This is a genomic window from Streptomyces sp. NPDC004134 (assembly GCF_042874195.1).
GTDB lineage: Bacteria > Actinomycetota > Actinomycetes > Streptomycetales > Streptomycetaceae > Streptomyces.
In genome coordinates this window covers 110140-167234 of sequence record NZ_JBIAMS010000010.1, presented here as the reverse complement: position 1 = coordinate 167234, position 57095 = coordinate 110140, and the positions used below count along the sequence as shown (strand labels likewise).

At 72.6% G+C, this 57095-nt stretch carries 48 protein-coding genes, 1 tRNA gene and 1 pseudogene (2 of these 50 only partly in view); 32 read left to right on the top strand and 18 right to left on the bottom strand.

Annotated features, from left to right (window positions below; genetic code table 11):
- On the top strand, positions 1 to 292 hold the final stretch of the coding sequence (locus ACFYVJ_RS15700) for a M23 family metallopeptidase (RefSeq protein ID WP_388891270.1). 710 nt of this gene lie to the left of the window's left edge; 292 of the gene's 1002 nt are visible here — the last part of the coding sequence; its start codon lies off the left edge, out of view; it ends in the stop codon at positions 290 to 292.
- Here ACFYVJ_RS15700 and ACFYVJ_RS15695 read toward each other — a convergent pair.
- The gene (locus ACFYVJ_RS15695) at positions 285 to 935 is read right to left on the bottom strand and encodes a hypothetical protein (protein WP_018839920.1); all 651 of its coding nucleotides are present in this window, start codon (positions 933 to 935) and stop codon (positions 285 to 287) included. The genes ACFYVJ_RS15700 and ACFYVJ_RS15695 overlap by 8 nt on opposite strands.
- Positions 936 to 1063: 128 nt before the next feature.
- On the bottom strand, positions 1064 to 1744 hold the full coding sequence (locus ACFYVJ_RS15690) for a GntR family transcriptional regulator (RefSeq protein WP_388891266.1): 681 nt from the start codon (positions 1742 to 1744) through the stop codon (positions 1064 to 1066).
- 190 nt (positions 1745 to 1934) lie between these two features.
- Between ACFYVJ_RS15690 and ACFYVJ_RS15685 the strand changes: the two are divergent.
- The 3 genes and pseudogenes from ACFYVJ_RS15685 to ACFYVJ_RS15675 form a co-directional block, all read left to right on the top strand.
- Positions 1935 to 2468 (top strand): annotated as a pseudogene (locus ACFYVJ_RS15685) (MarR family winged helix-turn-helix transcriptional regulator); the annotation flags it as partial.
- Positions 2469 to 2755: 287 nt separating this feature from the next.
- Positions 2756 to 5203, top strand: coding sequence for a protein kinase (locus ACFYVJ_RS15680; RefSeq protein ID WP_388891263.1), 2448 nt, complete (start codon positions 2756 to 2758; stop codon positions 5201 to 5203).
- A gap of 30 nt (positions 5204 to 5233) precedes the next feature.
- Positions 5234 to 7084 carry a DUF4328 domain-containing protein gene (locus tag ACFYVJ_RS15675; RefSeq protein ID WP_388891260.1) on the top strand — a complete coding sequence of 617 codons (1851 nt, stop codon included), beginning with the start codon at positions 5234 to 5236 and terminating at the stop codon, positions 7082 to 7084.
- Between the two features lie 24 nt (positions 7085 to 7108).
- Here ACFYVJ_RS15675 and ACFYVJ_RS15670 read toward each other — a convergent pair whose 3' ends face one another.
- Positions 7109 to 8392, bottom strand: a complete 1284-nt coding sequence (locus ACFYVJ_RS15670; protein WP_388891257.1) for an adenylosuccinate synthase — start codon at positions 8390 to 8392, stop codon at positions 7109 to 7111.
- Between the two features lie 145 nt (positions 8393 to 8537).
- On the opposite strand from ACFYVJ_RS15670, the gene ACFYVJ_RS15665 reads away from it, so the two are divergent.
- Positions 8538 to 9623, top strand: coding sequence for a diacylglycerol kinase family protein (locus ACFYVJ_RS15665; protein ID WP_388891254.1), 1086 nt, complete (start codon positions 8538 to 8540; stop codon positions 9621 to 9623).
- A 279-nt stretch (positions 9624 to 9902) separates the two neighbouring features.
- Entirely contained in the window at positions 9903 to 10100 is a 198-nt protein-coding gene (locus tag ACFYVJ_RS15660; protein WP_388891251.1) for a hypothetical protein, read from the top strand.
- Between the two features lie 9 nt (positions 10101 to 10109).
- On the opposite strand, the gene ACFYVJ_RS15655 is transcribed toward ACFYVJ_RS15660, so the two are convergent.
- The gene (locus ACFYVJ_RS15655) at positions 10110 to 10670 is read right to left on the bottom strand and encodes a GbsR/MarR family transcriptional regulator (RefSeq protein WP_388891249.1); all 561 of its coding nucleotides are present in this window, start codon (positions 10668 to 10670) and stop codon (positions 10110 to 10112) included.
- Positions 10671 to 10763: 93 nt separating this feature from the next.
- Between ACFYVJ_RS15655 and ACFYVJ_RS15650 the strand changes: the two genes are divergently transcribed.
- The 3 genes from ACFYVJ_RS15650 (at position 10764) to ACFYVJ_RS15640 (ending at position 14275) form a co-directional block, all read left to right on the top strand.
- Complete coding sequence (locus tag ACFYVJ_RS15650) at positions 10764 to 11687, top strand: ATP-binding cassette domain-containing protein (RefSeq protein WP_388891245.1); 924 nt, start codon at positions 10764 to 10766, stop codon at positions 11685 to 11687.
- Positions 11687 to 13396 carry an ABC transporter permease gene (locus ACFYVJ_RS15645; RefSeq protein WP_388891243.1) on the top strand — a complete coding sequence of 570 codons (1710 nt, stop codon included), beginning with the start codon at positions 11687 to 11689 and terminating at the stop codon, positions 13394 to 13396. The genes ACFYVJ_RS15650 and ACFYVJ_RS15645 overlap by 1 nt, the downstream gene beginning before the upstream one ends.
- A 147-nt stretch (positions 13397 to 13543) precedes the next feature.
- Positions 13544 to 14275 carry a class I SAM-dependent methyltransferase gene (locus tag ACFYVJ_RS15640; protein WP_388891240.1) on the top strand — a complete coding sequence of 244 codons (732 nt, stop codon included), beginning with the start codon at positions 13544 to 13546 and terminating at the stop codon, positions 14273 to 14275.
- On the opposite strand, the gene ACFYVJ_RS15635 is transcribed toward ACFYVJ_RS15640, so the two are convergent.
- On the bottom strand, positions 14276 to 15292 hold the full coding sequence (locus ACFYVJ_RS15635) for a 2-hydroxyacid dehydrogenase (protein ID WP_388891238.1): 1017 nt from the start codon (positions 15290 to 15292) through the stop codon (positions 14276 to 14278).
- A gap of 71 nt (positions 15293 to 15363) precedes the next feature.
- Positions 15364 to 16554, bottom strand: a complete 1191-nt coding sequence (locus ACFYVJ_RS15630; protein WP_388891235.1) for a pyridoxal phosphate-dependent aminotransferase — start codon at positions 16552 to 16554, stop codon at positions 15364 to 15366.
- A gap of 100 nt (positions 16555 to 16654) precedes the next feature.
- Between ACFYVJ_RS15630 and ACFYVJ_RS15625 the strand changes: the two genes are divergently transcribed.
- The 11 genes from ACFYVJ_RS15625 (at position 16655) to ACFYVJ_RS15575 (ending at position 27247) form a co-directional block, all read left to right on the top strand.
- The gene (locus ACFYVJ_RS15625) at positions 16655 to 16879 is read left to right on the top strand and encodes a hypothetical protein (RefSeq protein ID WP_388891233.1); all 225 of its coding nucleotides are present in this window, start codon (positions 16655 to 16657) and stop codon (positions 16877 to 16879) included.
- 226 nt (positions 16880 to 17105) lie between these two features.
- Positions 17106 to 17624, top strand: a complete 519-nt coding sequence (locus ACFYVJ_RS15620; RefSeq protein ID WP_101423114.1) for a DUF2617 family protein — start codon at positions 17106 to 17108, stop codon at positions 17622 to 17624.
- Positions 17625 to 17742: 118 nt separating this feature from the next.
- Positions 17743 to 19437: a polyamine aminopropyltransferase gene (locus ACFYVJ_RS15615; protein WP_388891230.1), complete on the top strand. Its 1695-nt coding sequence runs from the start codon at positions 17743 to 17745 to the stop codon at positions 19435 to 19437.
- Between the two features lie 179 nt (positions 19438 to 19616).
- The gene (locus ACFYVJ_RS15610) at positions 19617 to 20573 is read left to right on the top strand and encodes an SRPBCC family protein (RefSeq protein WP_388891375.1); all 957 of its coding nucleotides are present in this window, start codon (positions 19617 to 19619) and stop codon (positions 20571 to 20573) included.
- Between the two features lie 276 nt (positions 20574 to 20849).
- Positions 20850 to 21605 carry an aldose 1-epimerase gene (locus ACFYVJ_RS15605; protein WP_388891372.1) on the top strand — a complete coding sequence of 252 codons (756 nt, stop codon included), beginning with the start codon at positions 20850 to 20852 and terminating at the stop codon, positions 21603 to 21605.
- Between the two features lie 10 nt (positions 21606 to 21615).
- Positions 21616 to 22173, top strand: a complete 558-nt coding sequence (gene pyrE / locus ACFYVJ_RS15600; RefSeq protein ID WP_388891227.1) for an orotate phosphoribosyltransferase — start codon at positions 21616 to 21618, stop codon at positions 22171 to 22173.
- A gap of 175 nt (positions 22174 to 22348) precedes the next feature.
- Positions 22349 to 23371, top strand: coding sequence for a class II fructose-bisphosphate aldolase (fbaA, locus tag ACFYVJ_RS15595; protein ID WP_388891225.1), 1023 nt, complete (start codon positions 22349 to 22351; stop codon positions 23369 to 23371).
- Positions 23372 to 23512: 141 nt separating this feature from the next.
- Positions 23513 to 23926: a DUF3151 domain-containing protein gene (locus tag ACFYVJ_RS15590; RefSeq protein WP_388891222.1), complete on the top strand. Its 414-nt coding sequence runs from the start codon at positions 23513 to 23515 to the stop codon at positions 23924 to 23926.
- A gap of 325 nt (positions 23927 to 24251) precedes the next feature.
- A complete protein-coding gene (locus ACFYVJ_RS15585; protein ID WP_388891219.1) occupies positions 24252 to 25166 on the top strand; it encodes a tryptophan 2,3-dioxygenase family protein in 915 nt (304 codons plus the stop codon).
- Positions 25159 to 26502 carry a kynureninase gene (gene kynU, locus ACFYVJ_RS15580; RefSeq protein ID WP_388891216.1) on the top strand — a complete coding sequence of 448 codons (1344 nt, stop codon included), beginning with the start codon at positions 25159 to 25161 and terminating at the stop codon, positions 26500 to 26502. The genes ACFYVJ_RS15585 and kynU overlap by 8 nt, the downstream gene beginning before the upstream one ends.
- Complete coding sequence (locus ACFYVJ_RS15575; RefSeq protein WP_388891212.1) at positions 26489 to 27247, top strand: alpha/beta hydrolase family protein; 759 nt, start codon at positions 26489 to 26491, stop codon at positions 27245 to 27247. Before kynU ends, ACFYVJ_RS15575 begins: the two co-directional genes overlap by 14 nt.
- A 36-nt stretch (positions 27248 to 27283) precedes the next feature.
- Here the strand turns inward: ACFYVJ_RS15575 and ACFYVJ_RS15570 are convergent, their stop codons facing one another.
- Both ACFYVJ_RS15570 and clpB read right to left on the bottom strand, forming a co-directional pair.
- Entirely contained in the window at positions 27284 to 27865 is a 582-nt protein-coding gene (locus ACFYVJ_RS15570) for a YbjN domain-containing protein (protein ID WP_388891209.1), read from the bottom strand.
- A gap of 159 nt (positions 27866 to 28024) precedes the next feature.
- Positions 28025 to 30631, bottom strand: coding sequence for an ATP-dependent chaperone ClpB (gene clpB, locus ACFYVJ_RS15565; protein ID WP_388891206.1), 2607 nt, complete (start codon positions 30629 to 30631; stop codon positions 28025 to 28027).
- A gap of 891 nt (positions 30632 to 31522) precedes the next feature.
- Here clpB and ACFYVJ_RS15560 point away from each other — a divergent pair.
- From ACFYVJ_RS15560 to ACFYVJ_RS15550, 3 genes are read left to right on the top strand one after another with little or no spacing between them, the layout of a single operon-like run.
- On the top strand, positions 31523 to 32524 hold the full coding sequence (locus ACFYVJ_RS15560; protein ID WP_388891203.1) for a hypothetical protein: 1002 nt from the start codon (positions 31523 to 31525) through the stop codon (positions 32522 to 32524).
- Positions 32525 to 32555: 31 nt separating this feature from the next.
- Complete coding sequence (locus tag ACFYVJ_RS15555; RefSeq protein ID WP_388891201.1) at positions 32556 to 33548, top strand: helix-turn-helix transcriptional regulator; 993 nt, start codon at positions 32556 to 32558, stop codon at positions 33546 to 33548.
- Positions 33549 to 33555: 7 nt separating this feature from the next.
- A complete protein-coding gene (locus tag ACFYVJ_RS15550; RefSeq protein WP_388891198.1) occupies positions 33556 to 34521 on the top strand; it encodes a helix-turn-helix transcriptional regulator in 966 nt (321 codons plus the stop codon).
- A 200-nt stretch (positions 34522 to 34721) separates the two neighbouring features.
- Here ACFYVJ_RS15550 and ACFYVJ_RS15545 read toward each other — a convergent pair whose 3' ends face one another.
- Positions 34722 to 35039 (bottom strand): helix-turn-helix transcriptional regulator, encoded by a 318-nt coding sequence (locus tag ACFYVJ_RS15545; RefSeq protein WP_388891196.1) that lies wholly within the window; start codon positions 35037 to 35039, stop codon positions 34722 to 34724.
- 221 nt (positions 35040 to 35260) lie between these two features.
- Here ACFYVJ_RS15545 and ACFYVJ_RS15540 point away from each other — a divergent pair, with 221 nt between their 5' ends.
- Positions 35261 to 38515, top strand: coding sequence for an NACHT domain-containing protein (locus tag ACFYVJ_RS15540; protein ID WP_388891194.1), 3255 nt, complete (start codon positions 35261 to 35263; stop codon positions 38513 to 38515).
- Between the two features lie 9 nt (positions 38516 to 38524).
- On the opposite strand, the gene ACFYVJ_RS15535 is transcribed toward ACFYVJ_RS15540, so the two are convergent.
- Genes ACFYVJ_RS15535 through dnaK form a run of 4 tightly spaced genes read right to left on the bottom strand, consistent with a single transcriptional unit; the run spans position 38525 to position 42881 of the window.
- Positions 38525 to 38995: a heat shock protein transcriptional repressor HspR gene (locus ACFYVJ_RS15535; RefSeq protein ID WP_388891192.1), complete on the bottom strand. Its 471-nt coding sequence runs from the start codon at positions 38993 to 38995 to the stop codon at positions 38525 to 38527.
- 5 nt (positions 38996 to 39000) lie between these two features.
- The gene (gene dnaJ, locus ACFYVJ_RS15530) at positions 39001 to 40191 is read right to left on the bottom strand and encodes a molecular chaperone DnaJ (protein WP_388891189.1); all 1191 of its coding nucleotides are present in this window, start codon (positions 40189 to 40191) and stop codon (positions 39001 to 39003) included.
- Positions 40192 to 40233: 42 nt separating this feature from the next.
- The gene (gene grpE / locus ACFYVJ_RS15525) at positions 40234 to 41019 is read right to left on the bottom strand and encodes a nucleotide exchange factor GrpE (RefSeq protein ID WP_388891187.1); all 786 of its coding nucleotides are present in this window, start codon (positions 41017 to 41019) and stop codon (positions 40234 to 40236) included.
- On the bottom strand, positions 41016 to 42881 hold the full coding sequence (gene dnaK / locus ACFYVJ_RS15520; protein WP_388891185.1) for a molecular chaperone DnaK: 1866 nt from the start codon (positions 42879 to 42881) through the stop codon (positions 41016 to 41018). The genes grpE and dnaK overlap by 4 nt, the downstream gene beginning before the upstream one ends.
- A gap of 365 nt (positions 42882 to 43246) precedes the next feature.
- On the opposite strand from dnaK, the gene ACFYVJ_RS15515 reads away from it, so the two are divergent.
- From ACFYVJ_RS15515 to ACFYVJ_RS15495, 5 genes are all read left to right on the top strand, one after another.
- Positions 43247 to 45547, top strand: a complete 2301-nt coding sequence (locus ACFYVJ_RS15515) for a heterodisulfide reductase-related iron-sulfur binding cluster (RefSeq protein ID WP_388891183.1) — start codon at positions 43247 to 43249, stop codon at positions 45545 to 45547.
- A 224-nt stretch (positions 45548 to 45771) separates the two neighbouring features.
- A complete protein-coding gene (locus ACFYVJ_RS15510) occupies positions 45772 to 47280 on the top strand; it encodes an FG-GAP repeat protein (protein WP_388891180.1) in 1509 nt (502 codons plus the stop codon).
- A 170-nt stretch (positions 47281 to 47450) separates the two neighbouring features.
- The gene (locus tag ACFYVJ_RS15505) at positions 47451 to 48932 is read left to right on the top strand and encodes an FG-GAP and VCBS repeat-containing protein (protein ID WP_388891177.1); all 1482 of its coding nucleotides are present in this window, start codon (positions 47451 to 47453) and stop codon (positions 48930 to 48932) included.
- Positions 48933 to 49069: 137 nt separating this feature from the next.
- Entirely contained in the window at positions 49070 to 50536 is a 1467-nt protein-coding gene (locus ACFYVJ_RS15500) for an FG-GAP and VCBS repeat-containing protein (protein WP_388891174.1), read from the top strand.
- Between the two features lie 316 nt (positions 50537 to 50852).
- Positions 50853 to 51731: a Yip1 family protein gene (locus ACFYVJ_RS15495; protein WP_388891369.1), complete on the top strand. Its 879-nt coding sequence runs from the start codon at positions 50853 to 50855 to the stop codon at positions 51729 to 51731.
- A 16-nt stretch (positions 51732 to 51747) separates the two neighbouring features.
- Here ACFYVJ_RS15495 and dcd read toward each other — a convergent pair whose 3' ends face one another.
- Positions 51748 to 52323, bottom strand: coding sequence for a dCTP deaminase (gene dcd, locus ACFYVJ_RS15490; RefSeq protein ID WP_388891171.1), 576 nt, complete (start codon positions 52321 to 52323; stop codon positions 51748 to 51750).
- Positions 52324 to 52724: 401 nt separating this feature from the next.
- Between dcd and ACFYVJ_RS15485 the strand changes: the two genes are divergently transcribed.
- A tRNA-Gly gene (locus ACFYVJ_RS15485) sits at positions 52725 to 52798 on the top strand.
- A gap of 187 nt (positions 52799 to 52985) precedes the next feature.
- Here ACFYVJ_RS15485 and ACFYVJ_RS15480 read toward each other — a convergent pair.
- Positions 52986 to 53366: a hypothetical protein gene (locus tag ACFYVJ_RS15480; protein ID WP_388891168.1), complete on the bottom strand. Its 381-nt coding sequence runs from the start codon at positions 53364 to 53366 to the stop codon at positions 52986 to 52988.
- 267 nt (positions 53367 to 53633) lie between these two features.
- Here ACFYVJ_RS15480 and ACFYVJ_RS15475 point away from each other — a divergent pair, with 267 nt between their 5' ends.
- The gene (locus ACFYVJ_RS15475) at positions 53634 to 54170 is read left to right on the top strand and encodes a hypothetical protein (protein ID WP_388891165.1); all 537 of its coding nucleotides are present in this window, start codon (positions 53634 to 53636) and stop codon (positions 54168 to 54170) included.
- 186 nt (positions 54171 to 54356) lie between these two features.
- On the opposite strand, the gene ACFYVJ_RS15470 is transcribed toward ACFYVJ_RS15475, so the two are convergent.
- The gene (locus ACFYVJ_RS15470) at positions 54357 to 54776 is read right to left on the bottom strand and encodes a TIGR03668 family PPOX class F420-dependent oxidoreductase (protein ID WP_388891162.1); all 420 of its coding nucleotides are present in this window, start codon (positions 54774 to 54776) and stop codon (positions 54357 to 54359) included.
- A 94-nt stretch (positions 54777 to 54870) separates the two neighbouring features.
- Positions 54871 to 55386, bottom strand: coding sequence for a nuclear transport factor 2 family protein (locus ACFYVJ_RS15465; protein ID WP_388891159.1), 516 nt, complete (start codon positions 55384 to 55386; stop codon positions 54871 to 54873).
- An 84-nt stretch (positions 55387 to 55470) separates the two neighbouring features.
- On the opposite strand from ACFYVJ_RS15465, the gene ACFYVJ_RS15460 reads away from it, so the two are divergent.
- Positions 55471 to 56064: a TetR/AcrR family transcriptional regulator gene (locus ACFYVJ_RS15460; RefSeq protein WP_388891157.1), complete on the top strand. Its 594-nt coding sequence runs from the start codon at positions 55471 to 55473 to the stop codon at positions 56062 to 56064.
- A 39-nt stretch (positions 56065 to 56103) separates the two neighbouring features.
- Here ACFYVJ_RS15460 and ACFYVJ_RS15455 read toward each other — a convergent pair whose 3' ends face one another.
- Positions 56104 to 57095, bottom strand: partial view of an MATE family efflux transporter gene (locus ACFYVJ_RS15455; RefSeq protein WP_388891154.1) — the 3' portion only. 460 nt of this gene lie beyond the right edge of the window; only the last 992 of its 1452 coding nucleotides appear in the window; the start codon falls outside the window, past its right edge; it ends in the stop codon at positions 56104 to 56106.

The window sequence follows — 57095 nt, the reverse complement described above, 5'->3', positions numbered from 1 at the left end:
GCGCCGCGGCTCGGCCACCGTCCGCGAAGGCGATGCCGTACGGGCCGGGCAGCAGCTCGCCGAGTGCGGCAACTCCGGCAACTCCAGCGAGCCGCACCTGCACTTCCAGCTCATGGACGGCCCCGATCCGCGGCGGGCCGCGGGCGTGCCGTTCACCTGGCGCGGCGCCGGCGTGCCGGGGAACGGCACGGACTTCACCGCCACCCCGGCCCGTACCCCGGAAGCGGGCGGCCACGAGGCCGGCGGGCGCGAACCCGGCCGCCCCGAAGCCGCCGACCCCGCCGTCAACTGAAGACGATCATCGACCCCTGCGCCAGGCTCCGCGTCGCCGCCGCGTGCAGCCCCAGCCACACGTGCCGCTCCTGCGCGAACTCCCCGCCGTCCGCCGGCGCCGTCGCCGCCGGCTCCGACAGCTCCGTCGGCCCCGGCGGCGGCGCCGGGGCCGGGGGCGGGTTGTCCGGGTCGATGCCGATCGCCGGGGCGACGGCCACGAGTTCGCGGACGAGCCCCTGCGCCGAGCCCAGCGGCCCGCCGCCGGCCAGCAGCTCCTCCGTCACCAGCGGATGCGGGAAGTCGACCGGGACGTACGCCCCCGCGTGGTCGTAGTGCCAGACCAGGTGCGACTGCTGCGCCGTGGACTCGAACATCTCCAGCAACTGCTCGTAGTCCCCGCCCAGCTCGCCGACCGGCGTGACTTCGAGGCCGCACAACTGCAGCAGGTACGCGCGGCGCAGGAAGTGCAGCGCGTCGTAGTCGAAGCCGGCGACCGGGGCGACGTCCCCGGACAGGCCCGGCATGTAGCTCTGCACGGGCACCGGCGGCAGCCCCGCCTGCGCCAGCGCGGCGTCGTAGGCGGCGATCTCCTCGGCGAAGGGGTTGTCGGGGCTGTGGCACAGGACGTCGACGAGGGGCACCAGCCAGAGGTCGCAGGCCAAGCGGTACGCTCCTTAACTGCGCGGTTCGGCTCAGCGTAGCCGCTGACGGCGGCCGCGCAGCACCCCCCGGCCGGGTAGCGCGCCCCGCCTCCGCCGGGTCTCGGCCACCCGGCCCCGGGATCGGCCCGTCAGCCGCCCGCGAGCCGTTCGATCAGCTCCAGCGAGTGCCGGTTGTACGTCCGTACGACCTCCTCGGCGGCGGCCACGTCGCGCCGCTCTATGGCCTCGACGAGCCGCATGTGCCCCTGCCAGAACGTGCCGGGCACGCAGCCCTCGCTCGCCCCGCGCAGGTACGGCACGGCGAACACCCAGCAGTGGATGCGCACCCGCTCCAGGAACTCGGTGATGTAGTCGTTGCCGATCAGGCTGGTGATCTCGCGCCAGAAGCGCAGGTCGTAGTGGACGAGCACGTCGAGGTCCCCGGCCTTCGCGGCCCGTTCGGCCTCCTCGCCGCGGCGGCGCATCGCGACCAGCGCGCCCGGCTCCGGGTCGACGGTGTGCGGGGGGCTGGCGCGGAAGACGCCCATCTGGACGACGGTGCGGGCGTCGGCCATGGCGCGGAAGTCGTCGAGGGTGAAGGCGTGCACGCGGTAGCCGCGGTGCTGCTCGACGTCGAGGAGACCCTGGGCGGAGAGGTCGACCAGGGCTTCGCGTACGGGGGTTGCGGAGACCCCGTACTGCTCCGCTATCTCGCCGACCGTGATGTGCTGCCCGGCCGCGAGCCGGCCGGCCAGGATCTCGTCGCGCAGGGCGTCGGCGATCTGTGCACGCAGCGTGTCGCGCCGGACCACGGCGCCTGCGGGGGTCATGCGGTGGGCCTTCCTGATGGGGGATGCCCCCACACGATAAGCGCACCGGGTGACGGTGATCGACAGCATGCTGTCCTTTTGACAGCATGCTGTCGTGAGCGGACCGCGGGCACCGGGCCTGCAGAACCGTTTACCTGGCCGTCTGCGCGTAACCGGCCGAAAAGCGACCAAGAGCGGGAGGCGGCGGACCATGCGGGAAAGCACCGGCGACGGCGGGGCGGACGAGGCCGGCCTGGCGGCCCTCGGCGCCGCGGCGCTCCTCGACGCCACCGCGGCGGCGTCGTTCCGGCTCGGCGGCCAGTTCCTCGCGCGCGGCGACCGGTTGGCCGCGCCCGCGGGGCTGACGGCGGCGCGCTGGCAGGTGCTGTACGCGGTCCGCCGCGAGCCGCTGTCCGTCGCCGGGGTCGCGCGCGGTCTGGGCATGGCCAGGCAGAGCGTGCAGCGGATCGCCGACGTGCTGGTGGCGGGCGGGCTCGCGGCGTACGAACCGAACCCCGCGCACCGCCGCGCCAAGCTGCTGCGCCCCACCCCCGCGGGGCGGCGGGCGCTGGCGCGACTGGGGCCGGGGCACGCGGAGTTCGCCGGCCGGCTCGCGCACCGGCTGGGCGGGGAGGCGCGGTTGGGCGAGACGCTGGCGGCGCTGCGGCGGCTGTCGGCGGCGCTGGAGGCGCTGCGGGCGGAGGACGCGGAGGCGGCGGAAGAGGCGGGGGACGCGGGGGAAGGGGTCGGCGGAAGAGGAGGGGCGGCGGGCGGTGACGCGGACCGGAACCGGGACCGGAACGCCGGCCGGAAGCCGGGGCGTACCCCCGGCGGGAAAAAGGCCGCTGACCTGGCCCGGGATCCCGCGGCGCCGAGGTCCCGCAAGGCTCGTACCGGCCGCTGATCCGCCGCCCGCCGAGATCACCGCCCCACGACGATGGTGTGACAGCACCGCAACGACAATCCCGGCCCCCCTCATCCCCACCCCCGGTCACCGCCTACGCTCTCCGGGTAGACCACGGGGGTAGGGGAATGGAGAGCGTGGAACCGCTGGCGCCGCAGGATCCGCGACAGATCGGGGCGTACCGGCTGCTCGGCAGGCTCGGCGCCGGTGGCATGGGCCGGGTCTTCCTCGGGCGGACCGCGGGCGGCAGAACGGTGGCCGTCAAGCTGGTCAAGCCGGAGCTGGCCGTCGAGGAGGAGTTCCGCGCCCGCTTCCGTACGGAGGTGCGCGCCGCGGCGCGCGTCGGCGGCACGTGGACGGCGCCGGTGCTCGACGCCGACACCGAGGCGCCGGTGCCGTGGGTCGCCACGGGGTACGTCGCCGGTCCGACGCTCCAGGAGGTCGTCGAGCGGTACGGGCCGCTGCCGCCGGAGTCGCTGTTCACCCTCGCGTACGGGCTGGCCTCCGCGCTCCGCGACGTGCACGCGGCCGGGCTCGTGCACCGCGATCTCAAGCCGTCCAACGTGCTGGTCACCATCGAGGGCCCGCGCGTCATCGACTTCGGCATCGCCCGCGCGCTGGACTCGCTGTCCGACGGCACGGTCACGCGCACCGGCATCGTCGTCGGCTCGCCGAGCTTCATGTCCCCGGAGCAGATCATCGGGCAGGACGTGTCGGCGGCGAGCGACGTGTTCTGCCTGGGCGGGCTGCTGGCGTACGCGGCGACGGGGCGGGCGCCGTTCGGGTCGAGTTCGTCGGGGATGCACGCGGTGATGTTCCGCGTCGTCCAGGAGGAGCCGGACCTGGCGGGCGTGACGGACCCGGTGCTGCACGGCCTCATATCCGGCTGTCTGGCCAAGCTCCCCGCGGACCGCCACGACACGGAGGCGATCGCCGGGCTGACGGGCCCGCCGGACCCGGAGGCGGCGTGGCTCCCGGCGGGACTGACGGCCGACCTGGGCCGCCAGGCGGTACGCCTCCTGGACACGGACACGCCGGCCGGCGACCGCGACACGAGCCCGCTCCGCACGGTGCCGCCCGCGACGGGCACGACGGGGGGCGGCACCGGACCGAGGGGCGGCGCCGGGACGGGCGCGCCCCCGGACTCCGGCGCGGAGCGCCGGGTTCGGGGTGCGGAGCCGAAGAACGGACCGGACGGCCACGCGCCCGGCCAGGGGCACCGGGGCGCGGGTACCGGCGCGGGGCACGGACCGGACGGTCACGCGATGCCCGCCGCAGGCGCGGCCGCGGGGCGCGGGCACGACGCGGCGCACCGGGACGCCGGCACCGGCGCGGCGAACCGACCGGACGATCCCGCCGGCGACGCGGAGACCGGCGGGCCGCACGTACGGGACGGCCACGCAACACCCGCCGGAGGCGCGGCCGTGGGCCGCAGGCACGGCGCGGGGCACGGAGCGGACGGTTACACCGCACCCGCCGGAGTCGCCCCCGCCGGGGCCGAGGACGTGACCGTCCGGCGCTCCGCCTCCGGTGCGCGGCCGGAGGGCGCAGAGCGGGGTCCCGGGGCGGAGCCCCGGGGTTCGGGAAGGGACGGGGACGGGGATGACTCCGGCTCCGAGCCGCCGCGGCCCGGCCCCACCCGGCCGTACGAGACCCCCGCCGCCAACGCCGACGGCTCCCCCGCCCCGCCCCGCCGGCGCCGCCGCCGCGCCCGGCTGCTCGCCGCGCTCGCCCTCCTGGTCGCCGCCGGCGTCGCCGTGCCCGTCGCCCTCGCCACCCAGCGCGACGACGGCGCCCCCGCCGCCCGCAGCTCCGACGTCCCCGACGAGTACCTCGGCGCGTGGCTCGGCACCCAGCTCGACGACGGCGAACCGACCGGCACCTACCGCCAGTTCACGATCCGCCCCGGAGAGAAGGGCGAGGTCGTCGCCACCAGCATCGTGCTCAGCGGCGAGTCGCAGTGCACCAGCGAGGGCGAGCTGACGTCCACGAGCAAGGGGCTGCACCTCGACACCGAGGTCGTCGAGGCCGCCCCCGCCGGCGAGTGCACGGCGGTCGGCGGGCACGTGGTCACCTACGAGGACGGCAAGCTGCTCTGGCGCGCCGACAACGGCCGCACCGCCGAACTGACCAAGGTCGAGCCCCGCGACCGCCGCATGCCGCGCGAGCTGCTGGGGAGCTGGCAGCGGCCCGCCGGCTCCGGCACCCAGGTGATGAAGGTCGTGCAGGCCGCGCCGGGGCAGATCGCCGTGCACTTCACGACCCGTACCGGCGACGGCGACACCTGCCAGGCGAAGGCCGACTTCGTCGGCGTCGACCAGCGCGACGACCGCGTGCTGCTCGGCCCGTCCGAGATCACCTCCGTCACGGGCCCCGACGACCCGGAGACCCCCGACGGCCTCGGCGACGACTCGACGAGCACCGGCAAGCTCGGCGGCCCCTGCGTGCCCGGCTTCCCGTCCGCGATGCAGGCGACCGCCGACGGCTCCGTGCTGGACCGCCAGTTCCTCGGCGGCGAGCAGCGCACCCGGCATTACACAAGGGCGGACGGCTCGCCTGCCGACCCGACACAATAGGCTCCCCGACGAGGGGGGAAGGGGGGCAGCATGGACAGCCTCGGACCGGACGATCCACGCCGCGTCGGCTCGTACCAACTGCTGGGACGGCTCGGCGAGGGCGGCATGGGACGCGTCTACCTCGCCCGCTCCGAGCGCGGCAGGACCGCCGCGGTGAAGCTGGTCAAGGCCGAGCTGGCGCGCGAGCCGGAGTTCCGGCGGCGCTTCACGCAGGAGATCACCGCCGCGCGCCGGGTCGGCGGCGAGTGGACCGCCCCCGTGCTCGACGCCGACACGCACGCCGCGACCCCCTGGGTCGCCACCGGCTACGTCGCGGGGCCCTCGCTGCACGAGGTCGTCGCCAAGGACCACGGCCCGCTGCCCGACGCCTCCGTGCGCGCGCTCGCGGGCGGGCTGGCGCGCGCGTTGCAGGCGATCCACGCCGCCGGGCTCGTCCACCGCGACCTCAAGCCGTCCAACATCCTCGTCACCATCGACGGGCCGCGCGTCATCGACTTCGGCATCGCCCGCGCGCTGGACTCGGTCACCGCCGCGGGCGACGGGCTCACCCGCACCGGCGCGGTCATCGGCTCGCCCGGCTTCATGTCGCCCGAGCAGGTGCGCGGCGAGCGGGTCACGGCGGCGAGCGACGTGTTCTGCCTGGGTACGGTGCTGGCGTTCGCGGCGACCGGGCGGATGCCGTTCGGCACGGAGAACAGCGGCGCGCACGCGCTGATGTTCCGGATCGCCGCGGAGGAGCCGGAACTGTCGGGCATCGAGGGCGAGTTGCGCACGGTGATCGAGCGCTGTCTCGCCAAGGAGCCGGCCGCGCGGCCGCAGGTCGCGGAGCTGGTGGCGCTGACGGAGGAGGCGGCGCAGCTCAAGCCCTGGCTGCCGGGGGCGCTGCTGGAACTACTGGCGCGGCGGGCGGTGGAGCTGCTGGACGCGGAGACGCCGCAGGCGGCGGGCGGGATGACGGGGACGGCCGGGTCAGCCCCTGCCTACGGGCCGCCGCTCACCGGCACCCCCGGCCCGTACGGGCACACCGGCATGCAGCCCCAGCACCACCAGCCGTACGGCACCCCGCCCCACGCCCAGCCGCACACGCCGCAGCACACCCCGCCGCAGCAGCACCACCCCGCCGCGTACGGCACCGCGCCCACCGCGCACCCGCCGCCCTACCGCACCCCGCCGCCGCCCTACGGCCAGACCGGCTGGCAGACCCCGCAGGCGCCGCTGCCGCTGGGGCCGCGCGCGGTGCGGCCGATCGCCACGGCGCTCCAGGTGCTGCTGGGCATCTACGCGGCGTTCGTCTGCCTCCAGGTCATCCAGGAGATCAACCTCCTGGTGCTGCTGGGCGAGGACGGCGCCGACACCTGGTACATGGCCGATGACCTCGACCGGATGGAGAACTTCACCGCCGGCAACGTCCTCCTCTTCACGGTGTGCGCCGTGCTGTGGTCGGTCTGGTTCTACCGGCTGCGGATGAACTCGGAGGCGTTCGCCCCCGGCCAGGTGCGCTACTCCACCGGGCTGGCGGTCGGCTCCTGGTTCATCCCCGTCGCCCAGTTCTGGTTCCCCCTGCAGATCGCGAACGACATCTTCCGGATATCCAGCCCCTTCCCGCAGCACGCGCGCCCGCCCGTCGGCTACGGGCCGCGGCCCGTGTCGTACGGGAAGGGCGTCCTGAACTTCTGGTGGGCCACCTGGGTCGCCACCATGGTGCTCGCCCTGGTCACGGCGGAGGACTGGGAGGTCGGCAGCTCGATCGACTCGGCGATCCAGATCGTGCTGCTCGACCTGCTGTCCTCGTTCGTGCTGATCCTGACGAGCATCATGGCGCTGCTTGCCGTGCAGCAACTGACGACGCTGCAGGACCAGCGCCTCAAGGGAACGGTCTGACGGCTGACTGACTTAGCGGCAGGCTCAGAGGAACGAGTTGATCTGGATCGTCTCGTCCCGCCCGGGGCCGACGCCGATCGCCGACACGGGGGCGCCCGACATCTCCTCCAGCGCCTTGACGTAGCCCTGCGCGTTCTTCGGCAGCTCCTCGAAGGACGTGGCCTTCGAGATGTCCTCGGACCAGCCGGGCAGCATCTCGTACACGGGCGTGGCGTGGTGGAAGTCGGTCTGGCTGTACGGCAGTTCCGTGACCCGGCGGCCGTCGATGTCGTACGCGACGCAGACGGGGATGCGCTCCCAGCCGGTGAGCACGTCGAGCTTGGTGAGGAAGAAGTCCGTCAGGCCGTTGACGCGGGTCGCGTAGCGGGCGATCACCGCGTCGAACCAGCCGCAGCGCCGGTCCCGGCCGGTGGTCACGCCGCGCTCGCCGCCGATGGTGCGCAGCCGGTCGCCGTCCTCGTCGAAGAGCTCGGTCGGGAACGGTCCGGCACCGACGCGCGTTGTGTACGCCTTGAGGATGCCGATGACCCGGCTGATCCGAGTGGGGCCGACGCCGGCTCCCGTGCAGGCGCCCCCCGCGGTCGGGTTGGACGAGGTGACGAAGGGGTACGTGCCGTGGTCGACGTCGAGGAGCGTGCCCTGCCCGCCCTCGAAGAGGACGACCTTCCCGGCGTCGATGGCCTCGTTGAGCACGAGGGTGGTGTCGGCGACGTACGGGCGCAACTGCTCCGCGTAGCCGAGGAGCTGCTCGACGACGGCGTCGGGGCGGATGGCGCGGCGGTTGTAGAGCTTGGCGAGGACCTGGTTCTTCTGGTCCAGCGCCGCGTCGACCTTCTGCCGCAGGATCGACTCGTCGAAGAGGTCCTGCACCCGGATCCCGACGCGGTTGATCTTGTCGGCGTAGGCCGGGCCGATACCGCGGCCCGTGGTGCCGATCTTCCGCTTGCCGAGGAACCGTTCCGTCACCTTGTCGAGGTCGGTGTGGTACGCCGTGATGAGGTGCGCGTTGCCGCTGAGGAGCAGCTTGGACGTGTCCACGCCGCGCTGCTGCAGCGCGCTCAGCTCACCGAGCAGCACCTCGGGGTCGACGACCACGCCGTTGCCGATCACCGGCGTGCAGCTCGGCGACAGGATGCCCGACGGCAGCAGGTGCAGCGCGTACTTCTGATCGCCGACCACCACCGTGTGCCCGGCGTTGTTCCCGCCCTGGAAGCGCACCACGTAGTCCACCGAGCCGCCGAGCAGATCGGTGGCCTTCCCCTTGCCTTCGTCACCCCACTGAGCACCGAGCAGCACAAGTGCGGGCACAGGCGTACACCCCTTCCGGGCGGGGCATGTCCAACGTGCGGTGCGCCGTGCACCGGGGATCGGACCGGGCCCCGGATAGACGAAGCCCCTGGCACAAGTGCGACAGGGGCTCTTGCACCGAGAGATTACCTGAGGAAGGACCGTGGTGTCGGCTCCAGACCCCACCGGGCGCTCACTGCTCGTGCTCATCGACCCCGCTGCACGGCGGGCGGACGGGGAAGCCGTACGGATCGCGAGGGACGTGCTCTCCGCGGCGGCGGCCACGAAGATCTGCCTGCCGGAGACCGCGCCGGAACTGGCGCGCGCCCTGGCCCGCCGGGGGGCCCGCCGGCCGGTGGTCATCGGTGACGACCGGGCGTTCCTGCGGGTGGTGAGCGAGCTGCGCCGCCAGGAGACGCTGGCGGACGCGCCGCTGGCGCTGGTCCCGGTGGGCACCGCGAGAACGCTGGCGGCGACGCTGGGCGTCCCCACGGGCACGGTGGCCGCGGCCCGGACGGTGCTGGACGGCGAGGAGCGCCGGCTGGGGCTGCTCGTGGACGACGGCGGCGGGGTGGTGCTGGACGCGCTGCGCCTGCCGGCGGCGGGCGCGGGGCGGCCGGAGGAGAACCACCGGACACCGGAAAGCGCGAGCGCACCGCCCGCCGCCCCGCCCGCCACCGCTCCGGCCGGCGGGCTGGCGGGCCTGACGCAGCGGGTGGGGTCGGGAGCGAGCGCGGTGGGCCGCCGGTGGACCCCGGCGGCGGGCCTGCGGGCGCTGGCGGCGAGGGCGGTGGGGCAGCGGAACGGAACGGGCCGCGAGCCGGGTACGCCGCCGGTGGTGACGGAGTGGGGCGCGGAGGACGCGACGGGCGGCTGGGAGTCGGGCGGCGCGGAGGGCTGGCCGCCGACGCCGGAGGACGGGGCGGACGGAGCCGCCGGCGGCACGGCCAGCACGGCACCCCCGGACGCGGACTTCCGCCTCCGCGTGGAGGCGGACGGCGTGCTGCTGGCGGACCTGGACGGCCCGGCGGCGCAGGTACGGGTCGTCACGGACCCGACGAGCGGCCTGGCCCAGGTGGTGATCCGCCCCCGCGGCGCAGGGGACCCGCTGCACGCGGAGGCCCGCAGCGTACGGGTCTGGGGCAGCGACTTCCGCTACCGCGCCGACGCCCTCCTCAGCCCCCCGGTAAGACAACGCACCTGGACCGCCCACCCCAACGCCTGGCGCCTCATCACAGCCCCCCTCCCCTGACCGGCCACGGCCCGGCACCGCTCCGAGTCGATCGTGACCCGCCGCCTCCTGCCCGCCGCGACCGTTCCGGGCAGGCGGTGCCGCTGCCGACCGCCTGCAACGCGGGCAACACACGAGGGTGTCTCCTCGGTCGAAGGCGGTGGAGGCACCGGGACCGAGGAGCCGAGGGGTCGCTCAGGGAGATCCAGTCCGTCGTTCGGTGATCCGGGCGGGGGCGGCGGGGGACCCGGTTGCTTCGTTGGGGAGGCGGGGGGTGGCGGGGCGGGGGAGGGTCGGGTTATGAGTGAGTTCGATCCGCCGCCGGGGGTGCCCGTTCGGTATCGCGGTGCGCGCGGGCGGCGGGTCGAGGTGGTGACCGGGCTCGTGGTCGCCGCGACGCTGTTCGGGGGTGGCGCCGCGTTCGGGGAGTGGCTGGCCGTGGGGGAGGATGCCGCCGCTACCGGGGTTTCGCTGGAGCGCTGCGCCGCGGACGACTGAGCGCGACGTTCACTCCGCCGCCGTCGCCTCCTGGCGCCGTTTCACGTAGTCCCACCAGCGCTCCTCCAGCCGGCCGTTCTCCTCCCGCAGGAACGCGAAGAACTCCGTCGTCTCCTCGATCCGCCGGCCCGCCGGGGTGCGAGGGCCCAGGATGCCGACCCCCGAGTCCAGGGTCTGCTCGAAGCGCCGGATGATCGCCTCCCGCTGGGCGAAGATCTGGTACCAGCGGTCGCTCTCCATCCGGTACCGCTCGCGCCGCGAGCCCGGCGCGCGTTCGCGGGTGATGAGGCCGACCGCCGAGAGGTACCGCACCGCGCCCGAGACCGCCGCCGGGCTCACGTGCAGCCGCTCGCCGACCTCCGCGGCGGTGAGCGCGCCCGCGTCGTCCACCAGGAGGCACGCGAAGACCCGGGAGGCCATGCGCTGCATGCCCATCTCGGTCAGCTCGCCGGCCACCCGTTCCACGTATCTCGCCACGGCCTGTGCGTCGCGGGCCGCGCCTTCTCTGCGCTCCGCGCCGTCGCCGCGCTCTTCGCGCCCACCGCGCTCGTCACGCTGCTGATCTGCCACTTTTCTACGTTCTCCCCGTCAAGCCCCGTCAGGGGCGACCCTAACGCTTCCTTAACTTCACAAATTTGTGAACGTTCGTGTAGCTTACATGCTATGACCAAGGCAATCACCGTCTCCGGCCTGACCAAGACGTTCGGCCGGACCCGTGCGCTCGACGGCCTCGACCTCGACGTGGAGACGGGCGAGGTGCACGGCTTCCTCGGCCCCAACGGCGCCGGCAAGTCCACCACCATCCGCGTGCTGCTCGGCCTGCTGCGCGCCGATACGGGCACCGCCCAGGTGCTCGGCGGCGACCCGTGGGCCGATGCCGTCACGCTCCACCGCCGACTGGCCTATGTGCCGGGGGACGTCGAGCTGTGGCCCAACCTCACCGGCGGTGAGGCCATCGACCTGCTCGCGCGGCTCCGCGGCGGCATCGACAAGCAGCGTCGCGACGACCTCATCGAGCGCTTCGACCTCGACCCGACCAAGAAGGGCCGGAGCTACTCCAAGGGGAACCGGCAGAAGGTGGCCATCGTCGCCGCCCTCGCCTCCGACGCCGAGCTGCTCCTGCTCGACGAGCCCACCGCGGGTCTCGACCCGCTCATGGAGGTCGTCTTCCAGGACGTCATCACCCAGGCGAAGGCCGAGGGCAAGACCGTCCTGCTGTCCAGCCACATCCTCGCGCAGGTGGAGAAGCTGGCGGACAAGGTGAGCATCATCCGGCTGGGGAAGATCGTGCAGTCCGGCACGCTCAGCGAGATGCGCCACCTGACCCGTACGACCATCGAGGCCGAGACCGAGCGGCCCGCCACCGGCATCGACCAACTTCCCGGCATCCACCAGCTCCGCACCGACGACAGCCGGGTGCACTTCGCCGTCGACGGCGAGCACCTCGACGCCGCCGTGCGGCGGCTCGGCGAGTTCGGCATCCGCAGTCTGGTGAGCCATCCCCCCACCTTGGAGGAGCTGATGCTCCGCCACTACGGCGACGAGCTGGAGCACAACGGCCACCACTCGGAGGCGGGAGCAGCCTGATGTCTGCCACCCCCTCCGCCACCAACGACACCGAGGGCACGGGCGCCCCCGGCGCGCCCGGGGCCACGAAGTCCCGGCCGCTCGCGCCCCCGCGCGCCGCCGACGGCGGCGGTGCGCTCGCCGGCACCCGGACGCTCTTCCGGTTCGCCCTGCGCCGGGACCGCGTACGGCTGCCCGTGTGGGTGCTCGCGCTGTTCCTCGGCACCGCCTCCAGCGTCAGCAGCTTCGACACGTCGTACGACACGGCCAAGAAGCGCGCCGACATCGCCGAGACCATGGACAGCCCCGCCGGCCTGGCCATGACAGGACCCCGGCACTACCTCGACGACTACAACGTCGGCTCGATGACCGGCCACCAGATGCTCGGCTTCACGGCCGTGCTCGTCGGCATCATGAGCGTGCTCATCATCTCCCGGCACACCAGGACCGAGGAGGAGACCAACCGCGCCGAGCTGGTGCGCTCCGGCGTCGTCGGCCGGCACTCCTACCTCGCCGCCGCGCTCGGCGTCGCCGTCGTCGCGAACGTGGCGCTCGGGCTGCTGCTGGCCGCCGGCATGTCCGGCATGGGCGTCGACGGCGTCGACGGCCAGGGCGCGCTGCTCTACGGCCTCGCGCACACGGCCATCGGCATCTTCTTCGCCGCCGTCGCCGCGATCACCGTGCAGATCACCGCGTACGCGCGCGGGGCCTCCGGCATGGCGATGGCCGTCATCGGCGCCGCGTACGCGCTGCGCGCCGCGGGCGACGTCGGCAACGACTGGGTGTCCTGGCTCTCGCCGATCGGCTGGGTCCAGCGCACCTACGTCTTCGTCGACAACCGCTGGTGGCCGCTGCTGCTCGTGCTCGCCGCGGCCGTGGGCTGCGCGGCGGCCGGCTTCTTCCTCAGCACCCGCCGCGACGTCGGCGCGGGCCTGCGGGCCGCCCGCCTGGGCAGCCCCGTCGGCTCGGAAGGGCTCACCACCCCGCTCGGCTTCGCGCTCCGGCTGCACCGCGGCCTGCTCGCCGGCTTCGGCGCGGGCGCGCTGCTGCTCGGCGTGATGTACGGGTCGATCCTCGGCGACGCCGAGGAGATGATCGAGGGTGTCGACGAGCTGGAGGAGCAGCTCGCCGAGGTCGGCGGCGCCAACGTGGCGGAGTCGTTCGCCTCGGTGGTGATGATCGTGCTCGCGGTCGTCTGCTCGATCTACGTCGTGATGGCCGCCCTGCGCCCGCGCGCGGAGGAGTCCGCGGGCCGCGCGGAGCCGCTGCTCGCCACCGCGCTGTCGCGCGACCGGTGGGTGCTCAGCCACACGTTCGTCGGCGCGGTCGGCGGCACGGCGCTGATCCTGCTCGCCGGCATCGGCTTCGGCGCCTCGGGCGCGGCCTCCACCGGGGACGGCGGGCTCTTCCTCAAGCTCGTCGGCGCGGCGCTGGCCTTCGCCCCGGCCCTGTGGGTCACGATCGGCCTGGCGGTCGCCCTCTTCGGGTGGTTCCCGCGGGCCGTGGCGGCCGCCTGGGTGGTCCCGGTGTACGGCTTCGTCGTCGACTACCTCGGCGAGATCCTCAAGTTCCCGGACATCCTGGGCGACCTGTCCCCCTTCGGGCACATCCCGCAGCTCCCGGCGCAGGACATGTCCTGGCCGCCGCTGCTGGTGCTGACGGCGATCGCCGTGGGGCTGGTGTGGCTGGGCCTGCTGGGCTTCCGGCGGCGGGATCTGGAGACGAAGTAGCGGTACGGGGGCGGGCGTCCGGCCGGAAGGCGGGGCGCCCGCCCCGACGCGTGCGCCGTACGGGCAGCAGGCGCGCCCGCGTACGGCCCGAGGACCCGCGTTAAATCGCTCGCCCCGCGCCCGCCCGCGCTGCTTGACTCCCGCCCCGTGACCGCCTTCCACGATCCCGCGTTCTTCGACCGCTACGCCCACGAATACGACCACGCCGACCCCTACGAGCCCACCCCCACCGTCGACTTCCTCGCCGGCCTCGTCCCGCCGGGCGCCCGCACCCTCGAACTCGCCATCGGCACCGGCCGCGTGGCGCTCCCCCTCGCCGCCCGCGGCGTCGCCGTCGAGGGCGTCGACGGCTCCACCGCCATGGTCGAGCAACTGCGCGCGAAGCCCGGCGGCGCCGACATCCCCGTGACCATCGGCGACATGGCCGACGTGCCGGTGGACGGCCCCTTCCACACCGCTTACCTGGTCTTCAACACGCTCTTCAACCTGCCCGACCAGGAGCGGCAGATCGACTGCTTCCGCAACGTCGCCGCGGTGCTGGAGCCCGGCGGGCTCTTCGTCGTCGAGTGCTTCGTCCAGGACCTCAAGGAGTTCGACCGCAACCAGCGCGTCGCCACCCGCGCGCTGACCGAGGACTCGGTGAAGATGGAGTTCCTCGTCCACGACCCGGTCGCGCAGGCGGTCACGTACCAGCGCGTGACGTTCGACGCGCACGGCACCGCGCTGCGCCCGCTGCGGCTGCGCTACTGCTGGCCGAGCGAGCTGGACCTGATGGCGCGGCTCGCCGGGATGCGGCTGCGCGAGCGCTGCGCCGGGTGGGACCGCCGGCCGTTCGACGCGGCGAGCCGGTCGCACGTCTCGGTGTACGAGAAGGTCTGATCAGCCGGAACCGGCGGGCGGGAGCAGGAAGTTCCCGCCCGTACGGCCCGCCAGCCAGTCCCGTACGTTGCCGAGCGTCGCCTCGGTGATCTGGCCGACCGCGTCGGCGGTGAAGTACGCCTGGTGCGAGGTGACCAGGACGTTGCCGAAGGTCATCAGGCGGGCCAGCCGGTCGTCGGTCATCACCTCCATCGACCGGTCGTGGTGGAACAGCCCGGCCTCCTCCTCGTACACGTCCAGGCCCACACCGCCGAGCCGCCCGGCGCGCAGCGTCTCGACCAGGGCGTCGGTGTCGACGAGCCCGCCGCGGCTGGAGTTGACGAGGATCGCGTCGTCCTTCATGGCCGCCAGCGCCGCCGCGTCCACCGTGTGGTGCGTCTCGGGCAGCAGCGGCGCGTGCAGGCTGATCAGGTCGGACTCGGCGAACAGCCGGTCCGTGCCGACGTACTCCATGCCCAGCGCCAGGCAGTCCGGGTTCTCCACGACGTCGCTGCCGAGCAGCCGCATGCCGAAGCCGTGCGCGATACGGGCGAAGACCTCGCCGATCTTCCCGGTGCCGAGGATGCCGGCCGTACGGCCGTGGAAGTCGCGGCCCATGAGCCCGTCGAGGCGGAAGTCGAACTCGCGGGAGCGGGTGGCGGCGCGGACGAGGCGGCGGTTGACGGCGAGGGCCAGGGCCCAGGCGAACTCCGCGACGGAGTACGGGGAGTAGTGCGAGACGCGGGCCACGGCCAGGCCGGCGTCCCGGGCGGCGTCGAGGTCGATGTTGTTGTAGCCGGTGGAGCGCTGGGCGAGGAACCGGGTGCCGCCCGCGGCGAGGCGGTGCAGGGCGGTGCCGTCCAGCTCGTCGTTGGCGCCGGTGAGGACGATCTCGTAGCCGGCGGCGGTGGGCACGGTGTCGTGGTTGAGGAACAGGTCGAGGCAGCGCAGGGTGTGCTCGCCGCCGAACGCCGCCGCGAAGGCGGGCTCGATCACGGGCCGCTCGTCGGCCTGCACGCCGTACGCGACGATCTCCATGGCTGCGCCTCCTCTGCCGGGCATGCTCCGCCCCCCATGCTCCGGGCGCGCCGGCCCCCCGGCCTCCCGGCTTACGCCGAACGGCCCTCCTTCAGCCGCCGCACCGCCTCCGTCAGCACCTCGTCCTTCTTGCAGAAGGCGAACCGCACGATGCTGCGCCCGGCGTCCGGATCGTCGTAGAACACCTGCGTCGGCACCGCGACGACCCCGCAGCGCTCGGGCAGCGACATGCAGTACGCGACGCCGTCCTTCTCGCCGAGGGGGGTGATGTCGGCGGTGATGAAGTACGTGCCGGCCGGGCGGAAGACGCGCAGTCCTGCCTCCGCGAGCCCGGCGGCGAGGAGGTCGCGCTTGCGCAGCAGGTCGGCGCGGAGGCCGGTGAGGTAGGCGTCCGGCAGCGCCAGCGCCTCGGCGACGGCGTACTGGAAGGGGCCGGCGCTGACGTACGTCAGGTACTGCTTGGCGGTGCGCACGGCGGCGACGAGCGGCGCGGGGGCGGTGACCCAGCCGACCTTCCAGCCGGTGAAGGAGTAGCTCTTGCCGGCCGACGAGATGGACACCGTGCGCTCGCGCATGCCGGGGAGGGTGGCGAGCGGGATGTGCGCGCCGTCGAAGACGAGGTGCTCGTAGACCTCGTCGGTGACGACGAGGAGGTCGCGCTCGCGGGCGAGGGCGGCGACGGCCTCCAGCTCGGTGCGGTCCAGGACGGTGCCGGTGGGGTTGTGGGGGGAGTTGAGGAGGATCAGGCGGGTGGCGGGGGTGACGGCGGCGCGCAGCTCGTCGAGGTCGAGCCGGTACGCGGGGGCGCCGGCGCCCGCGCCCGTGTCGGGGCGCAGGGTGACCGGGACGCGGCGGGCGCCGGCCATGGCGATGCCGGCGGCGTACGAGTCGTAGTAGGGCTCCAGGGCGATCACCTCGTCGCCCGGCTCCAGCAGCGCGAGCAGCGCCGCGGCGACCGCCTCGGTGGCCCCGGCGGTGACGAGGACCTCCGACTCGGGGTCCCACTCCAGCCCGTACCACCGCCGCTGGTGCTCCGCGACGGCGTGCCGCAGCTCGGGGATCCCGGGGCCGGGCGGGTACTGGTTGCCGCGGCCCTCCCGGATGGCCCGTACGGCCGCCTCGGCGACCTCCGCGGGGCCGTCGGTGTCGGGGAAGCCCTGGCCCAGATTGATCGACCCGGTGCGCACGGCGAGGGCGGACATCTCGGCGAAGATCGTGGTCACGAAGGGGGTCAGACGGCTGCTCAGCGGTGGGCGTCCCATGCGGACATGCTTGCACGGCGGAGGGTTGAGGAGGCCGTGCGCGGGGCACATCCGGTGTTACAGCGGACCTCCGCGGGGGCGGGGGAGATTGGAAGGTCCGATGGGATTCATCATTTTCGGCGTGGCCGCGATCGGTCTGGTCGTGGCACTGTCCGTCACCCTCTCCAGGCGTACCACCTACCGCGGCGTGCCGTCAGGCAGGGGCCGGCGGGGCTTCACGGGCGGCAGCGGCGGCGGGGCGGACACAGGCTTCTGGGGCGGGGACGGCGGCGGCGGGGACTGCGGCGGGGGTGGCGGCGGTGACGGAGGCGGCGGCGGGTGCTAGTTGTCAGAAAGTGAACAACTGACCAGTCGCGCGCCCGCGCGATGGAAACCCGGTGAAGAAGGGTAAAAACGCTGTCGGCGGGCCGCACTTCATGATTCCGTATTTCCCGGGCGCATTCCCCTTCTGCCGGGGCGTGCCCGCGTGCTTCTCGGCCTGCGCCCGCACCCGTGGTCCCGCCATGTGGCGGGCGGCCCGATGTCTTTCCACCTGCCTGCGGAGCCGACCCATGCTCACCACTCTCAAGACCTCGTACACGGATACCCGGGCCCAGGACCTCGCATGGCGGCTCGGGATGGACCCCATGCCGGCCCTCGCGGTGCTCGACCTGCGCCTCGGCTCCGCCGACGTACAGCTCAGACTGCTCGGTGCCTCGCATCAAGTGCTGCTCAGAGACGGCGACTCGGCCTGTTCCGAGACGGTCGCCTGTCTGCCGGGCAGCAGCACACCGCTCCCCCTCGGCGTGGCCAAGCAGGTCGCCGGGTGGGAGTACGAGTTCGCCGCCCGGGTCGAGACGCTGACCCGGGGGGCCTTCGAGTCCCGCGCCCAGGAGCTGCTGGCGCTGGTCGCCGACCACCCGCGCGGGCTCGCCGGCACGTTCCCCGGCAGCCCGCACGCGTTCACCGCGCTGCTGGTGCACCGTCAGGGTGACGTCGTCGGCTGGCGCACGTGGCACTCGTATCCGCAGGAAGGACGCCTGGTGGCGACGCGGACGACGATGGCCGCGCGGGTCGCGGAGCCGGTCTAGGACGGTCGCCGGGCGCGCCGCCGGCGCCCTGGAGAGGGGGCAATTCGCCTATGTCCAGGGCATATTGCACACGTGTGGGTGACAAGGGGCGGCACCGGCGCAAACGTATCGTTCCTCCGTGATCGAACCGTACGAGCAGACGACGCGCGCCCCCGGCCGCGCCCCCGCGCTGCCGGGCGCGCCGCCGCCCGCCCTCCCGGTGCCGCCCGCCACCGGGCGGTTTCTCGTGCTCGCCACGGTCTTCGTCTGTGCGGCCTGCGGGTTGGTGTACGAGCTGGAGCTGGTGGCCCTCGGGTCGTACCTGATCGGCGACTCCGTCACCCAGGCGTCCGTCGTGCTGTCCGTCATGGTCTTCGCGATGGGCGTCGGCTCGCTGCTGGCCAAGCGGCTGCGGATCCGCGCGGCCGTCGCCTTCGGCGGCGTCGAGGCGGTGCTGGCGCTGCTCGGCGGGCTCTCGGCGATGGCGCTGCACGCGTGCTTCGCGTGGTTCGGCCAGCCGCGGTTCGTGCTCGTCGCGTACGCGCTGGCGATCGGCGTGCTGATCGGCGCCGAGGTGCCGCTGCTGATGACACTGATCCAGCGCGTCCGGCGGCAGGACCCGGGCGGGGCGGTGGCCGACCTCTTCGCCGCTGACTACGTGGGGGCGCTGGCCGGCGGTCTGGCCTTCCCGTTCGTGCTGCTGCCCTGGCTCGGGCAGCTCTCCAGCGCGCTCATCACGGGGGCGGTCAACGCCACGGCGGGGTGTGCGCTGGTGCTCTATCTCTTCCGGCACGACCTGAGCCGGCGCGCACGCTGGGCGCTGTTCGCGGGGAACGCGACGGTCCTGGCGCTGCTCGCGCTCGCCGCACTCCTGTCCGCCCCCTTCGAACGTGCGGCCAGAAACGCGGTCTACGGCTCGGAGGTGCGGGTGGCGCAGACGACCGACGTCCAGGAGATCGTCCTCACGGCGGACGAGGGCGGGGCCGTGGCGCTCTACCTCGACGGGCAGTTGCGCGTCGACTCCGCGGACGAGAAGCGCTACCACGAGGCGCTGATGCGGCCCGCGCTGGCCGCGCCGGACTCGCGGCGGCGGGTCCTCGTCCTCGGCGGCGGCGACGGCCTCGCGGCCCGCGAGGCGCTGCGGCACGCGGACGTCGCGGAGGTGACGGTCGTGGAGCGGGACCCGGCGCTGAGCCGGCTGGCGGCCGAGGACCCGCGGCTGACGAGGCTCAACGAGCACGCGTACGGGGACCCGCGGCTGCGGGTGGTGCACGCGGAGGCGTTCGACTGGCTGCGGCGGTCGGCGCCGCCGGGGCGGTACGACGTGATCGTGTCGGATCTGCCGGGGCCGCGGAACACGGGGAGCACGAAGCTGTATTCGCAGGAGTTCTACGGGCTGGCGGGGCGGGCGCTGGCGGACGGGGGGCGGCTGGCGGTGCACGCGGCGTCCTGGGCGGGATCCGGGGCGGAGTCCGGTGCCGGGTCCGGGTCAGAGTCCGGATCCGGGTCAGGGGCTGGGTCCGGGTCCGGGTCTGCGGGCGGGTCCGCTTCCGGGGGCGGGAACGGATCCGGGGCCGGGGCCGGGGCGGTCGCGGGGCCCGGGTCCGGGGACGCGGCGCACAGCCTGTGGACGGTGGCGGCGACCGTACGGGCCGCGGGGCTGGCCCCGTGCGCGTACGAGGCGGGCGACGGCGACGACCGCTGGGGCTTCGTGCTCGCCGCCCGCCGACCCCTCGCCCCGACGCTGCCCCCGGGCGCGGGCCCGCTGGCGGCGCCGCCGGAGGCGGCGGACCTGGCGCCTTCGACGCTGCTGCACCCGAGGTATCAGGAGTGAATACGGGGCGGGTTGCGGTCGTGCGGGGTCGGTGCCGCGTCGGGTTGGCCGGACTTTCCGCTGGTCGGGGTGGGTGCGGCAGCTTTCGGGGGCGGTGGAGTGACCCGTTCCCCCACCCGCCGCAGAACCCTGTGCCGCGCAGGTTCCCCGTGGGTAGGCTCCGCTCCATGGAGCGAGAGGTGCACGTACCGCAACCCGCAGAAACCGTTCGCCGCGCCCTGTCCGACGCCGAGCGGGTCGCCCGCAGCGTCCCCGGGCTGACGCTCGACGAGGACGGGGCGGAGGAGCCGGGCACCCTGCGCGGCCGGCTGCGGCTCCGCGTCGCCGGCTCCAGCATCACGTACCGCGGCACGCTGCGGCTGGCGCCGGGCGGCCCTTCCGTCGCCGTGGAGGCCGAGGGCGAGGAGTCGCGCGGCAGCGGGTCGGTGACGGCGTCGCTGACCCTGACGCCGCGCGAGGCGACCGAGGAAGGCACGACGACGCTGCTGTGCACCGGCACGGTGGCGAGCACGGGGCGGCTGGCGGCGGTCGAGGCGGCGCAGGCGCGGGCGGCGGGCGTACGGCTGCTGGAGCGCTTCGCGGAGCGCCTGGCGGCGGACCTGGAGGCGGAGCCGCTGCCGGAGGCGTCCCAGGAGCCGGGCCGGGAGCCGGGCCGGGAGCCGGGCGGGGAGCCGGCCGGTGAGCCGGAGCACCCGGACGACGCCGTACAGCCGGGCGACGGGACCGGCGTCGGGCTCGGCGACGACAACGAGCGGGCCATCCCCGGGATCCCGGCCCCCGAGCAGTCCGGCGAGACGCCGGCCGGCACGGGCAAGGTCTTCGACGCCGAGGTGCCGCCGCCGTCGCTGGACCCGCTGGCCGACGACGTGCTGGACGCGCTCTCCGACGAGGAGGAGGACGGGGACGAGCCGGCCGACGACATGCTGGAGGAGCCGGAGGCCGCGCACGCCCGCCGCACGATGATCGGCCGCAGCGCGGAGGAGGTCGACCACGCCCCGCCGAGGGGCCGGTACGCCCCGACCCCGGCCGCGGACTCCCCGGTACAAGCGGCGGGCCTTCGCTGGCTGGCCCCGGCGGCGGCCCTGGCGGTCGCCACGGCGGTCATCCTGAGCCGGGCCCTGCGCCGCCGGCACTGACCGCTCCGGCGGGGGCGGCAGGACACCTCCGGGGCCGGGCACTGCGCCGGCCGGGGGTCCCACGCGTTCCCGCCATACGCCCGCGGCCGTACCCCGCGGACACCGCGCGCCTCCCGGCCCGCGCCCGCCTCCGCTCCCCCGGCGCCCGCCGCCCGCCGCCGGTCGCCACCCGCCCCGGCCCCGCCGTCCCCGGGTCCTGCGCCACCGGGCGGCCCGGGCCTCGTCTAGGCTCGGGGCGTGCCCACACGTCTCACCGCCGGTGACGCCGAGTTGACGATGGATCCCCGCAACGGCTGCCGGGTCGCGAGCCTGCGCGTGGCCGGGACCGAGTTGCTGCGGGCCGGCGATCGCTACGGCTGCTTCCCCATGGTCCCCTTCTGCGGCCGCCTGGAGCTGGGCGAGTTCCGCAACGGCGGCGTCAAGCACCGGCTCCCCGCCGACGCACCCCCGCACGCCATCCACGGCACCGGCCGCGACACCGCCTGGCGCACCGTGCGCGCCGACGACGCCGCCGCGGCGTTCACGTACGACCTCGCCGACCCCTGGCCGTACCCGGGGCGCGTGACCCAACTGGTCGAGCTGGAGCCGGACAAGGTGACGCTCACGCTCGCCGTGGAGACCACCGGCGACTCCTTCCCGGCGCAGGCCGGCTGGCACCCCTGGTTCGTACGCCACCTCTCCGACGACGGCAACGACCCCGGCGTGCGCATCGACTTCACCGCCGCCTGGCAGGAGCAGCGCGGCGAGGACCACCTGCCCACCGGCAAGCGCATCGAGCCGCGGCCAGGCCCGTGGGACGACTGCTTCGGCATGCCCGACGGCGTCGACGTGACGCTCACCTGGCCCGGCCGGCTGGAGCTGACCGTCACCAGCCGCGCGGAGTGGGTCGTCGTCTACGACGAGCAGCCCGCGGCCGTCTGCGTCGAGCCGCAGTCCGGTCCGCCCAACGGGCTCAACACCCACCCGCGCCTCGTCACCCCCATCGATCCGCTGGAGGTATCGACCACCTGGGCGTGGCGCACGCTCGGTTAGGCTCACCGCCATGAGCGACGCACACGCCGACCTGCTGGGTCAGATCAAGGACAAGGCCGTCGTGCACGGCAAGGTGACCCTCTCCTCCGGCATCGAGGCCGACTACTACCTGGACCTGCGCCGCATCACCCTGGACGGCTCCGCCGCGCCGCTCGTCGGCCGCGTCATGCTCGACCTGGCCAAGGACTTCGCGTACGACGCGGTCGGCGGCCTCACCCTCGGCGCCGACCCCATCGCCGACGCCATGCTGCACGCCTCCGCCGCCGCGGGCGACCGCACGCGCCCGCTGGACGCCTTCGTCGTACGGAAGGCGAGCAAGACGCACGGCATGCAGCGCCGCATCGAGGGCCCGGACGTCGCGGGCCGCCGGGTGCTGGTCGTCGAGGACACGTCGACGACGGGCGGTTCTGCGCTGACGGCCGTGGAGGCGGTGCGCGAGGCGGGCGCGGAGGTGGTCGCCGTCGCGACGATCGTGGACCGCGACACGGGCGCGGCCGAGCGCGTGCGCGACACCGCCGGCGTGCCGTATCTGTACGCCTACGGGCTCTCCGACCTGGGCCTCGGCTGAGCCGGACGGAGCGCTCCCACGGACCGGCGCGGGGTTATCCACAGGGCCGGGAAGCGCGGGCGGACATCTGGGAGGATGGGGGCACTCCAGGGGCGCCACGGCAACGGAGCCGGTCGCACTCGTACACGCACTGCAGACACCCGCACACACCCGCACGTCTCCAAGGAGCGGACAGATGCCCATCGCAACCCCCGAGGTCTACAACGAGATGCTGGACCGGGCGAAGGCAGGCAAGTTCGCCTACCCGGCCATCAACGTCACCTCGTCGCAGACTTTGCACGCCGCGCTGCGCGGCTTCGCCGAGGCCGAGAGCGACGGGATCGTCCAGATCTCCACAGGCGGCGCCGAGTTCCTGGGCGGGCAGTACAGCAAGGACATGGTGACGGGCGCCGTCGCCCTCGCGGAGTACGCGGCGATCGTCGCCGCGAAGTACCCGGTCAACGTCGCCCTGCACACCGACCACTGCCCCAAGGGCAAGCTCGACGGTTACGTGCGCCCGCTGCTCGCCGCCTCCGAGGAGCGCGTCGCCCGCGGGGAGAACCCGCTGTTCCAGTCGCACATGTGGGACGGCTCCGCCGAGACCCTCGCGGACAACCTGTCGATCGCGCAGGAGCTGCTGCCCCGCGCCGCCGCCGCGAAGATCATCCTGGAGGTCGAGATCACCCCGACCGGCGGCGAGGAGGACGGCGTCACCCACGAGATCAACGACGAGCTGTACACGACGGTGGACGACGCGCTGCGCACCGCGGAGGCGCTGGGCCTCGGCGAGCAGGGCCGCTACCTGCTGGCGGCGTCCTTCGGCAACGTGCACGGGGTCTACAAGCCGGGCAACGTCGTGCTCCGTCCCGAGCTGCTGAAGGACCTCCAGGAGGGCGTCGGCGCGAAGTACGGCAAGCAGAGCCCGTTCGACTTCGTCTTCCACGGCGGCTCCGGCTCCTCCGAGGAGGAGATCGCCACGGCCCTGGAGAACGGCGTGGTCAAGATGAACATCGACACGGACACGCAGTACGCCTTCACCCGCCCCGTCGCGGCGCACATGTTCCAGAACTACGACGGCGTGCTGAAGGTCGACGGCGAGGTGGGCAACAAGAAGGCGTACGACCCGCGGGCCTGGGGCAAGGTCGCCGAGGCGTCGATGGCCGAGCGCGTCAGGACCGCGTGCGACCACCTGCGCTCGACGGGCACGAAGCTGAAGTAGCACCGCGTGGACACCGCCCCGGCTGCCGGGCCCGGCCGGGGGGTGTCCTTGAGGTGATCGAGGCGTGAGGTTTCGCTGAGAAGTACGTCCGTACCGGCCGCGGCGGTCACCGCCGCCCGCGGCCATGGCAGGCTGGAACCCATGGCGATTCACGAGAACCTCCTCGGCGGCCCACCCCCCACCTATCTGCCCGAGGACCCGGGGCCGCGCGACCTGCTCGCGAGCGGCGCCGCCCCGTCCGAGGTGGCGGCGAAGTTCCCGGCGTCCTCGCTGGCCTGGGCGCAGCTCGCGGACGAGGCATTCGAGGCCGGCCGCGCCGTCGAGTCGTACGCGTACGCGCGCACCGGCTACCACCGCGGCCTGGACTCCCTCCGCCGCAACGGCTGGAAGGGCCAGGGCCCGGTGCCGTGGGAGCACGAGCCGAACCGCGGCTTCCTCCGCGCCCTCGCCGCGCTCGCCCGTGCGGCGCAGGCCATCGGGGAGACCGAGGAGTACGAGCGGTGCAGCTCGTTCCTGCGCGACAGCTCGCCGACCGCCGCGGCCACCTTGTCCTGAAGGCGGGCCGAGAGCTGGTCAGGGGCGGGCGAAGGGCTGGGAGGAGGGCGGCCGGGAGCTGACCGAGGGCCCGCCGACGGGGGCCGTCGCCGGGCCGGCGACGGGCTGGCGGCGGGGTGCCGGGGGACTCACCGGGGCGCCACCGCGGGGCCCCGCCCGCGCCCCGCTCCTTCGGGCCGGCTGCTCTTGCCTCCCGCCGCCGTGCCGCGGATGATGCGAAGTGGGTGCGGCACACCGGATGCGGCCGTACCCGAGGGGACCGGGGCCCTGCTGTCGGCAGGAAGGGGCGGACCGCTACCCGGTGGCTCTTGTGTGGAGACAGCTCATGGACAGCCGTGCTCACGACCCCCTGCCCGCGGAGACCGACGGTCACCAGACCCCGGCCCACCAGCCCGACGGGCACCGCCCCGACGGGCACCAGCCCGACGGGTACCAGCCCCCGAACCTCGACTTCCGGGGCACCACTCCGTACGAGGACTACGTCCAGGCGGACGTCCTCACCCATCTGCAGCACCCGCTCTCCGACGACCCCGGCGAGCTGGTCTTCCTGGTGACCACGCAGGTCATGGAGCTGTGGTTCACCGTCGTCGTGCACGAGTGGGAGACCGCCGCGGAGGCGCTGCGCCGGGACGACCTGCCGGTGGCGCTGGCGGCGCTGCGGCGCAGCACGTACGAGCTGCAATCGCTGAACGCCTCCTGGGAGCCGCTGGCGCGGCTCACGCCGCGGCAGTTCAACTCCTACCGCGCCGCCCTCGGCGAGGGCTCGGGCTTCCAGTCGGCGATGTACCGGCGGATGGAGTTCCTGCTCGGCGAGAAGTCCGCGTCGATGCTCGTGCCGCACCGCGGCGCCCCGCGGGTGCACGACGAGCTGGAGAAGCAGCTCGGCGAGCCCAGCCTCTACGACGAGGTGCTGCGCTACCTCGACGCCAAGGGCCACCGCCTCTCCGCCGACGTCCTGGACCGCGACCCGGCGCGGCGGTACGAGGCGCACCCCGAGGTCGAGGCCGCGTGGGCGGCGGTCTACGCGGGCCCGCAGGACTCCGGTCTGATCAAGCTCGGCGAGGTGCTGACGGACATCGCCGAACTGGTGTGGCGCTGGCGCAACGACCACCTGGTGGCCACCCGCCGCGCGATGGGCGGGAAGATCGGCACGGGCGGCTCGGCGGGGGTGTCGTGGCTGGAGAAGCGCGCGGCGAAGCAGGTGTTCCCCGAGCTGTGGACGGCGCGGAGCCATGTCTGAGGCGTACGGGCCGGGGACGGCCCGGGCCGGCGGCGGGGCGGTGGCGGAGTTCGCGGCGCTGGCGGAGCGGGCGGCGGAGCTGGACCTGGCGGACCCGCTGCGGGCGAAGCGGGCGGAGTTCGTCCTGGACGACGCGGAGCCGCCCGGCGCGGCACGGTCCGACGGGACGCGGCCCGGTGGGAGGGCGTCCGGCGCGACGCCCTCCGGGGGCCCGGTCGTCTACCTCGACGGCAACTCCCTCGGCGCCCTCCCCGCCGCCGTCCCCGCCCGCGTCGCGGACGTCGTGGCGCGGGAGTGGGGGACGCTGCGGATCCGGTCGTGGACGGAGTCCGGCTGGTGGACCGCGCCCGAGCGGATCGGCGACCGGATCGCGCCGCTGCTGGGTGCCGCGCGGGGGCAGGTGGTCGTCGGCGACTCCACCAGCGTCAACGTCCTCAAGGCCGTCGTCGCCGGGGTGCGCATCGCGCAGTCCGGCGCGGGGGCGGCCAGGGACGAGGTGCTGGTCGACGCGACGACGTTCCCCACCGACGGCTACGTCGCCGAGTCCGCCGCCCGGCTGACCGGCTGCGCGCTACGGGCCGTGGAGCCGCACGAGATGGCCGCCACCGCGGGCCCGCGGACCGCCCTCGCGCTGGTCAACCACGTCGACTACCGCACCGGCCGGCTCCACGACCTGCCCGGCACCACCGCCGCGCTGCACGCGGTCGGCGCGCTCGCCGTGTGGGACCTGTGCCACAGCGCCGGCGCGCTGCCGGTCGGGCTCGACGAGCACGGGGTGGACCTGGCGGTGGGATGCACGTACAAGTTCCTCAACGGCGGCCCGGGTTCGCCCGCGTACCTCTACGTACGGCGCGATCTCCAGCCCCGCTTCGACTCCCCGCTGCCCGGCTGGAACTCCCACGCCGACCCCTTCGCCATGTCCGCCGGCTACCGGCCGGCGGACGGCTCCGTGCGCGGACGCGTCGGGACGCCGGACATCCTGTCGATGCTGGCGCTGGAGGCGGCGCTGGAGGTGTGGGACGGCGTGGCGATCGAGGCGGTGCGGGCGAAGAGCCTGGCGCTTTCGGACTTTTTCCTGGAGTGCGTCGCGGCCCTCCCGGGCGATCCCTCGCTCACGCCGCTGACCCCGCTGCCGCACGCCGAGCGCGGCAGCCAGGTCGCGCTGCGGTGCGCGGACGCGGAGGCGGTGATGGGCGAGTTGATCGCGCGCGGGGTGGTCGGCGACTTCCGGCCGCCGGATGTGCTCCGTTTCGGCGTGACGCCGCTGTATACCTCGTTCTCGGACATATACCGCGCTGCCGGAGTGCTGGGAGAGGTGCTGGATGACCGCCGTTGACGAGTTGGACGACGAGGCCCGCACGCTGTTCGCCCTGAAGCGGGTCGCGCCCACGCGCACGCTGGCGTACGGGGACCATCCCTCGCAGGTCGTCGACTTGTACGGGGACGTCTCGGCCCGGCCGGTCGTGGCCCTGCTGCACGGCGGCTTCTGGCGGGAGCGCTACGACCGCACGTACCTGACCCCGCTGGCGGCGGCGCTGGCGAAGGACCTGAACGGGTGCGTGGCACTGATCGAGTACCGCCGCGTGGGCGAAGCGGGGGGCGAGGGCGGCGGGGGGTTCCCCGCGACGTTCGACGATCTGCCGCCCGCGCTCGCCGCGCTGCCCGGATCCGGGCCCGTGGTGCTCGCCGGGCACTCCGCGGGCGGCCACCTCGCGCTCTGGGCCGCCTCGCGGTGCCCGACGGCCGTCTCCCGCGTCGTCGGCGTCGCCGCGGTCGCGGACCTGGCCCGCGCCCACGAACTGGGCCTCAGCGACGGCGCCGTCGCCGGGCTCCTCGGCGGCGCCGGGCGGGTGGCGGAGCGGCTCGACGAGACGGACCCGATGCGGATGCCGGCACCGGCGGCGCCGGTCGTGCTGCTCCACGGCGAGACCGACGCCGACGTACCGGTGGAGCTGTCCCGACGCTACGCCCGCGCCGTGGGCGGGCGGTTGCTGGAGCTGCCCGGCACGGGCCACTACGCGCCCGTCACGCCGGGCACCCGCGCGTACGAGGCGCTGCGCACCGCCCTGACGGAAACCTGACCACCGCGCAGACCGGACCGCCCGGCCGTCGCGCCCTCAGCCCTCCTTCGGCCCCGGGCCGCCCGTGTCCTCCGGACCGTCTTCGCCTTCGCCGCCCTCGTCCGGCTCGTCGCTGTCCAGCTCCTGCTGCAGCCCCAGCGTCTCCACCAGCCACTTGTCGAACTCGATCGACGCCCGCACCCAGCTCACGGTGCTCGACACGAAGTGCTCCAGCGCCACGCCCGTGCCGATCAGCATCTGCGCCTCGCCGATGAGCCGGACGGAGCCGTCGTCGTGCGTGTGCGTGTAGACCTTCGGCCACAGCGTGCGCCGGTTCCAGTCGTCGATGGCCTCCAGCAGCTCCGGCTTGTCGTCCAGCGAGTGCTGCCGGTCGTAGAAGGTCCGCACCGAGTAGAGCCGCTGCTCGTCCTCGCCGCGGAACATGAAGTACGTACGGAACTGCTCCCACGGCGCCGCGAGGTCCCCCTCCTCGTCGACGACGTACTTCAGCTCCATCTGGTCCAGGAGCTGCTTGACCAGATCCTGGTCGGGCACGATGGGCCCCTGCGGGCCGCCGCTGCCGCGGGATTCGGGCTGCTGGCCCCCGAAGTTCGGAATCGAGGACGGGTCGATGCTCACGTGGGGTTCCCTTCGAACGGTTCGGCGCCCATCCTCCCCCACCGGGGGCCCGTGCCCGCAACCCGGCGGCGACACCTGTGGACAACTCGCTGCGCCGGAGCAGCGCGCCGGGCGGCGGCACCGCCCGGCGCCGGCGAACGGGCCCCCGCCCGGCCGCCCCTACTGCACCGCGCCGACCAGCAACCGGTCCCCGAACACGTCCACCCGCACCCTGTCCCCGTCGCGCACCTCGCCCGCCAGGATCTCCTTCGCGAGCTGGTCCCCGATCGCCGTCTGCACCAGCCTCCGCAGCGGGCGCGCCCCGTAGCTGAGGTCCGGCTCCGGCTCGTCCTCCGGGACGCCCAGGCGCGCCAGCCAGGCCAGCGCCGCGTCGCTGACGTCCAGCGTGAGCCGGCGTTCGGCGAGCCGTTCCTGCAGATGGGCGAGCTGGATGGCGGCGATGCGCTTGAGCTGGTCGCCGCCGAGCGCGTTGAAGACGACGAGGTCGTCGAGCCGGTTGAGGAACTCGGGCCGGAACACCTTACGTACCGTCTCCAGCACCCCCTCCCGCTTCTGCTCGTCCTTGATCATCGGATCGACGAGGAAGGTGGAGCCGAGGTTGGAGGTGAGGATGAGGATGGTGTTGCGGAAGTCGACCGTACGGCCCTGACCGTCCGTCAGCCGCCCGTCGTCCAGCACCTGCAGCAGGATGTCGAAGACCTCGTTGTGCGCCTTCTCCATCTCGTCCAGCAGGATCACCGAGTACGGGCGCCGCCGCACGGCCTCCGTGAGCTGACCGCCCTCCTCGTATCCGATGTACCCCGGAGGTGCGCCGACCAGGCGGGAGACGGAGTGCTTCTCGCCGTACTCGCTCATGTCGATCCGGACCATGGCCCGCTCGTCGTCGAAGAGGAAGTCGGCCAGCGCCTTGGCCAGCTCGGTCTTGCCGACGCCGGTGGGGCCGAGGAAGAGGAACGAGCCCGTCGGCCGGTTGGGGTCGGCGATGCCGGCGCGGGTGCGGCGTACGGCGTCGGAGACGGCCCGTACGGCCACGTCCTGGCCGATGAGCCGCCGGCCCAGCTCCTCTTCCATCCGCAGCAGCTTCTGCGTCTCGCCCTCCAGCAGCCGGCCGGCGGGGATGCCGGTCCAGGAGGAGATGACGTCGGCGATGTCGTCGGAGCCGACCTCCTCCTTGACCATCGTGTCCCGCTTGACCTCCTCCTCGGCGGCGGACGCCTCCTCCAGCTCGCGTTCGAGGGCGGGCAGTTCGCCGTAGAGGAGCTTGGAGGCGGTGTCGAAGTCGCCGTCGCGCTGCGCGCGCTCGGCGGTGCCGCGCAGCTCGTCCAGCCGCTCCTTCAGCTCGCCGACCCGGTTGAGGCCCTGCTTCTCCTTCTCCCAGCGGGCGGTGAGGCCGCGCAGCTCCTCCTCCTTGTCGGCGAGGTCGCGCTGCAGCCGCTCCAGGCGCTCGCGGGAGGCGACATCCGACTCGTTCTTCAGCGCCAGCTCCTCCATCCGGAGGCGGTCGACGGCGCGCTGCAGCTCGTCGATCTCGGTGGGCGAGGAGTCGATCTCCATCCGGAGCCGGGAGGCGGCCTCGTCGACGAGGTCGATGGCCTTGTCGGGGAGGAAGCGTGAGGTGATGTAGCGGTCGGAGAGGGTCGCGGCGGCGACGAGCGCGGAGTCGGCGATGACGACCTTGTGGTGGGCCTCGTACCGCCCCTTCAGGCCGCGGAGGATCGCGATGGTGTCCTCGACGGTGGGCTCGGCGACAAGTACCTGCTGGAAGCGGCGCTCCAGGGCGGCGTCCTTCTCGATCCGCTCGCGGTACTCGTCGAGGGTCGTCGCGCCGACCATGCGCAGCTCGCCGCGGGCGAGCATGGGCTTGAGCATGTTGCCGGCGTCCATGGCGGACTCGCCGCCCGCGCCGGCGCCGACGACGGTGTGCAGCTCGTCGATGAAGGTGATGACCTGTCCATCGCTCTCCCGGATCTCGGCGAGCACGGTCTTCAGCCGCTCCTCGAACTCGCCCCGGTACTTCGCCCCGGCGACCATCGCGCCGAGGTCGAGCGCGACGAGCCGTTTGTTCTTCAGGCTCTCGGGCACGTCCCCCTTCACGATCCGCTGCGCGAGCCCCTCGACGACGGCGGTCTTCCCGACGCCGGGCTCGCCGATGAGGACGGGGTTGTTCTTCGTACGCCGGGAGAGCACCTGCACGACGCGGCGGATCTCCTGGTCCCGCCCGATGACCGGGTCGAGCTTGCCGTCGCGGGCGGCGGCGGTCAGGTCGGTGCCGAACTTGCCCAGCGCCTGGTACGTGCCCTCGGGGTTCTTCGTGGTCACGCGCCGGTCGCCGCGGATCTCCTCGAACGCCTGCACAAGCGCCTTGGCGCTCGCCCCCTGCTTCTTCAGCAGCTCCTTGGCGGCACCGCCCTCGGCGGCGACCCCGATGAGCAGGTGCTCGGTCGACACGTACTGATCGTCGAGCTTGCGCGCCCGCGCGGCGGCATCGGCCACGACGGCGAGCAACTCCCGGTCCGCCCGCGGCGGCGACACGGTCGCCCCCTGCACCCTGGGCAACCCGCCGAGCAGCGCCTCGGCCCCGGACCTCACGGCGGCCTGGTCGGCGTCGACGGCGGCCAGCAGGTCCTGGAGATTCTCGTTGTCCGCCACGTCGAGCAGGGCGAGCAGCAGATGTACGGGGGTGATGTCCGGATTGCCGCCGGACACGGCACGGCTGTTGGCGCCGGCGATCGCTTCCTGGCTCTTGTTGGTCAGCTCCGCGTCCACTGCTGTGTGCTCCTCCTTGCCGGGGTGCCGATGGGGGTACACCTCGGCCCGCACTCGGCGTGCCTGAGGCTACGTAAGCTAAGTTGAGTCTACGCCACTCAACTCCAACCCAGCACCGGCAGCCGGCGACCGCGACGCGACCGCCGACCCCTAAGCATGCGCGCAAGAACACGCAAAAGCGGTGCCATCGCGGGGTTGCGTCCGCGATGGCACCGCTGGTGTGCCTTCGGGCGATCTGGACACGGGGGATACCGCCCGGTCAGGCACAGTGGGGGGTGTTGCTCTCGCTATCAGGTACGCCGTCGGCTGCTACGGGGACGTGATCCTCTTCGCCAAGATTGACGAAGATCACGCCGCAGCGCACCACGCAGCGTACATAGCGCCCGGACCTCCGGCGGAAGGCCTGGACGACCCCGCTTCCGTCACGCAGGATGGTGATCGGCTCTCCGAGGAGAGCAACCACCAACCTGTCTCCGGGACGGGGCACCGCCGTAGCGAGATCGACGGAGTGCCAATGGTTCTCCGTCTTTCGGCGGTGGTCTGGGTTCATCGTGATACCTGTGTCTGTGAAGTCCTTGTCTGTCTGAGGTTGTCAATGTCCAGTCCCCGGGCTAGCCCCAGGTCGGGTCCTGCTGTCCTGCCACCGCCGCCCGGTCCGAACCCTGCTCACCCGGACCGGCATCGGAGCCTGCGCCAAAGGGACTTGCTATGACGCTGAGTACAGCCGCAGTCACGAATGCAACTGCCCACCGTGTCAGTTTTTTTGCCATTGGGAGTCCCGGCCTCCCTATGAATCCGCTTCCCACAGAAGAAGGTGCCTCACGCGAAGGCTGTTCACCACCTCTGCACTGCATCATGTTCCTGAATCACATCTTCCTGTGGGAAGGATAAATGGGCAAAAATCAAGGCGAATCAGACCATCCTCATGGATACGCCGACCTCTGTGCCGCGAGTTCGGAGCTTTACGCCCGCGCGCTGCGGGCCGGGCGCGTCTCCCGGCCGGAGGGAGAAAGCGTGCCGTGTCTGATCGACCTGATGCTGCTCCTCCCTGACCCGGACGACTCCCGATGGCTACGGCCGGTGCCTCCGTCCGCCGCGCTGGCCCGACTTGAGCACCCCATCGAGCGCGAGATTCAGGAGCGCAGGGACCAGACCCTAGCGCTGGCGGACGCGTTCGAGCCGTTCCTCTCCCTCACTCAGGGAGGCACCGCCATCAGCAGCGCGATCACCGAACTGAGCGGCGTGACCAACATCGACGCGATCGTCGGCAGGGCGACCGCCGAGTGCGAGAAGGAACTCCTCACCGTCCAGCCCGGTGGGACCCGTCCCCCGGCGCTCCTCGACAAGGCCGTGGACCGGGTGCGTCCACTGGTCGACCGCGGTGTGCGCATTCGCAGCCTCTACCAGCACACCGCACGGCACAACTACGGTCTGCTCGCCTATCAGGAACGGGTCGCCAACGACCTCATGGAGCTGCGCACGCTTGAGGAGCTGGTCGATCGTCTGATCATCGTCGACCGGAAAGTCGCCTTCGTTCCCGCGCATCGGGACCGGCCGGTGAAGTTGAACCGGGATACGGCGGTGGAGGTCCGGCATCCCGGTCTCGTCGAATACTTCGTCGGCGTATTCCACCACCTCTGGGAGCTCGCCACGCCTCTCGACGAGGAGGTGCACTACGAGCATCCGGAGCCGGACGGCATAACCGGTGTCCAGCGCAGCATCGCCAAGTTGCTCGTCGAAGGGCACGTCGACGAGATCATCGCCGACCGGCTCGGCATGAACGTCCGCACCTGCCGCGCCCACATCGCCAAGCTCGCCACCACCCTCGGCAGTAACGGCCGGGCCCAACTCGGCTACCTCATCGCACGCTCCGGCATCCTCGACCAGTCCTGACCCCGATCACCGCTCCCGGGAGTACACGGAGATGCACGCAGGGCACGATCACGAGCACGATCACGAGCACGGCCACAGTCTCCAAGAGCCCTGCCCGGCCGCCCGCGAGGCATACGCCACCGCCGTGCGGGACGGCCGGATAGCGGCTGCGGACGCGCGGCTCGCACCGTGCCTGAACGACCTCGCCCTTCTCCACCCCGACCCCGACGACCCGGACTGGCTGCTGCCCGTCCGCGCATCCGACGCCATGATGGGGCTTCTGGTATCCCGGGAACGGGAGATCCGTGAGCGGCAGCAGCACGCGGCCGACCTCGCGAGGAGCTTCAGCCGGTTCATCGATATCGGCATCGAGGTCGCCTCCGACAACTCACCGATCACGGTGCTGGAGGGCCTCGGCACGATCAACACCGCGCTGGATCTGGCGGTCGGCGAGTGCTCACACGAACTTCTCACCATCCAGCCCGAGGCGGCCAGCCGCGGCGCCCGCGCCCTGGGCGAGGCACTGCGGCGGGTCCGCCCCCTCGCCGAGCGCGGCGTACGGATGCGCACCCTTTATCAGCACGCGGCCCGTGAAGCGCCGATGACACTCGCGTACCTGCGGTTCGTCGGCCCGCAGCAGGTCGAGGTCAGAACACTCGAAGAGATCATCGAGCGCCTGATCATCGTCGACCGTCAGGTGGCCTTCCTCCCCATCCGACCGGACCGCCAAGTCGCCTTGGAGCTCCGCCACCCCGGGCTCGTCTCCTATCTCGTCGGTGTCTTCGAGCAGTTCTGGCAACTGGCCACCCCCCTGGAGGAAGCCGCCTACACGGAGTCCACCCACGAAGGCATCACCGGCGTCCAGCGCAGCATCGCCCGCCTCCTGGTCGAGGGTCACCTCGACCAGAACATCGCCCGCCGGCTCGGCATGAACGTCCGCACCTGCCGCGCCCACATCGCCAAGCTCGCTTCCACTCTGGGCAGCAACAGCCGAGCGCAACTGGGCTACCTCATCGCACGCTCCGGCATCCTCGACGAGACCTGAGAGAGACATGTCGCACCCCCACCACACCACCGGCCTCTGCGCCCCGGGCCGGAAGCTCTACGCCTCCGCCCTGCGCTCCGGCCGCGTCTCACACGAGGCCACGGCGACCGCGCCGTGCCTCTTCGACCTCGACCTGTTACGGCCCGAGCCCGGCGACACCCAGTGGCTGGTGCCGACGCCGCCGACGCAGGCGCTCGCCGGGCTCGTCGAGCCGCTCGAAAGAGAGCTGGGCGAGTACCGCCTGTTCGTGACCGCGCTGGCCGACACCGTCGAGCAGTTGACCTCCCTCGATCCGGACGACCCGGCCATGGCCGCGTTCACCGTCTGGACCGGGAAGGAGCGGATCGACGACGCCCTCGCCCGGGCCCTGGAGGACTGCACGGAGCAGTTCCTCGCCATCCAGCCGGCAAGCGGGCGGACCAACTGGAACCCCGCGACGATGCGCACCACCACCCACCGCGTACGGAGGATGAGCGAACGCGGCGTCACCCAGCGGACCCTGTACAACCACACGTACCGGCACCACCCCGCCCAGCTCGCCTACCTGGACGAACTGAGCGACACCGGGCTGGAGGTACGCACCCTGGAGGAGATGCCCGAACGGCTCCTGATAATCGACCGGGAGGTCGCCTTCATCCCCGCACAGCCCAGCCGCGAGGTGGCGATGGAGATCCGCCACCCGGGCCTGGTCTGGTTCCTGCGCGCCATCTTCGGATACTTCTGGGAACTCGGTGTCCCCTGGGGACACCAGCCCCCCGAACACGACGCCCGGGAAGGCGTCACCGGCGTCCAGCGCAGCATCGCCCGGCTGCTCGTGGAAGGCCACCTCGACGAGGCCATCGCCCGCCGGCTCGGCATGAACGTACGCACCTGCCGCGCGCACATCGCCAAGCTGTCCACCGCCCTGGGCAGCGACAGCCGTACCCAACTCGGCTATCTCATCGCCCGCTCCGGCATGCTCGAAAGGGTCTGACCCACGGGGCGGTCTCCGGAGCCCGCACAGCCGGCCCGCAGGGGCGCCGGGCGCGGGACAGGGCGGAGAGGAACGGAGTCGCTGGTGCGTATGAGGCCGGGAAGCGAACGCACCAGCGCTCCGTCCGAGGGGTGCCGCCGGCGCCCGCGTACGACGATGGCAGGTCGCCTCCGCGGCACCCAAGAGGGCACTGGCCCACATCATTCACGAACGTGGCGCCCCCGGCCATTGCCTCTTGGGGCAACCCGGTCAGGACCTGCCCCCGGCGGCAGCAGGGCGCGGCGGTGGCGGTCGGCGACCAGGGCGGCCTGGACGCGGGACTCCACGTTCAGCTTGCGGCAGATGTTCGTCAGATGGGCGCGGACCGTACGCTCCGCCACCCCCAGTTGCGACGCCAGCCGGCGATTGGTCGGACCGTCGGCGAGCAGGAGGAGCACTTCGCGTTCCCGGTCGGAGAGCAGCGCGAGACCGACCGGCGGAGCCTGTCGCGCCGTGTTGCCCGAAGCGTGAGACCTCACTGTATGAACTCCCGGACCAACTGAGCCGTACGTACATCACGTTCGGCGACTTGTCCCCCGTTCTCAACCAGAACATTGGCTTACCGTCCGTATCAACTCCACCCGAACTCAGCATCATCTTCCTGAAATTCATGATGATGAGGGTGTGCATAGCAGAACGAACCGGACGTTCGGCGAACACCGCCGGTGACCTGTCACCGCCCGCTTATATCGTCTGCCCCATGGAACCCGCAGCCGTCGGCGTCAGGCTCGCGTCCGCCGTCGTGGCGCCCCTGGTCCGGCGGTTGTTCCACAGCGAGGGCCCCGGGGCGGGGCTCGTGGGGCGGCCGGTGCGGATGGCGGCGCTGGTGTCGTTCCGCGGTGAGCAGCGGGAGCTGGACGAGGACGGGCTGCGCAAGCTCGCCGACAGTCTCGTACGCCGCGCCCTCCACGGCCCCGGCGGCGAGCCCTCCCCCGTCCCCGGCGGCGAGACCACCGCCGTCGCCGGCGCGCTCGCCCGCAGCCTCACCGCCCTCGGCGACCTCGACCTGGACGACGTCCAGGCGGTCCAGCTCGGCCCCGAAGCCCTCGCCCGCCGGCTCCGCCTCGCCGCGGCACGGAGCGGCGGGGGCGATCCCGTACGCGAACTCTCCGCCGACGCGGCCTACTTCCACGACGCCCTCCTCGACACCGCCTGCCTGCACATCCTGCACTTCTTCAGCCGGCGCTCCACCTTCGTCGCCCGCACCCTCGTCGAGCAGTCCCGCCGCCAGGCCGACCAGATCGCCCGCCTCGACGCCCTCATCGCCCGCACGCCGCTCCCCGCGGCACAGGACGCGGCCTTCGAGCGCGAGTACTTCGCGTACGCCGCGAAGAAGCACGGCAGGCTCACCATCTACGGCGTCGATCTCGCCGACTCGCCGGCGAAGTGGCCGCTGGACGTGGCGTATCTGCGGCTGGAGGCCGCCGGCTATCCGCCGTACGAACCGGGCCCCTATGACGACCTCGGTGGTGGCTTCGGCTCCTTCGCCGACACCGACCCCGTCCCCGAAGCCGTGCTCCCCGCCGACCAGGCACTCGCCACCCACGAGCGCGTCCTCCTCCGCGGCGCCGCGGGCTCCGGCAAGACCACCCTCGTGCAGTGGCTCGCCCTCTCCGCCACCCGCGCCGACACCCCGACCGCCGACGGCATGGACTACCTCGCAGGGCGTGTCCCCTTCGTGCTGCCGCTCCGCACCCTCACCCGGCACGGCCAGCGCCTCCCCGCCCCCCGCGACTTCCTCGCCGCCACCGGCAGCCCCCTCGCCGGCGCGCAGCCCGGCGGATGGGAGCACCGCGTGCTCACCGCCCGCCGCGGGCTGCTCCTCGTCGACGGCATCGACGAGGTCCCCCGCGCCGAGCGCGACCGCGCCCGCCGCTGGCTCTCCGACCTCGCCGACGCCTACCCGGGCAACCGCTGGCTCGTCACCTCCCGCCCCTCCGCCGTCGGCGAGGACTGGCTCGCCGCCGAGGGCTTCACCGAGCTGGCCCTCGCACCCATGCGCCCGGCCGACCTCACCCGCTTCATCGCCCGCTGGCACGAGGCCGTACGCGCCGCCGCCGTCCGCACCGGCGCCCCAGCCGCGGACGACGCGCAGCTCACGACGTACGAGCAGCAGCTCACCGCCGCCGTACGGCACACCTCCGACCTCGGCCGGCTGGCCACCAACCCGCTCATGTGCGGCCTGATGTGCGCGCTCAACCGCGCCCGCCGCGGCTACCTCCCGCGCGGGCGCAGGGAGTTGTACGAGGCCGCCCTGTCGATGCTGCTCAGCCGCCGCGACCGCGAACGCGACATGGCCGTCCCCGACCTGCGCGAGGAACCCCAGCTCCAGGTCCTCCAGCGGCTCGCGTACTGGCTGATCCGCAACGGCCGTACGGAGCTGGACCGCACCCGGGCGGAGCGGATCATCACCGACGCCCTCCCGGCCGTCCCGGAGGTCGCCGCCCTCGGCGACGCGACCGCCGTACTGGAGCACTTCCGCGACCGCAGCGGCCTCCTCCGCGAACCGGCCCCGGGCGCGGTGGACTTCGTCCACCGCACGTTCCAGGACTACTTGGGCGCCCGCGCGGCGGTCGAGGAGGGCGACATCGGCGTCCTGGCGGCCCACGCGGCGGACGACCAGTGGGAGGACGTCATCCGCATGGCGGTGGCGCAGGCCCGCCCGCGGGAGCGCGAGGAGATCCTGCGGGAGCTGCTGACGGCGGCGCAGCGCAAGGGCGGGGTCGAGAGCGTACGCATCCGGCTGCTGGCGACCGCCTGCCTGGAGCACGCGGCCGAACTGGCCCCGGCGGTACGGGAGGCGGTGGAGCGCGAGACGGAGGCGCTGATCCCGCCCACGACGTCGACGGAGGCACGGGCGCTGGGTGCGGCGGGACCGCTGGTGCTGGACCTGCTGCCGGGCCCGGAGGAGGCGGGCGACGCCGCCGACCTGGTCGCCGTGGCCGCGAGCCACGTGGACGCGGACCGCGCGATCCCGTTCCTCGCCCGCTACGCCGCCCATCCCTCGCTTGCCGTACGCCGGCAAATCGCCTGGGCCTGGCACCGCTTCGACACCGAGGAGTACGCGAACGAGGTCATCTCCCGCCTCGACCCGGAAGACCTGTACTTCACCGTCACCTCCGACGCCGAGCTACACGCCCTGCACAGGCTCGGCGGCCGCCCGATGGTCGACGTCCGCGGCGGTCCGCTCGACCCCTTCGAACTGCGCGAAGTGCTCGCCGCGTTCAGCCTCACCAAGCTGATCATCCGCAACCAGCACGCGCTGGGCGACCTGGACTTCCTGCGCGACATGGACGGGCTGCGCGAACTGCGGCTCACCGAGTGCCTCGGCCTGCGGTACGCCTCGGCCCTCGCCGGCCTGCCCCTGCGCGCCCTGATCCTGGACGCGGTACCAGGTCTGGCCGACAGCATCCCCGAACTGCTCACCGCGCTGCCGCGGCTGGAGTTCCTCTCCCTGTCGCCGGATCGGACCCACCTGGTCGACCTCGGCGCCCTGCCGCCGCTGCCCGAGCTGGCGACCCTCAACCTGCTGACCGCCCGCACCTCCGGTCTGTGCCGCCTGGCCAAGCACCCCAAGCTCGCCGCCGTCTACCTGGGCTGGCGACACGAGGCCACCGCGGACGACTGGTCGGCGCTGGCCGCCCTCCCGCTGCTCAAGGCGCTGCGGTGCCGGCTGGACCTGCTCGCCGTCGCCCCCGCCCATGCCACGCTGCCGGGCGTCACGTTCCTCGGTCTGATCGGCGACCGGCCCGCCGACGAACTCGACCTGAGCCGGTTCCCCCACCGCTTCCCGCAGCTCGACCACCTCGTGGTCGACCTGCCCCCGGGGAGACTCCTGGACCTCTCCCCGCTGGCGGGGCTCGGCACCCTGCGCGAGGTCTCCCTGCGCCCGCACATGAGAGACCTCCACGCCGGGCTCCCGCCCCGCGTGGAGGTCACCTACCTCGCCGACTGAGCCGCCGGCTCAGCCCCGCTTCTTCTTCGGCTTCCACACCACCAGCGCACTCGTCTGCTGCACCTGCTGGTACGGCACCAGGTCCCGCCGGTACGACGCGTGCACCTGCGCCTCCCGCTGCGCCATCGCCGACGCCGCGCCGTCCACCGCGTCCGTCAGCTCCGCCACCTTCGCCTGGAGGGCGGCGACCTGCGTCTCCAGCTCGATGATCCGCTTGATCCCGGCCAGGTTGATGCCCTCGTCCTGGCTCAGCGCCTGGACCTGCCGCAGCAGCGCGATGTCCCGCGCCGAGTAGCGCCGGCCGCGGCCCGCCGTGCGGTCCGGGGAGACCAGGCCCAGGCGGTCGTACTGGCGCAGGGTCTGGGGGTGCAGGCCCGAGAGTTCCGCGGCTACGGAGATGACGTAGACCGGCGTCTCCTCGGTCAGCTCGTACGGATTGCGGCCGCGGGGGCCGCCGCGTCCGCCGCTTCTGCCGTTCATCGTCGTCAAGCTCCCTTCGCGGCCTTGAACAGCTCCGCGCGCGGGTCCTCGCCCGCGGTGGCCGTCCGGTACGACTCCAGCGACTCGCGCGCCGTGCCGTCCGTCTCCTTCGGCACCGCCACCTCGACGGTGACGAGCAGGTCCCCGCGCGTCCCGTCCTTGCGGACGGCGCCCTTGCCGCGGGCGCGCATCGTGCGTCCGTTGGGCGTGCCCGGGGGCAGCTTCAGGGTGACCGGCGGGCCGCCGAGCGTGGGCACCTTGATGTCCGCGCCGAGGGCCGCCTCCGGGAACGAGACGGGGACCGTCACCAGCAGGTTGTCGCCCTTGCGGCCGAAGACCGGGTGGCCGTCGACGTGCACGACGACGTACAGGTCGCCGCCGGGACCGCCGCGCTCGCCAGGACCGCCCTTGCCGCGCAGCCGGATCCGCTGCCCGTCCTGCACCCCCGCGGGGATGCGGACCTGCATCGTGCGGGACGACTTGGCGCGGCCACTGCCCTTGCAGACGTCGCAGGGGTCCTGGGCGATGAGCCCGCGGCCCTTGCAGTCCACGCACGGGTCGGTCAGCGAGAAGCCGCCACCGCCGCCGCGGGAGACCTGCCCGGTGCCCACGCAGGTCGGGCAGACCCGCGGGGAGCCGTTCTTGTCGCCCGTGCCCGCGCACGTCTTGCACGGGGCCGACGACGACATCCGCAGCGGGACCGTGGCGCCCTCGATGGCCTCCGTGAAGCTGAGCGTGACCTCCGACTCGATGTCCTGGCCGCGGCGCGGCTGCGTACGCCCGCCGCCGCGGTTGAACAGCCCGCCGAAGACGTCGCCGAGGCCGCCGCCGAAACCGCCGGTGGTGGTCTGGCCGCCGCCGCCCGGGGCGCCGGGGCCCGAGCCGCCGAAGAGGTCGCCGAGGTCGAAGTTGAACGAGCCGCCGCCGCCCGCGCCCGGGCCCGGGCGGAAGCCGCCGTTGCCGAAGAGGGTGCGCGCCTCGTCGTACTCCTTGCGCCGCTGGGGGTCGCCGAGCACGTCGTTGGCCTCGGAGACCTCCTTGAAGCGCTCCTCGGCCGCGGCGTCGCCCTTGTTGGCGTCCGGGTGGTACTGCCGGGCGAGCTTGCGGTACGCCTTCTTGATCTCGGCCTCGGTGGCGTCCTTCGGGACGCCGAGAACCTTGTAGTAGTCCTTCTCGATGAAGTCCTTGGTACTCATTCCCGGCGTCCCTCCTCTCGTCCCTCGGCGGCCGCTACGGCGTCACCCCTCGTCCGGGCCACCGCTGTCCGTCTCTCCGCCGGACCCCGGCTTCGCGGACCCGGCGTCCGGGCCGCCGCCGTCCGCGGCGGCGGACTCGGATCCGCCGCCGTCCGCGTCGGCCTGCTTCTCGTCCGGCTGCTCGCCCTCCTTGCCCTGCGACCCCGACGACGCCCCCGGCTGCGGCTCCGCCACGGCGACCCGCGCGGGGCGGATCGTACGCTCGCCGATCCGATACCCAGGCTGGAGAATCTGCACGCACGTCGTCTCGGACACATCCGGCGAGTAGCTGTGCATCAGCGCCTCGTGGATGAGCGGGTCGAAGGGCTCGCCCTCCTTGCCGAACTGCATGAGGCCCATCTTGGCCACGACGGTCTCCAGCGACTCGGCGACCGACTTGAACCCGCCGACCAGCTCCTCGTGGTCCCGGGCCCGGCCGATGTCGTCGAGCACGGGCAGCAGTTCGGTCAGCAGGTTCGCGTTCGCGACCTCCTTGACCGCGACCCGGTCCCGCTCGACCCGCCGGCGGTAGTTCTGGTACTCCGCCTGGAGCCGCTGCAGGTCCTTCGTCCGCTCGTCGAGCGCCTTGCGGGTCTCGTCCAGACGAGCCGCAAGCGGGCTGTTCGCGTCCCCGTTCCCGGCGGTGGCACCCGGCCCGGCTGTGTCGGCGCGCCGTGCGCCGGCGGGCGAGCCGCCCGCCCCGTCCGGGCCGCCCTGCTGTGCCTCCGCTGTCTTTGCGTCGGTGGGGACGTCGGGCTTCTCCTCGAAGCCCGGGGTCTCCTCCGTCACGCGGCACCACCCTTGGGCTTGTCGTCGTCCACGATCTCGGCGTCGACGACATCGTCGTCGGCACCGGCGGGCGCGTCCTTCTGCGCCTGCTGGGCACCCTCGCCGCCGGCGGCGGCCGGGCCGGACGCCTGGGCGTCGGCGTAGAGCGCCTGACCGAGCTTCTGGCTGGTGGCCGCGGCCTTCTCCGTCGCCTCACGGATCGCCGCGGCGTCCTCGCCCTTCAGCGCCTCCTTGAGGTCGGTGATCGCGCTCTCGACCTCGGACTTCACGTCGCCGGGCACCTTGTCCTCGTTGTCCTGGAGGAACTTCTCGGTGGTGTAGACGACCTGCTCGCCCTGGTTGCGCGTCTCGGCGGCCTCGCGGCGCTTGTGGTCCTCCTCCGCGTACTGCTCGGCGTCGCGCATCATGCGCTCGATGTCGTCCTTCGGCAGCGCGGAGCCGCCGGTGACGGTCATCTTCTGCTCCTTGCCCGTGCCGAGGTCCTTCGCGCCGACGTGCATGATGCCGTTGGCGTCGATGTCGAAGGTGACCTCGATCTGCGGCACGTTCCGCGGGGCCGGCGGCAGGCCGGTCAGCTCGAACATGCCGAGCTTCTTGTTGTACGCGGCGATCTCGCGCTCGCCCTGGAAGACCTGGATCTGCACCGACGGCTGGTTGTCCTCGGCCGTGGTGAAGGTCTCGGAACGCTTCGTCGGGATCGTGGTGTTGCGCTCGATGAGCTTGGTCATGATGCCGCCCTTGGTCTCGATGCCGAGGGACAGCGGGGTGACGTCGAGCAGCAGGACGTCCTTGACCTCGCCCTTGAGGACGCCGGCCTGGAGGGCGGCGCCGACGGCGACGACCTCGTCCGGGTTGACGCCCTTGTTGGCCTCCTTGCCGCTGGTCAGCTCCTTGACCAGCTCGGCGACGGCCGGCATGCGGGTGGAACCGCCCACGAGGACCACGTGGTCGATCTCGCCCAGGTCGATGCGGGCGTCCTTGATGACGTTGTGGAACGGCGTCTTGCAGCGCTCCAGGAGGTCCTGGGTGAGCTGCTGGAACTGCGCCCGGGTCAGCTTCTCGTCGAGGTGCAGCGGGCCCTCGGCGGAGGCGGTGATGTACGGCAGGTTGATCGTCGTCTCGGAGGACGAGGACAGCTCGATCTTCGCCTTCTCGGCGGCCTCGCGGAGGCGCTGGAGCGCCATCTTGTCCTTGGCCAGGTCGACGCCGTGGCCGTTCTGGAACTGCTTGACCAGGAAGTCGACGACGCGCTGGTCCCAGTCGTCACCACCGAGGTGGTTGTCACCGTTGGTGGCCCTGACCTCCACGACGCCCTCGCCGATCTCCAGCAGGGAGACGTCGAAGGTGCCGCCGCCGAGGTCGAAGACCAGGATGGTCTGGTCTTCCTTCTCCATGCCGTAGGCGAGGGCGGCGGCGGTGGGCTCGTTGACGATCCGCAGGACGTTGAGGCCCGCGATCTCGCCGGCCTCCTTGGTCGCCTGGCGCTCGGAGTCGTTGAAGTACGCCGGGACGGTGATGACCGCGTCGGTCACCTTCTCGCCCAGGTACGCCTCCGCGTCCCGCTTCAGCTTCTGCAGGATGAACGCGGAGATCTGCTGGGGGGTGAACTCCTTCTCGTCGATCGGCTGCTTCCAGTCGGTGCCCATGTGGCGCTTGACCGACCGGATGGTCCGCTCGACGTTGGTGACCGCCTGGCGCTTCGCCACCTCGCCGACGAGCACCTCGCCGTTCTTGGCGAAGGCGACGACGGACGGCGTGGTCCTGGCGCCCTCGGCGTTGGTGATGACGCTGGGTTCACCGCCCTCGAGAACACTGACGACAGAGTTCGTCGTGCCCAGGTCGATGCCGACCGCACGTGCCATGTTGTCTATCCTCCGGATCAGATGCTCTGCCTTGAGCTGGTCAGGCTCAAGGGTGCCATGCCGACCACTCCCGGCGCAATTCACCTGAGTCAACTCCACTCAAGTTTTGTGCGTCAGTGCAGGTGGGAACGGGTTTTCGGGCTACGGGCCGGAGGTCGCGGCGGCGCCGCAGGCGCGACGCACATCACCGGCCGGGCGGCTTCAGGGGGCCGGGGCCGCCCGGGTACCCTCAGGCGGGGAAGAGATAAGTTACCGCTTAGTAGTAGCTGGGTAGGCCGAGTAGCAGGGCACGTATACACGTACGGCCCGCACACGCACACGGCAGATCCAGCAGACAGCAGAGCAGTCCGGCCGAGGAGCCCTCCATGCAGCTCGCCGCCATCGTCGTATCGCTGGTGATCACCGCGGTCGGCACCGCGCTGTTCGCTCGCGCCATCGGGCAGATCATCGCCTTCGTCCGGCTCGGCAATCCCGTCCCCGCAGGCAGCCGCACGGACGACCCGGTCGCGCGCAGCGTCACCCTGGTCAGGGAGTTCCTCGGCCACACCCGGATGAACCGCTGGGGCGTCATCGGCTTCGCCCACTGGTTCGTCGCCATCGGCTTCCTGACCCTGGTGCTGACCCTCGTCAACGCCTTCGGCCAGTTGTTCGTCGCCGACTGGCTGCTGCCGGTGATCGGCGACTGGCTCCCGTACGAGCTGTACGTCGAGTTCATCGCGCTGATGACCACGCTCGGCATCCTCACGCTCATCGTGATCCGGCAGCTCAGCCTGCCGTCGAAGGCCGGCCGCAAGTCCCGCTTCACGGGCTCGACGATGTGGCAGGCGTACTTCGTCGAGTACGTCATCCTCGTCATCGGCATCTGCATCCTGGTGCTGCGCGGGCTGGAGGGCTCGCTGCACCACGTCGGCGGTTACGAGGCCGCCTACTTCGCGTCGTACCCCGTCACCGCCGCGGTCGACGGGCTGAGCACCGGCGCCGTGCAGAACCTCGTCTACCTCGTCGCGATGGTCAAGATCTCGACCTCCTTCATCTGGGCGCTCGTCCTCGGCCTCAACACCACGATGGGCGTGGCCTGGCACCGCTTCCTCGCCTTCCCCAACATCTGGTTCAAGCGCAATGCCGACGGCGCGGTGGCCCTCGGCGCGCTCCAGCCGATGACCTCCGGCGGCAAGCCGATCGACTTCGAGACCGTCTTCGACGACGAGGACGGCGAGGAGGCCGTCTTCGGCGTCAGCCAGGTCGAGCACTTCTCGTGGAAGGGGATCCTCGACTTCTCCACCTGCACGGAGTGCGGCCGCTGCCAGTCGCAGTGCCCGGCCTGGAACACCGGGAAGCCGCTGTCGCCCAAGCTGCTCGTCATGTCCCTGCGCGAGCACGCCGCCGCCAAGGCCCCGTACCTGCTCGCCGGCGGCGGCAAGTCGGCCGAGGGCGAGGAGAAGGCCACCGCAGAACAGCTCGCCGACGTACCGGCCGACGCGCTCGCCGAGGCGGAGCGCGCGCTGATCGGCACCGCGGCCGAGCAGGGCGTCATCGACCCCGACGTGCTGTGGTCCTGCACCACCTGCGGCGCGTGCGTCGAGCAGTGCCCCGTCGACATCGAGCACGTCGACCACATCGTCGACATGCGCCGCTACCAGGTGATGATCGAGAGCTCGTTCCCGTCCGAGGCGGGCACGATGCTGAAGAACCTGGAGAAGAAGGGCAACCCCTGGGGGCTGGCCAAGAAGCAGCGGCTGGAGTGGACCAAGGAGCTGGCGGCGGACACGGGCATCGAGATCCCGGTCGTCGGCAGGGACGTCGAGGACCTCTCCGAGGTCGACTACCTCTACTGGGTCGGCTGCGCGGGCGCGCTGGAGGACCGGGCGAAGAAGACCACCAAGGCGTTCGCGGAGCTGCTGCACATCGCCGGCGTGAAGTTCGCGATCATGGGCGGCGACGAGAAGTGCACGGGCGACTCGCCGCGGCGGCTGGGCAACGAGTTCCTCTTCCAGCAACTGGGCGAGGAGAACGTCGCGATGCTCAACATGGCGTTCGGCGAGGACGACGATCAAGGCGTGACGGTCGAGAAGGCGAAGAAGAAGATCGTCGCGACCTGCCCGCACTGCTTCAACACCATCGCCAACGAGTACCCGCAGCTCGGCGGCCACTACGAGGTCGTCCACCACACGCAGTTGCTCCAGCACCTCGTCGACGAGGGCCGGCTGGTCCCGGTGACGCCGGTCGAGGGGATCATCACGTACCACGACCCCTGCTACCTGGGCCGGCACAACAAGGTCTACACGCCGCCGCGCGAGATCATCGCCAAGGTCCCGGGCGTACGGAACGAGGAGATGCACCGGCACAAGGAGCGCGGCTTCTGCTGCGGCGCGGGCGGCGCGCGCATGTGGATGGAGGAGCGCATCGGCAAGCGGATCAACGACGAGCGCGTGGACGAGGCGCTGTCGCTGAATCCGGACATTCTTTCCACGGCGTGCCCTTTCTGTCTCGTGATGCTTACGGACTCCGTAAACGGCAAGAAGAACGCGGGAACGGCGAAGGAGTCGCTGGCCGTCGTGGACGTGGCGCAGCTTCTGCTCGACTCGGTCAGGACGCCGGCGGAGGAGCCGCCGGGGGACGGAACCGAGGCGGCGGAGAGCGAGCCGGAGCCGCAGCCGGCGACGTAGTACGGCGAGAACGGCCGTACCGCGTGCGGCAGATGTGACCCAGGCGGGACGCCACAGGCAACCCCCCACGGCGGCCGGCCCCGTGAGCCACACGGGGCCGGCCGTGGCGCGTCGAGCGCGGGTCCCGGCGCATTGGTTGGTACAACCATCTCCGGACGGGGTGTGTCGTATGACGCGGGAGTGAACGCAACTCCCCCGTCAGACCGTCACCGGAAGGACCCCCCATGCGCATCCGCACCCTCGCCGCCTTAACCGCCTGCCTCGCCACCGCCGGCACCGCGGCCGTCACCGCCCCGGCGGCGGGGGCGGAGGACCGGGGTGCCCCGGCCGACGCCGCCGCCCGCTCCGCGGGTGCCACCGCCGATGCCCGTGCCGTACGGGCCGACTTCGACGGCGACGGCTACACGGACCTCGCCACCGGTGCCCCCGGCGGCAAGATCTCAGGACACACCGAGGCCGGTTACGTCCTCATCAGCTACGGCTCCCCGGACGGCATCGCGGCCCCCGCCTCCACCGTCCTCAGCCAGCGCACCGCCGGCGTCCCTGGCAGCCCCGCGGCGGACGACCGCTTCGGCGACCGGCTCGTCGCCCGCGACCTCGACGGCGACGGCCTGACCGACCTCGCCGTCACCGCCCGCGCAGAGGACGGCGACGCGGCCGGCTCCGTCACCGTCCTGTGGGGCCGCGAAGGCGGCCTGACCGGCGCCGGCGCCGCCCGCGCCCAGGTGCCCGGCGGCGGCGGCCTCGCCCGCGACCTGCACGCCGGCGACTTCGACGGCGACGGCGAGGGCGACCTGCTGGTGCCCAGCACCCGCAGCGACAGCGCCGAGGCGTACACCGTCCTCTACGGCCCGTTCACCCGCGCCGGCGCCCCCGCGCGCGAGAGCGGGCTCGTCGAGATGAAGCCCGAGGACAGCCTCGACGGCGTCGCCGTGGGCGACGTGACGGGCGACGGCGCCGACGACCTCGTGGCGTTCTTCAGCTACCAGGGCAACGCCGAGGGCGGCTGGTTCTGGAAGGGCGGCCCCGGCGGGCTGACCCGGACCGACGCCGCGCTGCCCAACGGCAGTTCGCCGGCGATCGGCGACTTCGACGGCGACGGCAAGGGCGACCTGGCGTACCGCAAGGTCGGCGCGAGCATCGAGGACCTCCCGTACGGCAAGGGCAAGGTCACGATCGTCTACGGCACGGAGAACGGCCCCGGCACGAGCCGGACGTCGGCCTTCACCCAGGACACCGCGGGCGTGCCCGGCACCGGCGAGCGCGGCGACCAGTTCGGCGCCCGGCTCGCGGCGGGCGACGCGAACGGCGACGGCTTCGCCGACCTCGCCGTGGGGGTGCCGTACGAGGCCATCGGCAACAAGCAGTCGGCGGGCTCCGTGGTGCTGCTCAAGGGCGGCTCCGGCGGGCTCAAGGCGCGTGGCGCGCAGGCGTTCCACCAGGACACGCCGGGTGTGAAGGGCGTGGCGGAGACCGGGGACCGGTTCGGCGCGGCGCTGGGGTTCGGGGACGTCACGGGCGATGGCCGGGCGGAGCTGGCGGTGGGCGCACCGGAGGAGAACGGCACGGGCGCGATCTGGTCGCTGCGCGGCGCCGCGGGCGGGCTGACGGCGACGGGCTCCGTGGCGTTCAGCCCGGACGACTTCGAGGGTCCCGGCGGTACGGGCGGAGCGCGGTTCGGCACGGGCTTCGCGAGCGAGGGCCTGGGTCACTACCTGATGGGTCAGGAGTGACCGGATGAATCCCGTGAACTAGGTTCATTACACAACAAGTTCGCGGAAAGCTGCATGAGCCGTACGAAGGGCGGTAGTTCGTACAACCCCGGGTGAACGTCAGGTGTCTCACAGGGTGAGAGGCCCACTGAGTGACCGCACCGATCCACATCGACGTTCAGGAGCCCGACATGCCACGCAGCCGCCGTACGCCCACGACCGCCACCGCCTTAGCGGCCTCTCTGGCCGTCGTCGCCGGCGCCGCCCTCGCGGGCGGCGCCGCACCGGCCGCGGCCGCGCCCACGGAAGGCGCGGTCGCGGCGCCCGCGAAGTTCCACGACGACTTCAACGGCGACGGCTACCCCGACCTGGTGGTGGCCGCCCCCTCCGGCACCGTGGACGGCGCCGCGCGCGCCGGGTACGTCGCCGTGCTCTACGGCTCGGCCGGCGGGCTGGACACCGCCAGGCGCGCGGTCGTCAGCCAGTCCACGGCCGGCGTCCCCGGCACCTCCGAGGCGGGCGACGCCTTCGGCGCCACCCTCGCCTCCGCCGACTTCGACCGCGACGGGTACGCCGACCTCGCCGTCGGCGTCACCGGCGAAGACCTCGGCGGCGTCGCCGACACGGGGCGCACGATCATCCTCTACGGCTCCTCCGGCGGGCTGTCCGGCAGCGGCGCGCAGGACCTGCGCCCCGCCTCGGCGATCGAGGGCAACGCCTACGGGACGGGCCTCGCCGCGGGCGACTGGTTCCACGACGGTTCCCCCGCGCTGGCGATCCTGTCGAAGGACCACCTGGAGCTGTACGGGGGCTGGGGCCCGGCACGTACCCCTTCACGCGCGGAGGCGGGCCACCCCTTCGGCGACTTCCCGCAGGACTTCACCCCCACCGGCCTGGTCGGGGGCGACTTCGAGGGCGACGGCGCCGACGACCTCGTGGTCACCGGCACGAAGTGGTACCTGGAGTACCAGCAGGGCCACTCCCTGTACCTCAAGGGCGGGGGCCCCGAGGGTTACACGCGCTCGGAGTTCGCCGGCGGGCCCGTCGGCGTCGCGGGCGACATCGACAAGGACGGCGCCGACGACCTCGCGATAGGCGACCCCTCGGTGCTGGAGCACGGCCAGTTCGAGCTGTCGGGCGGCGCCGTCGAGGTCTGGTACGGGGCCGACGGCGGGCCGGGTGCCGGGCAGCCCGAGGTGTGGCAGCAGGGCAGCGGGGGCGTCCCCGGGGCGTACGAGGTGGAGGACCGCTTCGGCAGCGACGTCTCGCTCGGCGACGTCAACGGCGACGGCTTCCCCGACCTCGCGGCCGGCGCCGAGGGCGAGGCGATCGGCACCAACGCCGGGGCCGGCGCCGTCTGGCTGCTGCGCGGCTCCGCCGGCGGGCTGACCACGACCGGGGTGCAGCACTTCAACCAGGACACCCCGGGGATCCCGGGCGCCGCGGAGGCCGGTGACCTCTTCGGCTCCGACGTCCGGCTGCACGACCCCAACCGCGACGGCCGGTCCGGCCTGATCGCGGGCGCGCCCGGCGAGAACGCGGGGCAGGGTTTCGCGTGGGTGCTGCAGGCCCGTAGCAGCGGGCTGATCGCGGACGGGTCGTGGAACTTCAGCGGTGCGTCGGTGGGCGCGAACGGGGCGAACGCGCGGTTCCCGGAGACGATCGCCGAGTAGCCCCCCTCACCGCCGTTTCCGTAGGCGGAATGACACCTTCTGTCACTGTACGAACCAACTAGCCGTATTCCTACAACCTTTGGCCGCGGTACGGGGTCTTCTGATCGCCGTCATCGACCGCGCCCGGGAGCTGCCGCATGCATCACAGACTCCGTACCGCACTGGCCACCGCCACCGCCGCCGCCGCGCTCACCGGCGGCCTGGCCGCCGTCGCCGGCCCCGGCGCCTCGGCCGCCGAACTCCGCGACCCGCTGGTCGACTTCAACGGGGACGGCGTGCGCGACGTCGCGGTCTCCGCACCCGACGCGTACGTCGCCGGAGTAAGGGGCGCCAGCCAGATCGTCGCCCATTACGGGGCGGAGAACGACGGCACCGCCGCCGGCATCTCCGCCGACCGCGCCAAGCGGCTCAGCCAGCACAGCGCCGGCGTCCCCGGCACCGCCGAGGAGGGCGACGGCTGGGGCGGCTGGACCGCCGCCGCGGACTTCGACGGCGACGGGTACACCGACCTCGCCGTCGCCGCCCCGGGCGAGAAGGTCGGCGGCGACGTCGACGGCGGCACGATCCAGATCCTGTGGGGCGGGGCGAACGGCCTGGCCGGCGGCACGACGCTGCCCGACCCGCGCCCGTACGAGCACGACCTCTTCGGCCGCGGCCTCGTGGCCGGGGACTTCGACGGCGACGGCGCGGCGGACCTGGCCGTGGCTTCCACGAGCGCGTCCATGGACGTCTTCACCGGCGGCTTCGGCCGTACGAAGGGGGACTACGGCGCGTGGGACACGGTCGCGGTGCCGCTGGACAACGGGAAGCTCTGGGGCCGGTTCGACCTCGCCGCGGGCGACGTCGACGGCGACGGGGACGACGATCTCGTCGTCAACGGCTACGTGGACTGGGAGCACCGCGGTGCCTACGTGCCGGGCTCCCCCGACGGCCTGACCGGCGCGGGCCAGCGGCAGCTCCCCGGAGGCGACACCACCGTCATCGGGGACGTGAACGGCGACGGCAGGGCCGACATCGTCACCGGGCTGACGCGCGACGACGAGGGCACGCCGGGCGCGATGCTGGGCGGCAAGGTCTCGGTCACCCTCGGCTCCGCGGACGGCCCCGCCGGCACCACGGACCTGAGCCAGGCCACGCCGGGCGTCCCGGGCACGCCGGAGAAGGGGGACTCCTTCGGCGGCCAGTTGGCCCTCGGCGACGTGGACGGCGACGGGCAGACGGACCTGGCCGTCGCCGCGGCGAACGAGACCCTGGGCGCCGCGGAGAACACCGGCACCGTCACTGTGCTCTACGGGTCGGCGGACGGCACCGGCTTCGGGAACGCGAGCGCGACGCTGGTCCACCAGAACGCCCCGGGCGTCCCCGGCACCAACGAGACCCGCGACCGCTTCGGCATCTCCGTCCTGCTCTCGGACCTCAACGGCGACGGCTACGACGACCTGACGGTCGGCCCGGCCGGCAAGAACGCCGGCAACGGCGCCGTCTACGCCCTGCGCTCCCACTCGGGCGGGGTCGCGCCGGACGGGGCGGTGGCGATCTACCCGTCGTCGGTGGGGATGCCGACGACGGGCAGCCCGGGGTACGGGGCGGAGTTCGCGGGCTGAGGACGCGGCGCCGCAGGGACGGCGACGTACCGCGAGCGCCACCGCTCACGCCGCTGCCGCAGAGACGGCCAGGGCCCGGACCTCCCCCGGCCGGGCCCTGGCTCATGCCCGGGTACGCCCGCGCGGCACCACCCGTGCCCTGCGCCCCCATACCCCCCGCACCCCCCACCCCAGCCATCCCGCCCGCCCCGGGACCCAGTAGGGCGGATCCCCTACGGGAAGTACCGTCCTGGCCATAAACATCCCCCGTATTCCCGGGCCCCGGTGACCTCGGCGGGCAAGACCAGGTACGTTCGATCGCGTGGCAGGATTCAGAATGGGCCGGGGCCGCGAGCCCCACGGCAGTCGGCAGCAGGGGCGCCCGCAGGGCCCGCCGCAGGGCGGCCCCCCGCCTTACGGCGGCCCGCAGTACGGCGGTCCCCCGCCGCCGCACGGGCAGGGGCACGGACAGCCGTACGGCGCCCAGTGGCGGCAGCCCCCGGGCAGCCACGGCCCGGGCCCCGAGTACTACGGCGGCGGCCACGACCCGTACGCCGCCGACCGCCCGGGCAACACCCAGCCGTACGGTGTCGGCGGGGTGCCGGACGGCTACGGTCCGTACCACGACGACGGCCAGGTCTACCGCGCCGGCGAAGGGGCGGCCCCGCCCGTAGGCCCGCGGCTGCACTGGAAGGACCTGCTCAGCGGGATCGTCTTCCACCCGAGCCGCACGTTCTGGCAGATGCGCGACCACAGCATGTGGGGCCCCGCGCTGACGGTGAGCTTCCTCTACGGCCTGCTCGCGGTCTTCGGCCTGGAGCAGGCGCGCGACGAGGTGCTCAACTCCACGATCTCGGCGAGCATCCCGTGGATCGTCGTCACGGGCATCGCGGTCACGCTCAGCGGCCTGGTGATGGGCACGGTCACACACACCCTCGCCCGCAACCTGGGCGGCGCGGGCGCGCTGGCGCCGACGGTGGGCCTGGCGATGCTGATCGTGGCGATCACGGACGCGCCGCGGTTGCTGGTCGCGATGTTCATCGGCGGCGAGCACGCGTTCGCGCAGGGCGTGGGCTGGCTGACGTGGCTGGCGGCGGGGGTGCTGCTCACGTCGATGGTGAGCAAGTCGCACGACCTGCCGTGGCCGCGGGCGCTGGGGGCGTGCTCGATCCAGTTGGTGGCGCTGCTGGCGCTGTTCAAACTGGGCACGCTCTGAGCCCTTACGCGGCCGGTCAGATCACGGTGCGGTGGAAGTTCTGGTACGACCGGGAAGGCGTGGGCCCGCGCTGCCCCTGATACCGGGAGCCGTACTTGGCGGATCCGTAGGGGTGCTCGGCGGGTGAGCTGAGCCGGAACATGCAGAGCTGCCCGATCTTCATGCCCGGCCACAGCTTGATGGGCAGGGTGGCGACGTTGGAGAGCTCCAGCGTCACGTGCCCGCTGAACCCGGGGTCGATGAAGCCGGCGGTGGAGTGCGTGAGCAGCCCGAGCCGGCCGAGGCTGGACTTGCCTTCGAGCCGGGAGGCGATGTCGTCGGGCAGCGAGATGACCTCGTACGTCGAGGCCAGCACGAACTCCCCGGGGTGCAGGATGAAGCACTCGTCGCCCTCGGGCTCCACGAGCCGCGTGAGATCGCCCTGTTCGACGGCGGGGTCGATGTGGGGATAGCGGTGGTTCTCGAACACCCGGAAGTAGCGGTCGAGGCGTACGTCCACGCTGGACGGCTGGATCATCGCGTCGTCGAAGGGCTCGATCCGGACCCGCCCGGCGTCGACTTCGGTCCGGATGTCCTTGTCAGAGAGCAGCACGCCCCGACCCTACCGGCTGCCCGGCGCGCTACCGCGCCTCGCCCTTCCCCACCGGCACGACGCTCCGCAGCCGCGCACACCGTGGACACCGCACGAGCCCACCGGACCCGATCCGCCGGGCGGCGCCGACGTTCTGCATCGGGAGCGAGGCGGTGCTGAAGACGTGCCCTTCGGCACATCGGACGACGGTGGTCTCCATCAGGCTCCTTCCCCGTAAAGCAACAAAAGCCACACTACGGGACCAAAACCCCACCCCACACACAGCCCCCCACCTCAAGGTAACCCCAACTCCCGCCCCACCCCGGCACATCCACCGCACCACACCAGCAGCCCCCCGACGACCTCGCCGGGGGGCGCACATACGGTAGAGTGACAGCGAAGCGCCTCAGCGGGCGCTCTACGCGGGCGTAGTTTAATGGTAGAACATGAGCTTCCCAAGCTCAGAGCGCGGGTTCGATTCCCGTCGCCCGCTCCATAGCGAATCCCCAGGTCAGCGATCTGGGGATTCTTTGTTGTCTGGACCAATTGAGAGCCGGGTGCAATTGGGGGCGGTGTGGCTCGCGTTGGTGTTGACCGCCTGAGGTCGTATGGGTATCGCGAGACCGGGCGGAAGGGGGTGCACGGCCCGCCTTCCGGCCGGATCCAGGAGCCGGGCCGGCGCCTCAGTGGTCCGAGCAGCACGCGATCTGGTGGCGCACCTCGAACGGCACCAGGATGCCGGCCGTGCCCCGCTGCACCAGGCGGGCGTGGGTCGCGCCGCCGTGGTCGGTGACGACCATCCAGTCCAGCCCGAACGCCGCGCCGTGCTGCGCCTGGTCGAGGACGGTGGCCGGGGTGACGCCGAGCATGCCGGACATGCCGGCGGTCAGGGCGCCGGTGACACCGGCGGCCTTCAGCATGCGCCGCCGCGAGAACTCTCGGGGAGTGAGGTCGGAGTCGGAGACGGAGGCGTCCGCCGCGGCTCGGGTTGCTTCGTCGACGTCGTGGTTGTGGTTGTGGTCATGCTTGTGGTGCGGGCGTCTGTGGGAGTGGTCGTGTGACACACCGGTCCCTTCCAGGATGAGGTGGCGCGATCGTGCGCGCTCAGGAAACCCGCGCGTCGCTTCGCTCGGCGGATGCGCCGGTTGCCCGACGGTGTCGCGAAGGTGAACGAACCTCCTGCCAGGACACCTTGCGCCGCACCGGTTCCACCTCGGCCAGACCTCCCGGGCGGGCCTCGGTGCGGCAGTGGGCTCGGCCAGAACCCGTCTTGCGAGATACCTCACCGTCCGTCATATCTGGGTTCTTGCAGCCCTGTACCGTCGGCCGTCATGATCGACGAGGTACTCACACTCCTGACCCCTGACTTGCCACGACCTTCGTTCTGGAACATCGACTGGAATGCGGTCGAAGCCGAACTGGGCCACCACTTGCCCAGCGACTACAAGCGGCTGTGCGACCACCTGCCGCCGGGTCGTTTCCGTGACTTCCTGTGGTTGCAGCACCCACTCGGCGCTCTGGGCGGCAGCCTGCTCGGCAGGGAGGCCGAGTTGATCGCCACGGTGCACGCGGTGGCCGACATCACCGTATGGGAGCACGGACACGAGCACCTGGACGATGCCGCGCTTCCCGGCCTGCTGTATCCCTGCCTGATAACCGACAACGGCGACACCGGCTACTGGCTCGCCGCCACCGGCGACCCCGATGACTGGACCGTCATGCTCAACAAGGGTCGGGACCCCGAATTCACCGACTCGGGCACCACTCTCTCGGAGTTCCTGCACGGCTTTCTTACCGAGGGTGATCCGTTCGGCGCCGCCCTGTCTGATGACCTTCATGACCTGCCCCTGTTCTCCTCTGACTTTTGACGTCTTCAGGCAGGCCGGCCCCAGGTGACGGGAAAGCGGTCGTCTGCGGGTAGTTGGTCGCCAATTGGCCGGAACGCCGCCGGTTGCGGTGCCTCGGGTGGGGGCCGGGAGGCCCGGGAGTAGACGACCCGGCGGCGGTCCGGCCCTGTTCCGGGTCTCACGGCGCCGTGGCCGTCAACTGGCCGCTCAGTCGGTGAACGCCCACCCGGTCCAGGTCACGACGTGGATGGCGACCACCGCACCCTGCGGGGGTGCTTCCTCGTACTGACGGTACTTCTGCTGCAGCAGCTCGACGGCCGGCAGGCGGCTGTCATCGTCTTCCCGGATTTCAGCCCGTCCGTCAGCGCGGGCCCACCACAAGGATGCCCAGTCGTCGGCATAGCGGTCAGCGATGACCGACACGGCAGGGTTCTCGGCGATATTGCGCAGGCGGCGCAGCGCGGTGGCGCGCTTCGGCTTGTGATCGACGGCGAAGACGATCACATCCCCGTCCACGGCGAAGGTGATGGGCACCACGTGCGGCACACCTGCCCGGTCGGCTGTAGCCAGCCGCGCGACGGGGGAGCCGACGAAGCGTTCACGAGCCTCAGCCGCGGGGAGATTCATGAGCCGAAGGTACCCACCGCGCCGGACCCATGCAGGCAGGCAGGCCGTTACAGCTCCAACGTGCGGCTCTGCCGACCGTTCGAGCTGACGGGCTTCAGCAGGCTGGGCTGCCTATGACGTTGCAGAACGTTATGGGGTTTCCGTATTCCTCGATGTGGACCAGGCGGCCGTTCTTCCAGTCGTAGCGGAAGATGTAGTCGTTCTCGTACGGGCGGCCGTCTGCCGTCGTGAAGTTGCCGGCGGCCTGGACGAACGAGGTGTTGCCGTCGGGGGTCGTGCTGACCCGTACGCCGGTGAAGTCGATCTTGCCCATGGTCTTGAACACGCCCTGGACGTAGCCCAGGACCTGGTCCTTCCCCGTGAAGCGGGCGGCGTCCTCTCTGTTTCCCGTGAACGACAAGGGCAGCGTCAGTGTGGCCTCCCGGTGGGTCAGCTCGGTGATGGTTTCGAGGTCCTTGTGCTCCAAGGCCCGGACGAACTCGCGTGTCTGGCCCTTCGTTCCGGTTTCCGGTCCCGCGTTCGCGGTGCCGGTGACGGCGATGGCGATGGCGGCGACTGCGATCAGTGCTGCCGTCGCCGTCGCCAGCCGCCCATTGATTCGTGCTCGCACGGGGGTCGCTCCTGTGTTGAGACTGCGTATCGTTTGATACGCGGAATCGTAGGGCATCGCGCGCGGGATCACTAAGGTGACCGCATGGAACAGCAGGACCTCCCCGGCGGCTCGCTGCGCGCGCGGAAGCAGCAGCGTGCTCGTGAGGCGATCATCAAGGCGGCCCACGAGCTGTTCGCCGAGCGCGGGTTCGACCACGTCACCGTCGCCGACATCGCCCGGCGTGCAGAGGTCGGACGGGCCACGTTCTTCCGGCACTTCGGTGACAAGCAGGAGGTCGTCTTCGGGAGCGACCAGCAGATCGACATGGTGATCGCGGAGGTCGCGCAGGCTCCCGTCGACGGCCCGATCGGCGATTCCCTGCCCGCGGCGCTGGCGTACGTGCGCACGATCGTCGTGGCCTTCATGGAGCGGCTGACCGAGGTTCCCGAGGCGTACAGCCGCCATGAGCAACTCGTCGCCAAGCACGCCGAACTGCGTGCCCGCAGCCTGACCAAGCAGCGCCGGTACGTGGAAGGGCTGACCGGGGTGCTGCGGGAGAAGGGGGCCGGGCCCGGGACCGCCGCGCTTGCCGCCGAGATCGGGCTCGCGTGTTTCTACGCCGGCCGGACCGCGTCGGGGAACGACCCGGGCCGGCTGCCCGGAGCCGTCGACGCCGCCTTCGGGCGGCTGGCCTGAACAGGCAGTGACGCCAGGTGCCGATCAGCACCCTGCCCGTCAGGGGCTTGCGGGTTCTGCGTCGTCCAGAGGGTCTCCGGGCGCCTTCTCCGGCGTGCCGTTCTGTGCTGCCGGGGCGGGCTGGAGTGCCGCCAGGGCCAGGTGGTAGCGGCGCAGGAGGAGGAGGGCCGTGGTGGCGAGGCCGGTGAGGAGGCCGAGCCAGATGCCGAGCGTTTCGAGGCCCAGGGGGTACGCGAAGAGCCATGCCGCCGGCAGGCCGCAGGCCCAGTAGCCGATCAGGGTGATGCGGAAGCCGCTCTTGGTGTCGTCGAGCCCGCGCAGGAGCCCGATGCCGATGTTCTGCGTGCAGTCGAAGAACTGCAGGAACGCGGTGACGATCAGCAGGTGGGTGGCGATGGTCACGGCGTCGTCGGCGCCGGTGTCGAGGAAGGGGGCCAGGACCAGGCCCGGCAGGGTGAGGTAGAGGACGCCGACGGCGGTCATCGCCGCGGCGGCGCAGGCCAGGGCGGTGTTCTTGATGCGGCGTGCGCCGTCGTGGTTGCCGAGGGCGAGTTCGCGGCTGACGTTGATGGACGCGGCGTGGGACAGGCCGATGGCGACTTGCAGGACGATGTAGACGAGTTGGTTGACGGCCGCGTGGGCGGCGAGGGCGGCGGGGCCGAAGGAGCCGGCCATCAGCGCGGTGACGGAGAAGAATCCGGCTTCCGAGCCGTAGGTGGCGGCGATGGGGACGCCGAGGCGGAGGAGCCGTCGGACCGTGGCGGCGTCGGCACGGTGTACGGCGAGCGTGAGGAGCGGCGCCAGTTCGTCGTCCCGCTTCGCGGCCAGGTAGAGGGCGGCGAAGGACAGCAGGTACACCGCGGAGGTGGCGATGCCGACGCCCTTGAGGCCGAGGTCGGGCAGGCCGAACGTGCCGTGGATGAGGACCCAGTTGAGCGCCGCGTTCACCGCGACGGAGGCGAGGGTGATCTGCAGGAGGGCCTGGGGGCGGCGCATGCCGACTGTGAACTGGCGTACGGCCTGGAACCACA

Excerpts from the sequence above, each read along its gene's own strand:
- ACFYVJ_RS15540 (WP_388891194.1), top strand. The coding sequence starts at position 35,261 with ATGGAACCCGCAGCCGTCGGCGTCAGGCTCGCGTCCGCCGTCGTGGCG.
- ACFYVJ_RS15690 (WP_388891266.1), bottom strand. The coding sequence starts at position 1,744 with ATGACCCCCGCAGGCGCCGTGGTCCGGCGCGACACGCTGCGTGCACAG.
- ACFYVJ_RS15510 (WP_388891180.1), top strand. The coding sequence starts at position 45,772 with ATGCGCATCCGCACCCTCGCCGCCTTAACCGCCTGCCTCGCCACCGCC.
- ACFYVJ_RS15535 (WP_388891192.1), bottom strand. The coding sequence starts at position 38,995 with ATGAACGGCAGAAGCGGCGGACGCGGCGGCCCCCGCGGCCGCAATCCG.
- ACFYVJ_RS15585 (WP_388891219.1), top strand. The coding sequence starts at position 24,252 with ATGGACAGCCGTGCTCACGACCCCCTGCCCGCGGAGACCGACGGTCAC.
- ACFYVJ_RS15495 (WP_388891369.1), top strand. The coding sequence starts at position 50,853 with ATGGGCCGGGGCCGCGAGCCCCACGGCAGTCGGCAGCAGGGGCGCCCG.
- ACFYVJ_RS15475 (WP_388891165.1), top strand. The coding sequence starts at position 53,634 with ATGATCGACGAGGTACTCACACTCCTGACCCCTGACTTGCCACGACCT.
- dnaJ (WP_388891189.1), bottom strand. The coding sequence starts at position 40,191 with ATGAGTACCAAGGACTTCATCGAGAAGGACTACTACAAGGTTCTCGGC.
- ACFYVJ_RS15635 (WP_388891238.1), bottom strand. The coding sequence starts at position 15,292 with ATGGAGATCGTCGCGTACGGCGTGCAGGCCGACGAGCGGCCCGTGATC.
- pyrE (WP_388891227.1), top strand. The coding sequence starts at position 21,616 with ATGAGCGACGCACACGCCGACCTGCTGGGTCAGATCAAGGACAAGGCC.
- ACFYVJ_RS15555 (WP_388891201.1), top strand. The coding sequence starts at position 32,556 with ATGCACGCAGGGCACGATCACGAGCACGATCACGAGCACGGCCACAGT.
- ACFYVJ_RS15680 (WP_388891263.1), top strand. The coding sequence starts at position 2,756 with ATGGAGAGCGTGGAACCGCTGGCGCCGCAGGATCCGCGACAGATCGGG.
- ACFYVJ_RS15625 (WP_388891233.1), top strand. The coding sequence starts at position 16,655 with ATGGGATTCATCATTTTCGGCGTGGCCGCGATCGGTCTGGTCGTGGCA.
- kynU (WP_388891216.1), top strand. The coding sequence starts at position 25,159 with ATGTCTGAGGCGTACGGGCCGGGGACGGCCCGGGCCGGCGGCGGGGCG.
- ACFYVJ_RS15675 (WP_388891260.1), top strand. The coding sequence starts at position 5,234 with ATGGACAGCCTCGGACCGGACGATCCACGCCGCGTCGGCTCGTACCAA.
- ACFYVJ_RS15575 (WP_388891212.1), top strand. The coding sequence starts at position 26,489 with ATGACCGCCGTTGACGAGTTGGACGACGAGGCCCGCACGCTGTTCGCC.
- ACFYVJ_RS15515 (WP_388891183.1), top strand. The coding sequence starts at position 43,247 with ATGCAGCTCGCCGCCATCGTCGTATCGCTGGTGATCACCGCGGTCGGC.
- ACFYVJ_RS15620 (WP_101423114.1), top strand. The coding sequence starts at position 17,106 with ATGCTCACCACTCTCAAGACCTCGTACACGGATACCCGGGCCCAGGAC.
- dnaK (WP_388891185.1), bottom strand. The coding sequence starts at position 42,881 with ATGGCACGTGCGGTCGGCATCGACCTGGGCACGACGAACTCTGTCGTC.
- ACFYVJ_RS15500 (WP_388891174.1), top strand. The coding sequence starts at position 49,070 with ATGCATCACAGACTCCGTACCGCACTGGCCACCGCCACCGCCGCCGCC.
- ACFYVJ_RS15650 (WP_388891245.1), top strand. The coding sequence starts at position 10,764 with ATGACCAAGGCAATCACCGTCTCCGGCCTGACCAAGACGTTCGGCCGG.
- ACFYVJ_RS15660 (WP_388891251.1), top strand. The coding sequence starts at position 9,903 with ATGAGTGAGTTCGATCCGCCGCCGGGGGTGCCCGTTCGGTATCGCGGT.
- ACFYVJ_RS15645 (WP_388891243.1), top strand. The coding sequence starts at position 11,687 with ATGTCTGCCACCCCCTCCGCCACCAACGACACCGAGGGCACGGGCGCC.
- ACFYVJ_RS15470 (WP_388891162.1), bottom strand. The coding sequence starts at position 54,776 with ATGAATCTCCCCGCGGCTGAGGCTCGTGAACGCTTCGTCGGCTCCCCC.
- ACFYVJ_RS15605 (WP_388891372.1), top strand. The coding sequence starts at position 20,850 with ATGGATCCCCGCAACGGCTGCCGGGTCGCGAGCCTGCGCGTGGCCGGG.
- ACFYVJ_RS15560 (WP_388891203.1), top strand. The coding sequence starts at position 31,523 with ATGGGCAAAAATCAAGGCGAATCAGACCATCCTCATGGATACGCCGAC.
- fbaA (WP_388891225.1), top strand. The coding sequence starts at position 22,349 with ATGCCCATCGCAACCCCCGAGGTCTACAACGAGATGCTGGACCGGGCG.
- ACFYVJ_RS15550 (WP_388891198.1), top strand. The coding sequence starts at position 33,556 with ATGTCGCACCCCCACCACACCACCGGCCTCTGCGCCCCGGGCCGGAAG.
- ACFYVJ_RS15505 (WP_388891177.1), top strand. The coding sequence starts at position 47,451 with ATGCCACGCAGCCGCCGTACGCCCACGACCGCCACCGCCTTAGCGGCC.
- ACFYVJ_RS15630 (WP_388891235.1), bottom strand. The coding sequence starts at position 16,554 with ATGGGACGCCCACCGCTGAGCAGCCGTCTGACCCCCTTCGTGACCACG.
- ACFYVJ_RS15460 (WP_388891157.1), top strand. The coding sequence starts at position 55,471 with ATGGAACAGCAGGACCTCCCCGGCGGCTCGCTGCGCGCGCGGAAGCAG.
- ACFYVJ_RS15590 (WP_388891222.1), top strand. The coding sequence starts at position 23,513 with ATGGCGATTCACGAGAACCTCCTCGGCGGCCCACCCCCCACCTATCTG.